This window comes from Delftia sp. ASV31 (genome assembly GCF_016428765.1).
GTDB classification, from domain to species: Bacteria; Pseudomonadota; Gammaproteobacteria; order Burkholderiales; family Burkholderiaceae_C; genus Comamonas; species Comamonas acidovorans.
This window is the reverse complement of the sequence record NZ_JAELTK010000003.1, coordinates 52,867-108,008: the sequence shown is the minus strand read 5'-3', so window position 1 is coordinate 108,008 and position 55,142 is coordinate 52,867. Positions and strand designations below refer to the sequence as shown.

Below are 55,142 nucleotides of genomic sequence, written 5' to 3'. Positions count from 1 at the left end.
TCGAACTGGGGCTGCATGCCCATGAGAGTTATCTGGCCAGGCATGGCGTGCCGGCTTCGCTGCAGGAACTGGCCGGGCATTCGCTGATCGGCTTCGACCATGAGAACGCCTTCATCCGCAGGTTTCAGCAGCAGTTTCCGATGTTCACGCGCGAGGCCATGGCGCTGAGCTCGGACAGCGACCTGGCACAGCTGGGCGCCATCCGCGCTGGCTTTGGCATCGGCATCTGCCAGTCGGCGCTGGCGGCCAGGGACCCTGGCCTGGTGCGGGTGCTGCCGCAGGCATTCTCATGGAAGCTCGATACCTGGGTGGCCATGCATGAGGACCTGCGCAAGAGCGAGCGCTGCGCCGTGGTCTTCAAGGCGGTCGCGCAGGCGCTGACGGCCTATGCCAGCAGCGGTGCCTGAAGACCCGGGCGCCTGTGTTTCATTGGGCGTGCAGCAGGCAGCAGCGCGCGAGATGGCGCAGCATGGACTTCCTGCGCTGGGATGCAACAAACGCCTGGCAGTTGTGGGCGATGTAGCCCGCCATGACCCCGGTCAGGCCGGCAACGGCCCACAGCGGGATGGGCACCAGGGAGTCCAGCAGCACGGCGCAGCCGGCCAGCAGCAGCAGGCACGGAAGCAGCCGCAGCAAGGCAGCTTGCAGGGGTTGTTGCCTGCGCAGGAGGGCGAGGACCTGGATGGCAGTCCTTCTGCGGAATCTGCCGGCTTGCTTGCGAAGAACGTTCACGGCTCGTGTCGGGCGTTGATGTGGGTTAAAAAATTGTGTGCAAATGTATCACCTCAATGCGCGAACATCAAATGCGCCGGCTCCATGAGAAATGAAAAGGGCCCGCGCATGGCGGGCCCTGGAAAACTGCCGTATTGCGCCTGCGTTCACCGCATCTCGAACTCGATGGCGATCAGCACGAAGGCCGCCATCCACAGCGTCTCCACCACCAGCAGTGCAAAAGGCCGCCAGCCGGCCTGCGCCAGTTGCTGGAACGAGGTCTTCAGGCCCAGGGCCGCAATGGCCAGCACCAGGCAGTTGCGCGACAGGTCGCTCAACTGGTGCTGCAGGCCCGGCGGCACCCAGCCCAGCGAGTTGATGGCCACCAGCGCGACGAACACCCACAGGAACCAGGGCACCAGACCCGGCTTCTTGCCGTGGTGCTGCTCGGCCGCCGCCTCGCGCTGGCGCTTGAAGAGGGCCGAGACCATGACCACCACCACGGCCAGCATGGACACGCGGAACAGCTTGACGATGGTGGCGTAGTCGCCCGTGGCCTGGTCGATGGTGTAGCCCGCGCCCACCACCTGGGCCACATCGTGGATGGTGCCGCCGATGAACAGGCCCGCCAGCTCGGGCGGCAGGTGCAGGGCGCGCGCCACCAGCGGGTACAGCACCATGGCGGCCGTGGACAGCACGGTGACCGTGACCACCACGGTGAGCGTGAAGCGGTCGCTGTCCTTGTCGCGCGGCAGCACCGAGGAGATGGCCAGCGCGGCCGAGGCGCCGCAGATGGCCACCGCGCCGCCCGACAGCACGCCCTGCGGCCGCGTCAGGCCCAGGCGCCGGCCCAGCAGCGTGCCGCACAGCAGCGTGGTGACCACGGCGGCGATGACGATCAGCGCCGTGGTCCAGCCCAGGCCCGCGATCTGCGTGGCCGTTATGCGCGCGCCCAGCAGGCCCACGCCCAGGCGCAGCACGCCGCGTGCGCAGAACTCGATGCCGGGCTTGGCGCGCGCGTCCTGGCTCAGGAAGTGGAAGGCCACGCCGAAGAACAGCGCGAACAGCAGCTGCGGCCCGCCGTGCAGCGTGGAGACGAAGGTGGCTGCCAGCGCGATCACGCCCGACAGGCCTGTGCCGGGCAGGAGCTTGAGCCATTGCAGCATGCGCGGCACGGGCGGCTGCGCTGCCAACGGGGCTTGAACCTGGCTCATGGCTGCTCCTTGCCGCCCGCCGCATCGGCCAGAACCGCCAGCGCGCAGGAGGCGATGCGGCTGGCCACCGAGTCCGAACGGCTGGTCAGCACGATGGGCACGCGCATGCCCAGCACCAGGCCCGCGCATTCGGCATCGGCCATGTAGACCAGCTGCTTGTAGATCATGTTGCCGGCCTCCAGGCTGGGCACCAGCAGCACGTCGGGCTGGCCGGCCACATCGGAGACGATGCCCTTGTGATGCGCCGAGCGCAGCGAGATGGCGTTGTCGTAGGCCAGCGGCCCGTCGAGGATGGCGCCGCTGATCTGCCCCCGGTCGGCCATCTTGCACAGCGCGGCCGCGTCGATGGTGCCGGGAATGGCGGGGTTGACCGTCTCCACCGCCGAGAGCACGGCCACGCGCGGCCGGGCAATGCCGATGGCACGGGCCAGGTCGATGGCGTTCTGCGCAATGTCGCGCTTGTCCATCAGCGTGGGGAAGATGTTGACCACGCAGTCGGTCATCAGCAGCGGGCGCTCGAAGCCCGGCAGGTCCATCACGAACACATGGCTGGCGCGGCGGCTGCCGCGCAGGCCGGCCTCGCGCGCCACGGCAGCGCCCAGCAACTCGTCGCTGTGCAGGCTGCCCTTCATCAGCGCGCGGGCCTGGCCGCTGCCGCACAGCGCCGCCGCCTGGGCCGCCGCTGCGCGCGGATCGTCGGCGGTGGAATGGATGGACGCGCCCGCCAGATCCAGCCCGGCCGACTGGGCCGCCGCCCGGATGCGTGCCTCGGGGCCCACCAGCAGCGGCGTGATCAGGCCGGCCTGCGCGGCCTGCATGGCGGCCTGCAGCGAGCCCGCATCACAGGGATAGGCGACGGCCACCGGAATGGGGCCTTGCGCCTTGGCCTGGTCGAGCAAGTGCTGGAGATGGGGGCGGTGCGTGGCGGGCGCATCGTCGGCGGCCACGGCAAGTGAAAGTGGGGGGACCATGAAAGCTCCTGCGGGAAAGTACAGGGCCCGGCGCGAGCAACGCAGGGAATCTGGGAATCGGCTTTCGAGGGCCTTGCGCTTCACCCAGGCGCATGAAACCGGCGCGGCCCATCCCAGGGACACCGAGGAAGGGCCGCCCCGCACCGAGGGTGTCGTCCCCCTCCCCCGCGCAGCGGGTAGAGAGGGGGAAGGCGCGTCAGCGCCTCAGGGGGTTAGACAAAGTCCTTGTACTTTTCGAGGAAGCGCACGGGCTTGGAGAGCGCATCGCGGCGGAACGGGTCACCCAGTTCGCGCGTGCACATCACCTCGATCACGCAGGTCTTGCCGTGGTTCATCTGCAGGTCGATGGCCTTTTGCAGCGCCGGGCCCACGTCCTCGATCTGGTCGACCACGATGCTCTCGGCGCCCATGGCGCTGGCAATCGCCGCGAAGCTTTCGCTTTCCAGCTCGCCGGCCACGAAGCGGCGGTTGTAGAAGTCCACCTGGTTCTTCTTCTCGGCGCCCCACTGGCGGTTGTGGAAGACCACGGCCGTGACGGGAATGTCATGGCGCACGGCGGTCATGATCTCCACCATGCTCATGCCCCAGGCGCCGTCGCCGGCGTAGGCAATGGCCGGACGGTCGGGCGCTGCGCACTTGGCACCGATGATGGTGGGCAGGGCATAGCCGCAGTTGCCGAAGCTCATGGGCGCGAAGAAGCTGCGCGGCTCGTCGAAGCGCAGGTAGCTGTTGGCCACGGAGTTGATGTTGCCGATGTCGGTGGAGACCATCACGCGCGGCGGCATGGCCTTTTCCAGCTCGCGCAGCACCTGGCGCGGGTGCAGGTACTTGCCGCCCGTGGGCGTGCGCTCGCCCTTGGCCTCTTCGATCATGTCCAGGCTGTAGGGGTCGCGCTCATGCGTCCACTCGTCCAGCTCCTTCTCCCAGGCCGCCTTCTCGGTGGCGATGGTGTCGGCGCGCGCGGCCTTGGTGGCGTCGCAGGCCAGGGTCTGGCCCTGCAGGCGGCGGCCCAGCTCGCGTGCCACGGCCTTGGCGTCGCCGTGGATGCCGACCGAGATCTTCTTGACCAGGCCCAGGTTGGTGTGGTCGGCCTCGACCTGGATGATCTTGGCGTTCTTGGGCCAGTAGTCCATGCCGTGCTGGGGCAGGGTGCCGAAGGGGCCCATGCGCGAGCCCAGCGCGATCACCACGTCGGCCTGGGCGATGAGCTTCATCGCGGCCTTGGAGCCCTGGTAGCCCAGCGGGCCGGCCCACAGCGGGTGCTTGGCGGGGAAGGCGTCATTGCGCAGGTAGCCCGTGACGACGGGTGCGCCCAGGCGCTCGGCCAGCTGCCTGCATTCCTCGACCGCATCGCCCATGACCACGCCGCCGCCGGCCAGGATCACGGGGAACTTGGCCGTGGCCAGCAGTTCCGTGGCGGCCTGCAGGCTGTTTTCGCCGCCCGAGCCGCGCTCCACGCGCATGGGCTTGGGGATTTCGCACTGCACTTCGCCGTAGAAATAGTCGCGCGGAATGTTCAGCTGGGTGGGGCCCATCTCGGAGATGGCGCGGTCAAAGCAGCGGGCCGTGAACTCGGCCATGCGCTTGGGGTTGCAGACATGGCCCTGGTACTTGGTGAACTCCTGGAACATGGGCAGCTGGTTGGCTTCCTGGAAGCCCCCCAGGCCCATGCCCATGGTGCCGGTCTCGGGCGTGATCATGACCACGGGGCTGTGGGCCCAGTAGGCGGCGGCGATGGCGGTCACGCAGTTGCTGATGCCGGGGCCGTTCTGGCCGATCACCACGCCGTGGCGGCCCGAGACGCGCGCATAGCCGTCGGCCATGTGGGCCGCGCCCTGCTCGTGCACCACGGGGATCAGGCGGATGCCGGCGGGCGCGAAGATGTCCATGGCATCCATGAAGGCCGAGCCCATGATGCCGAACATCTCCGTGACGCCGTTGGCCACGCAGGTCTCCACAAAGGCTTCGGAAGGGGTCATCTTCTGGACGCCTTCGACCACCGTACGATTGTTGGCTGCAGTCATGTTGTCTCCTTGAAAATGGAACTCAATGTTCCGAAAAAAGAAATTACGGCGCAAGTCTAGGACTGACTTCGCCTGGATGTCAAACAAATTTCTTTTTTCGGAACAAATTGACTCGAAAAATTGAAAAACATATGATGACCAACACCATGAACACCCGTGACCCCATCCCTGCCCGTATCGATGGCGACACGCCCAACCTGCGGCTGTTTGCCCTGCTGGAGGCCATTGCCCAGAAGAACGAGCCCTTCACGCTGCAGACCATGGTCGAGGAGACAGGCCTGCCCAAGCCCACCATGCACCGCATGCTCCAGCAGCTCGAGGGCGCGGGCATCCTGCAGCGCGAGGGCAACGGCCGGCACTACGGCACGGGCCGGCGCCTGATGCGGCTGGCCGAAAGCGTGCTGCTCAACAACACCACGCATGGCGCGCGCCACGCGGTGCTGGCCCAACTGGTGCGCGACATCGGCGAGAGCTGCAACATCACCGCCTTCTCGGGCAGCGAGGTGCTGTACCTGGACCGGGTGGAGACGCCCGCGCCGCTGCGCTTTTATCTGCACCCGGGCTCGCGCGTGCCGGCCCATTGCTCTGCCACGGGCAAGCTGTTCCTGAGCCAGATGGCGCCCGCGCAGCGCAGGCGGCTGCTGTCGGCCGTGCCGCTGGAAGGCTTCACGGCCAACACGCTGACGGCCTTTGACGCGCTGGACGCCGAGCTGGACCAGGTGCGCGCCCAGGGCCATGCCTTCGACAACGAGGAATTCCTGCCCGGCCTGCTGTGCCTGGGCGTGCTCGTGCCCTCCATCCAGTGCGGCCCCTCGAACATGGGGCTGGCCGTGCAGGCGCCCATCATGCGTTTCACGCGCGAGCGGGCGCTGTCCTTTCTTCCCCAACTGCGCGCGGCGGCCGAGGCGATTGCGCGCATCAACGACGAAGTCCCCCCGGGAGCCCCTGACGATGACTGAGCTGACCCTGATGCATCCCACGCGCACGCTTGGCGTGCGCGAGACCTTCGGCCTGGACACCGACATGCAGGTGCCCGCCTTTGCCGAACGCAGCGAGCATGTGCCGGCCGTGGACCCGGCCTACCGCTTCAACCCGCAGGCCACGCTGGCCATCCTGGCCGGCTTTGCGCACAACCGGCGCTTGGTCATCCAGGGGCTGCACGGCACGGGCAAGTCCACCCATATCGAGCAGGTGGCGGCGCGGCTGAACTGGCCCTGCGTGCGCGTCAACCTCGACGGCCACATCAGCCGGCTGGACCTGGTGGGCAAGGACGCCATCGTGCTGCAGGAGGGCCGCCAGGTCACGCAGTTCCAGGAAGGCATCCTGCCCTGGGCGCTGCAGCGGCCCGTGGCCCTGGTCTTCGATGAATACGACGCGGGCCGGCCCGACGTGATGTTCGTCATCCAGCGCGTGCTCGAACGCGAGGGCAGCTTCACCCTGCTGGACCAAAAGCGCGTGCTCCAGCCGCATGCGCAGTTCCGCCTCTTCGCCACCATGAACACCCTGGGCCAGGGCAACCTCAGCGGCCTGTACCACGGCACGCAGATGCTCAACCACGCCCAGCTCGACCGCTGGAACCTGGTCACCAGCCTGGACTACCTGGCGCCGGCCGAGGAAGCCGCCATCGTGCTGGCGCGCGTGCCGCAGTTGGCCACGCCGCAGGGGCGCGAGCAGGTGGCCGCCATGGTGGCGCTGGCCGCGCTCACGCGCAAGGGCTTTGCGGTGGGCGACCTGTCGCTGCTGATGTCGCCGCGCACCGTCATCACCTGGGCCGAGAACGCGCAGATCTTCCACGACCTGCGGCTGGCCTTCGAGCTGTCCTTCCTCAACAAGTGCGAGCCGGCCGAGCGGGCCATCGTGGCCGAGTACTTCCAGCGCTGCTTCGGCCAGGAACTGGCGCTGCGCGACGAGCCCGCCCATGCCTGCTGAGGCATCCCCCTCGCTGGCGCGCATGGAGGCCTGGGGCGGCGCGCTGCTGCGCGCCATGGCGGGCGATGCCTCGCTGCAATGGAGCGGGCAGACGCTGTACCGGGGCACGGCGCCCGTGGTGCTGGCAGCGGCCCACCAATCCGATGTGCCCGCCCGATTGGCCGACCAGCGCGGCCTGCTCGACGGTGCCAGCCTGCGCCTGCGCCTGAGCGATGCCGGCCTGCACGCGCGCCACCTGCCCGGCGACCCGGTGGAGCGGCTGGTGTTCGAACTGCTGGAGCAGTTGCGCGTGGAAAGCCTGGCGCCCGAGGAATGGCCGGGCGCACGCGCCAACCTGCATGCGCGCTTTGTGCACTGGAGCCAGGCCTTTGCCGATTCGGGCCTGACCGAAAGCAGCCTGGGCATCCTGCTGTTCACCGTGGCGCTGACCGCCTGGAGCCGCCTGAGCGGCCATGAGCCGCCCGATGCCCTGGCCGACCTGGCTGAGGCCACGCGCGCCGGCCTGTCCGCTCAACTGGGCGGGCAGTGGGCCCTGCTGCGCCGCCACCGGCAGGACCAGCAGGCCTTCATTGCGCCGGCCCTGGCCATCAGCCGCTGGGTGGGCCAGGCCGTGCGGTCAGCCCAGGAGGAGGCGCCGCGCGGCGCTGGCGGGCCGCGCCGGCGCGGCAGCTTCGCGCTGCCGCTGCACTTTGAATCGCAAAGCCTGGATGCGCCGCCCGTGGCGCTCAGCGGCGACAGCCGCGCCTGGGCCGGCTCGGCCCACAGCTACCGCGTGTTCACGCGCGCCTATGACCGCGAGGCGCAGGCCGCCGAGCTGATCCGCGCAGCGCAACTGGCCGAGTTCCGCGGGCAGATGGACGACGAACTGGCGCGCAGCGGCTTGCACGCGGGCCGGCTGGCCCGCGACCTGCAGCAGCGCCTGGCCGTGCCGCGCCACGACGGCTGGCAGTTCGGCCTTGAGGATGGACACCTGGATGCAAGCCGGCTGGCGCAACTGGTCAGCGATCCGCAGCAGCGCGCCATCTTCAGGAACGAGCTGCCGCGCCCCGTCAGCGATGCGGCCGTGGCTATCCTGCTGGACTGCTCGGGCTCGATGAAGGCGCATGCGCGCCCGCTGTCCCTGCTGGTGGACCTGCTGGGCCGCGCGCTGTCCATGGCCGGCGTGCCGGTGGACGTGCTGGGCTTTTCCACCCAGGCCTGGAACGGCGGCCGCGCCCGCCGCGACTGGCAGCGCGCGGGCCAGCCCCACATCCCGGGCCGGCTCAACGAGCGGCTGCACATCGTCTTCAAGGACGCCGCCAAACCCTGGCGCCACGCCCGCCACGGCATTGCCGCGCTGCGCAGGCCCGACCTGTTTCGCGAGGGCGTGGACGGCGAGGCCGTGGAATGGGCCTGCGAGCGGCTGCTGGCGCGGCCCGCGCAGCGCCGCATCCTGCTCGTCATCTCGGACGGCTGCCCCATGGACACGGCCACGCACCAGGCCAACGACGAGCACTACCTGGACCAGCACCTGCGCCAGGTCATCGCCCGGCACGAGCGCGCGGGCGACGTGCAGATCCGCGCGCTGGGCGTGGGGCTGGACCTGGGCGTGTTCTACCGGCGCAGGCTGGCGGTGGACCTGCGCGAGCAGATCGATGAAGCCCTGCTGATGGACGTGGCGGAGTTGATCTGCCGGCCGTGATGCCTTCCACGATAGCGACTTCGCTCAGTCCCCATCCCGCCCGGGTGGGACTGCAGATCTAGCGGACCTGCGCGACAAAGTCGCTCACCAACCGCGCAAACTCCACGGGCATTTCCACGGCACTCAAATGCGCGGCGGGCAGCGACACCAGCTGCGCGCCCGGAATCTGCGCCTGCATGTCCTCGGACAGGGCAGGCGGCGTGGCCTCATCGCGACTGCCCGCAATGAGCAGCGCGGGGCAGGCGATGCGCCGGTTGCTCTCGCGAAAATCGATGCCGCCCACGGCCGCACAGGCGGCCGCATAGGGCTTGGCCGCCAAAGCCTCCAGCCCTGCGCGCAAGGAGGCCACGCGGGCCGCCTGCCCGGTGCGGAACTCGGGGGTGAACCAGCGCTGCATGGCGCCGTCGGCAATCACCGCCACGCCCTGGTCGTGCACGGTGGCAATGCGCGCCTGCCAGCCCGCGCGCGCGGCCTCGTCGTAGTAGCTGGCCGAATTGGCGATGGTGATGCTGCGCACCAGCGCCGGATGGCGCACGGCCAGGGCCTGGGCCGTCATGCCGCCCATGGACAGGCCCACGAAGTGCACCGGCCCCTGGCCCAGTGCCTCGATCACGCCGGCTGCGTCGTCTGCCAGGTCGTTCATGTCGAAGGCCTCGCCGATGGCGGGCGAGCGGCCGTGGCCCCGGTGGTCGTAGCGCACCACGGTGAAGCGGTCTTCCAGCGCCTGGGCAACGCCGTCCCACATCTGGAGGTCACAACCGAGCGCGTGGCTCAGAACGAGGGCCGGGCCTTGGCCCTGCTGCACAACATGGAGTTTCGACATGGCGGTCACTGCTTGGGGAAAAGGCGATTATGGGATGGCCCATGCGGGCGGGCGGCTACGGATACCACGCATATCCGGCATCTCAGCCCCATAATCCCCAGCCATGCACGCCCTGCGCAACTCCGTCTCACTGGCCCGCCTGGTCATGGCGTGGTTCGCGTTGACGCTGGGCCTGGCCATTGCATCGCCCCTGGTGCACCCGCAGGCCATGGAACTGGTCTGCACGGCTGGCGGCAGCGTCAAGCTGGTCGTGGTCAACGGTGAAGAAGGGCAGGCGGTGTCTGCCCAGCATTCGCTGGACTGCCCGCTGTGCCTGGCGGTGACGCCGCCGCCCGCGCATGTCTCCCCCTCCTGGGCGCAACCGCAGCCGCTGGGCCGCGCGCTGCAGCCCATCGTCTCTGCCCGCATTGCCTCCCTGGTCGGCGCGCCGCTGCCGCCGCGCGGGCCTCCCTTGCTGCTGCTGATCGCCTGAGCCCTCGGCTGCTGTGCAGCGCTGTCCCGCGCTGTCTGGCCGCTGGCCTGTCTCAGAACATTGCCGCACCGGCCGGGCGCAGCCTTGTCGGTGCGGCTTCGCCAAGATTCCATGCAGGGAAGCCATGTTCCGTTCCGATTGCCATGTGGCGCCGCAGCGCGCCGCCGATTTTTCTTCGACCCTCCCATCCGTTGCTTGCGTTGCCCTGTCTCGCCGTGCCTGCCTTGGCGGCGGCCTGGCCGCACTGGCGCTGCTGGCCGGCTGCAAGCCCGCCACCGTGCCGTTCAAGGGCATCGACCTCACCGGCGCGCAGTACGGCCGGGACTTCCGCCTGCGCGATGCCGATGGGCGCGAGCGCACGCTGGCCGACTTCAAGGGCCAGGCCCTGATGGTCTTTTTCGGCTTCACCCAATGCCCCGATGTCTGCCCCACGGCGCTGACGCGCGCGCTGGAAGTACGCGAGCTTCTGGGTGCCGATGGCGCCCGCCTGGCCGTGGCCTTCATCACCATCGATCCCGAGCGCGATACGGCCCAGGTGCTCAAGGCCTATGTGGGCGCCTTCGACCCCGGCTTTGTCGCGCTGCGCGGTGACGAGGCGCAGACGGCCGAGGTCGCCAGGGAATTCAAGGTCTTCTACAAGAAGGTGCCCACGGGGGCGTCCTACACCATGGACCACTCGGCCATCACCTATGTCTTCGATCCCGAGGGCCGGCTGCGCGTGGCGTTCCGCCATGAGCAGGACGCGCAGGACTGCGCGGCCGATCTGCGGCAGATCCTGCAGGCTGCATGACGGCTCTGCACTTTCTCAGGTGGCCGGCGCAACAGGCCTTTGCGCAGCAGCCTCCGCCCTGGCCCAGGCAGCGACCATTCTTGCGGAGGTGAAGGTACGCGCCAGCGGCGCGAGCGCCGTTGCCATCGATCAAAACCTTGTCTGGATCGTCCCGTCCTTGTGCTAAAAATGTGCGGCTCCATCCACCCCGATGCCCATCCAGCAAGTAGGAAAGAGACACCCGGCGCCATGAAGAGGCTTCTTTCCGACAAGGTGCTCCTGCGCCTGGTGCTCGGCAACCTGCTGGTGGCCGGCCTGCTGGGCCTGGCCACCTGGTTGAGCCTGCGTGCCAACCACCAGGCCGACCTGGACCTGGGCGTGGCCGTCACCCGGAACCAGGCCCGCAGCCTGAGCCTGGAGCTGAACGCCGAGATGCGGCTGGTGGACAACGCCCTGGCCACCGTCGCGGGCCGCTACCGCAGCCGGAGTCTGGAAGGCGCGGACGTGGCGGCGCTGGCCCTCTATGAAATCCTGCAGGAGCAGCGCGCCCTCGTTCCCTTCGTCACGGCGCTGCGCGTCACCGATGCCAATGGCCAGGTCCTGCAGAGTGCGAACGAGGAGGAGCCGGCATTCTCCGTGGCCGAGCGAGGCTACTTCGACCGGGCGCGCAACACCGACCGCATGGTGGTCTCCGACCCGCTGGTCAGCCACTCCTTCAAGAAATGGGCCATCGTGCTGGCGCGGCGGCTGCAATCCGGCGACGGGGATTTCCAGGGCATCGTCTATGCGGTCGTCGCGGCCGAGCATTTCCAGTCGCTGTTCCGCCGCCAGGCCTTCGGGCCCGACAGCGCCATTGCGCTGCGTTCGGACAAGGATCTGCTGGTGGCCCGCTACGCGGCAGGCGATCCCCAGCCCATGGCCGGCATCGGCGGCTCGGAAGTCTCGGGCGAGTACCACCGGGCCCTGGCCGATGACCGGGAGCTTGGCTGGTACATCACGCCCACGCTGCTCGATGGCGTGGAGCGCATCACGGCCTACCAGCGCCTGGCCGGCTATCCGCTGACCGTCTTCACCGGCCTGGGCACGGAAAGCTACCTGGCGGGGTGGCGTGCATCGGCCTGGCGTGCCTGGGCGCTCACGGGCCTGAGCATCGCGCTGATCGCGCTGGGTTCGGTCAGCCTCTATCTGCTGCAGCAGCGCGAACGCGTGGCGCGCATCCGGCTCGCCGAGCTGCTGCGCCAGCAGGAACTGTTCATGGACAACGACCTCATCGGCATCGCCCGCCTGCGCGAGCGCCGGCTGCTGTGGACCAACCAGGCCCTGCAGCGCATGCTCAAGCGCCCGGCCGGCGAGCTGCTGGACCACTCGGCGCGCATCCTCTACCCGGACGAGGAAACCTACGAACGCTCCGGCGAACTGGCCTATGGCGCACTGCGCTCCAGCGGCAAATGCCACGCCCAGATGCAGCTGCAGACCAGCGATGGCAGCCTGCTCTGGGTCGATGTCAGCGGCGCAGGCCTGGCCGATGGCGAATCGATATGGGTCTTCGTGGACATCGACGCGCTCAAGCGCGGCGAGCAGGCGGCCCAGCACCAGGCATTGCACGACGTGCTGACCGGCCTGGCCAACCGTCGCGCGCTGCAGGCGCGGCTGCAGCGCGCGCTGGCCCAGGCCAGCGGCCCCGGCCAACTGGCCGTCTGCTTCATGGACCTGGACGGCTTCAAGCAAGTCAACGACACCGAAGGCCACGACGCCGGCGATGAAGTGCTGCGCATCATCGCCCGCCGCCTCACCACCCAGGCCCGCGAAACCGACTGCGTCGCCCGCCTGGGCGGAGACGAATTCGTGCTGCTGCTGGACGAACTGGCCTCGGCCGACGACGCCCGGCAGATCATGCAGCGCTGCCTGGCCTCCATCCGCCAGCCCATCCGCCTGCACAGCGGCGCCACCGTGCAGGTCGGCGCCAGCATGGGCATCGCCCTCAATGCCTCCCGGGAAGATGCCACCCAGCTCCTGCAGCGCGCCGACGAGGCCATGTACGCGGCCAAGCGCGCGGGCAAGGGGAGGATTGTGCTGGCGGGCGGGTAGGGATTTTGGGGCTATGCCGCCGTTGTGATCGGGGCAGTTGCCGGGGCAGGTGGGGCCTTGGGCTCAACAAGGCAAGACCTCGAATGCCGAGCCAAAAGACGACGCAAGGCCGTTGATGGCCCGTGTGCACACGCGTGCCCGGTTGAATGCGATGTCGCACAGCAGCGCGATGGCAAAGGCCAGATAGGCCATGTAGGCCAGGCCGATGTAGGTGCCAAACACAATGGTGTGCAGCCAGTCCTGTGCGAACAGATACAGCATGGCAGTCACCGCCGAGGCGGTCACCAGCACGATGGCGGGCAGTGCCAGCTGCAGCCCCGCCCGCCTGCGTCGCGCCGTCACGCCGGCCAGGGCCAGAAACACCAGCGCATTGGACGCAGTGAAGACCCTGAACTCCCGCACCAGGCTGGCCGTGGTCTGGTGGTAGGCCGACTCGATGAGTTCCACCAGCCGGGCGCGCATCTGGATCAGCGATGCCAGCTGGGTGGCCTGGCGTTGCTGCGCGTAGACGGCCTTGCGCTTGCGGCATTCGCAGTCAGCACGGCGCATGTCGGTCATGACCGAAGCCAGCTTGTCGGGAATGCCTGCCTCGATCTCGCGCCGCACTGCGGCGATCTCGCTATCTGTCCTGCCCAGCGCCTTCTGGGCCAGGCCCGCCATGCGCGAGCCTGAAAGCGCATCCAGCTGGGTGCCCAGCCTGCGCTCGATCTCGATGCGGATGATCTCCTTGCCCAGGCTCTCGACCAGCAATGGCGAGGAAAACGACAGGGCGAAGGCTGCGCCGAACACAAGCGTGCCCAGGATGCCGAAGCAAAGAATGAGGGTTCGCATGCGCAAGCGGGGCGGTGGCTTGTCAACCCTTGCGCGGCGCCATGCCCAGCGTGGCCAGCAGTCCCGCGCAGGCGTCCTCCACCAGGTCCAGCACGTCCTCGAAACCCCGGTCGCCGCCGTAATAGGGGTCGGGCACTTCGCGCGCGGTGTGCTCGGTGCAGAAGTCCGTCAGCCGCTGCACGCGGTGCCATTCGGACTCGGGGCAGATCCTGCGCGCTGCAGATTCGTTGGCGCCATCCATCACCAGCACCTGGTCGAATGCCATGAAGTCCTCGGCCCGCAGCTGCCGCGCGCGCTGCTGCGAGAGGTCATAGCCGCGCCGTGCGGCATGGGCCTGGGAGCGGCGGTCGGGGGCCTCGCCCACGTGGTAGTCGTGCGTGCCTGCGGAGTCCACTTCGATGCGGCCAGCCAGGCCCGCGTCGGCCACCATTTTTTCAAGCACGCCGTGGGCCGTGGGGCTGCGGCAGATGTTGCCGGTGCAGACCATGAGGATTCTTTTCCTCTTTGTGGCTGGCCTGCGGTCAGCTGACTGTTCCCGAATCTGTTCCATAAACCTCCCTGTGGGTAACGGGCTTCACGACATCTGGATTGCCTGCGATGCCCAGGTGATCGCCGGCATTTTCCACGCCCCGCACCTGATCTGCCGGGCCGCTTATGCTGCGCCCATGGTGGAACTGCTTTGTTTCTGGATGGCCCGGGTGGGCGCGGCCCTGCTGGAGTTGCGGTTGCTGCGCAGCAGCGACGGTGGCTTCAGGGTGATGCTCATCACGGCGGCCATCGTGGTCATCGTGCGCCTGGCGTTGCTGTCCCTTTACGCCTGAGCCCGCAGGTCGGGCACGGGCAGGCGCCCTGTCGGGCGGATTTCATGGTGCCGCGCCGCCGGCATGGGACGTGGCTGAACTCAATGCAGCGCCATCTTGCACGCCAGTGCGGATTCTTCGGTCACGGCGGAATCGATGCATCAATCATGTGCGGCCCGGTGATCTTCTGCGACGGGATCCAGACCAGATAGGACCTCCATATGCCCCGATCATTGCAGTACACAAGGTACTCGCCTGGGTCCAGGCGGCTCTCCCGGTATTGGAATTGCACGCAGCCGATAGCTCGGTTCTTGCCCAGCGCGATGGCGATGTCCCGGCTGAAATCAGTTTTCCACGGACCGGGATAGCGCTCGGTGAGCGGCACACTTTTCGGCGCAGGCACAAGGAAGGCAACGGCCAAAAACGCTGCGGCGATCACTGCCGCTGCTCTCAGTTTGTTGTTCATCTCTGTCTAGATCGGGCCTCTGCAGTCAAACAATGCGCAAGGACATGCCCGCCTTCCTGGGCAGCAGGGAGGGTTCGAACCCATAGCGGCGATAGAACTCCGGCGTGCCGTGGTCGGCCATGAGGCTGACATAGGCCGTGGGCAGGGCATTGCCGTGGATGTACTGCATCAGGCGCTGCATGATGAGGTGGCCCAGGCCCTTTTTATGGTGCTCGGGGATGACAGCGATGTCCACGATTTCGAAAAAGCACCCGCCGTCTCCGATCACGCGGCCTATGCCAACCGGCGTTGCATCGGCATAGACGACCACGCTGAACAGGCCGTTTTTCAGGCCGATGGCGGCCGCCTCGGGCGACTTGCGGCTCAGGCCGGCAGCCAGCCGGATCTGGATGTAGTCCTGGAGGGCGGGGACGTGGTCTTCAATGCGGTAGTTCATGGATGGAGAGGGCGCCAGGGGCATATCGGAGGATCGGCAGAGCGCCATCATAGGCAGGCGTCTGCCCGATGCCCAAGGCAGAGCTTTCGGCCAGGCCGGCCCTGGTGACTGCGTTGGAGTGCGCTTGCACCGTATCCAGCGCACGCCGCGCAGCTCGGCGCGCAGCAGGCTGGTGAACAGCGTTGCGCCTACGTTGCGGGTCTCGCGCGCATCTTGTCGCAGCAGCCGCTGCATGGCGGGGGACATGTGAGCCGATGCGCCACAAGACAAACAGCCGCCTGGTCTGCGCACTGGCGCAATCGGTCCAGCAGAATGAAGCCATCGCAACAATCAACGGATACCGTCCAAATGGAGTATGGAATGCAAGAGGTGAGGTGTTCCAGCTGCAATCGCAAACTTGCAATGGGCATCTTCCAGAAACTGAGCATCAAGTGCCCGCGCTGCGGGACGCTGAATTCCTTGAGGGTCGAGAGCCCCCAATATGAGTGCCATCGAGCGCCTGTCAACTTAGATGAAAGGCAATCGCCATGACAACTCTTGCAAAGCCCACCCCCATCGGCGCCCTGTACGCGAACCTGGGTGTCAATACCTCCGTCGTGCAGGTGGTCGCGCCTGGCAACAATCTCCATGGCCTGGTGATCCGCACGCTGTACGTCAATTCCTATGCTGGCACGATCGGTGTGCAGGTGTACGCTGACACAGCCGCCCCATCGGCATATGGCGATGGTACGAAGCGCTTGATCTTCATCGGCACTCCCATTCCGACGATCAGCGCGCAGTACTCTTTGTATGTGCCGCCTGGCCAGGGGATTTGGGCTGTTGCCAATGGAAACGGCAGCGTCAACATGACCTATGACCTGTTGACAGAAACCCTTGTCTAAGGGGTTGTGACGGAAAGCCCGCTGACACAGCCAGCGGGCTTTTCTGTTTGCTGCGTGCGTGACCTTTGGCGCCTTAGCTCGCCTCCTCGAAGGTGCGAAGTGAATGCGCTTGGAGCCTGTTTTTTGTGAGGCCGAAGTCTGGCTTCTGGATGAAGTGCAACCTGATGGCTTGCGTATGTTGAACGACGCGCTTTTCGATATGCGTCAAGCAGCCCGGTCTGACGTCCATATCAACGCTGGAAATTGCCAACTTCGAAGGCCGTGAATCGCCTTTCGTGAAGACCTTGCTCAAACCAGCTCTCGGCGCCATGCCCAGTTTTGCTGATCTGACCGAGACCTCAGTGCAGCGCCACCATCAACTGCCCATTCTCATTGCGCACCGCATGCACGCGTACGGAGTGTTCGGGCGCTTCCAGGCATTCGCCGGTGGCCAGGTCGAAGTGGTGCTTGTAGATGGGCGAGGCGACGACGACGCGCTCGCCCAGGCTGCCGACCAGGCCGCGCGCGAGCACGCTGGCGCCGCAGCACGGGTCCACGTTGTCTATGGCGTAGAAGCGGTCTTCGCCAAGGCGAAAGACCGCCACATGCCGGCCTTCGACCAGGGCGCAGACCCCCGTGTCGGGGACGATGTCGCGGGTGGCGCAGACGGGCATCCACTGTTCTTGGGCGGGGTGTGTCATGGCGGTGCCTTGTCGGTGGTGTGGGTGCGGGCCTGGATCAGGCCTGGATCAGGCCAGGGCCTCGCTGCGCTCTTCGCTGCGCGCCGGGCGGATCTGGCCGCGCTCCTGCACGAAGACGATGTGCTCGTCGGGCTGGTCGCTGTTGATGAAGCTGCGAAAGCGCTGGCGCACTTCGGGCGTGGTGACGGCGGTCTTCCACTCGCACTGGTAGGTGTCCACCACATGCTGCATCTGGGCCTCGAGTTCGGCGCCCAGGCCCAGGCTGTCGTTGACCACCACGTCCTTGAGGTAGTCCAGGCCGCCTTCCAGGTTTTCGCGCCAGGTGCTGGTGCGCTGCAGCCGGTCGGCCGTGCGCACGTAGAACATCAGGAAGCGGTCGATGAGCTGCAGCAGCCTGTCCTTGGACAGGTCGGAGGCGATCAGCTCGGCATGGCGCGGCTTCATGCCGCCGTTGCCGCAGACGTAGAGGTTCCAGCCCTTGTCGGTGGCGATCACGCCCACGTCCTTGCCCTGGGCCTCGGCGCATTCGCGCGTGCAGCCCGAGACGCCGAACTTGATCTTGTGCGGCGCGCGCAGTCCCTTGTAGCGGTTTTCCAGCTGCACGGCCAGGCCCACGCTGTCGTCCACGCCGTAGCGGCACCAGGTGGAGCCCACGCAGCTTTTGACGGTGCGCAGCGACTTGCCGTAGGCATGGCCGGACTCGAAGCCGGCCGCGATCAGCTCCTCCCAGATCAGCGGCAGCTGCTCCACGCGCGCGCCGAACAGGTCCACGCGGGCGCCGCCCGTGAGCTTGGTGTACAGGCCGTATTTCTTGGCCACCTGGCCGACGGCGATCAGGCCGTCCGGCGTGACCTCGCCGCCGGGCATGCGCGGCACCACGGAGTAGCTGCCGTCCTTCTGGATGTTGCCCAGGTAGTAGTCGTTGCTGTCCTGCAGGCTGGCCAGCTGGGGCTGCAGCACGAACTCGTTCCAGCACGAGGCCAGGATGCTGGCGGCCAGCGGCTTGCAGACATCGCAGCCCAGGCCCTTGCCATGGCGGTGCAGCAGCTCGTCGAAGGTCTTGATGCCGCCCACGCGCACCAGGTGGTACAGCTCCTGGCGCGAGTGCGGGAAATGCTCGCAGACATGGTTGTTGACGGCCATGCCGCGCCGGGCCATCTCGGCCTTCATGACCTGGGTGGCCAGCGGCACGCAGCCGCCGCAGGTGGCGCCGGCCTGGGTGCAGGACTTGAGCTCGGCCATGGTGCAGGCGCCTTCGCCCACGGCCGCGCAGATCTGCGCCTTGGTGACGTTGTTGCACGAGCAGATCTGCGCCGTGTCGGGCAGGGCGTCCACGCCCAGGCCGGGCTTGGCCTTGCCGTCGCTGGAGGGCAGGATGAGGAACTCCGGCTCCTCGGGCAGGGCGATGCTGTTGAGCGTCATCTGCAGCAGCGTGCCGTACTCATCGGCATTGCCCACCAGCACGGCGCCCAGCAGCTGGCGGCCGTCCTCGCTGACCACGATCTTCTTGTAGACCTGCTTGCGCTCGTCGATGAACTGGTAATTGCGGCTGCGCGGCGTCTTGCCCTGGGCGTCGCCGATGCTGGCCACATCCACGCCCATGAGCTTGAGCTTGGTGCTGAGATCGGCCCCGCCGAAGGCGGCCTCGGCCTCGCCCGCAATGTGGCGGGCCGCCACGCGCGCCATGTCGTAGCCGGGTGCCACCAGCCCGAAGGTCTGCTCGCGCCAGGAGGCGCATTCGCCAATGGCGTAGACGCTGCGGTCGCTGGTGCGGCAATGGTCGTCCACGGCCACGCCGCCGCGCGGGCCTATGGCCAGGGCGCATTGGCGGGCGATCTCGTCGCGCGGGCGGATACCGGCGGAGAAGACGATCATGTCGGTTTCCAGGTGCGTGCCGTCGGCAAACACCATGCGGTGGCGCGCCGTGGCGCCGTCGGTGATCTCCAGCGTATTGCGGCCCGTGTGCACCTGCACGCCCAGGTCCTCGATCTTGCTGCGCAGCACGCGGCCGCCGCCGTCGTCCACCTGCACGGCCATCAGGCGCGGGGCGAACTCCACCACATGGGTCTCCAGGCCCAGGTCGCGCAGGGCCTTGGCGCATTCCAGGCCCAGCAGGCCTCCGCCCACCACCACGCCGGTCCTGGAGCGCGCGGCCGATGCCTGCATGGCCTCCAGGTCCTCGATGGTGCGGTAGACAAAGCAGTGCGGCCGGTCGCGCCCCGGCACGGGCGGCACGAAGGGCGCCGAGCCTGTGGCCAGCACCAGCCGGTCGTAGGCGATGACTTCGCCATCGGCCGTGGTCACGGTGCGCTCGCGCCGCTCCACGGCTGCCGCCCTGGCCGCCAGGCGCAGCGTGAAGCCGCTGGCCTCGAAGAAGCCGGGCTCCACCAGGCTCAGGTCCTCGGCGCTTTTGCCGGAGAAGAATTCCGACAGGTGAACACGGTCGTAGGCGGCGCGCGGCTCCTCGCACAGCACGGTGACGTTCGCGTCTGCCACGCCCAGGGCATGCAGCTGCTCGAGAAATTTGTGGCCCACCATGCCGTGGCCGATCACAACGATGTTCATCTGGCGTCCTGCGTTGCGCATCCAGTGTTTTGCGGGCCGCAGGCCAGGGCCAGCGGGTCAGGGCAGCCAATGCAAGTGCCGTGCCAGCACCGCTGCGCGGTGCCTGCCCGTGGTGCACGCTGTCTGGTGCGCAGACAGCGTGCACCGCAATGCGCCCACCGCACCGTGCAGGGGCGGGGTGCGCCGTGGTGGTGCGTCAAGTGCGATCAAGTGCGCCAAGTGCGATCAAGTGCGCCAAGTGCGCCAGGAACGCTGGGTGCGTCAGGCGCGAGGCAGTCCCTGCGCGCGGCTGCGCCAGGCTTCGGGCGCGCAGCCGAATTGCGCAGCGAACCAGCGCGTGAAGGCGCTGTGGCTGGCATAGCCGAGCATGGACGCGATCTGGCCCACGCTGTAGTGGGGATGGTCCAGGTAGCGCAGGGCCAGGTCGTGGCGCACTTCGGTCAGCAGCTCGCTGAAGCTCAGGCCCTCGCGGTCCAGTTCGCGCTGCAGCGTGCGCAGGCTGCGCCCCATGCCCTGCGCCACGCCTGCGCAGGTGGCGTTACCCGAGGGCAGCAGCAGGTAGATGACCCTGCGCGCCTGGTGCCCCACGGAGGCGGCACGGTGGGCCGGCATGGCCTCCACCAGCCGCAGCGCATAGCGCGCCAGCGCGGGGTCGGCCAGCGGGTTGGGCTCATCCAGGTCGGCGGCGCGGCAGGCGATGCCGTTGAACTCGGCGCCGAACGTGATGCGGCAGCGGAACATGCGGCGGTGCTCGGACAGGTCGGCCGGTGGCGCGTGGCTGAAGCTGACGCCTTGTGGCCGCCAGCGCTCGCGCAGCAATGCCTCGCACATGCGCCACAGCACGCCCATGGCCAGTTCCACGGACTGGCGCATGGCGCCGTGCAGGACGAAGTCCTCGCGCAGGATGACGATGCCCCCTGCATCCTCCAGGTGGATCAGCAGCGATTCGTTGACCAGGTGCATGTGCGCGACCAGCGTGTCCAGCGCATGGCGCAGCGTGGGCTGGTGCAGCAGCAGCAGGCTCACGGCGCCGAAGCTCGACAGCTGGCGGTGCCGGGCCATGCGCAGGCCCAGGGACTCGCAGCCCGTGGACTGGGCCGCGTCTTCCAGCAGGCGCGCGACGATGGCCACGTCGATCAGCTGGTCCTGCTCGCGCAGCAGCGCGGGCCGCAGGCCGGCCTGGCGCAGGGCCTTGTCGGGGTCGCCGCCCAGTTCGCGCATGACGTCCGAAAAATGGGTCAAGGCCGCCGCGCGCACCATGGTGACCATGCTTGCCCTCCTGTCAGTCCGTGGCCTGGTGGCACGAAATGCAAAGAGGATGGCATGGCTTGCATAGTCCGCGGAACCGGGTTTTCCTACATTGCAGAGACCGGCCCCACGCCGGGCGGACCGTGCCGCCACGGGCCTTCACAACAATGACAGGAGACAGGCATGCGCATAGAGCCCATGACATGCGCCATCGGCGCCGAATTGCTCGGCGTTCGGCTGGCCGACGCGGTGCGCGACGACGCGCTTTTCTCGGAGATCCGGGCGGCGCTGCTGCGCCACAAGGTGCTGTTCCTGCGCGACCAGGGCCTGGCGCGTGCCGAGCACGTGGCCTTTGCGCGGCGCTTCGGTGAGCTGGAGGACCATCCTGTGGCCGGCAGCGATCCCGAGCATCCGGGCCTGGTGCGCATCTACAGGACGCCCGAGCAGCCCAACGACCGCTACGAGAATTCCTGGCACTGCGACGCCACCTGGCGCGAGGCGCCGCCCATGGGCTGCGTGCTGCACTGCGTGGAATGCCCGCCCGTGGGCGGCGACACCCTGTGGGCCAACATGGCGCTGGCCTACGAACGCCTGCCGGACGCCGTCAAGGCGCTGATCGCGCCGCTGCGCGCGCGCCACAGCATCGAATGCACGTTCGGTGCGGCCATGCCCATCGAAAGGCGGCTGACGCTCAAGGCCCAGTACCCCGATGCCGAGCATCCCGTGGTCCGCACCCATCCCGAGACCGGCGAGAAGGTGCTGTTCGTGAACGGCTTCACCACGCATTTCACCAATTTCCATACGCCCGCCAATGTGCGCGTGGGCCAGGACTTCACGCAGGGCGCCTCCGGCCTGCTGCAGTACCTGATCGGCCAGGCTGCCATTCCCGAGTACCAGGTGCGCTGGCGCTGGCGGGCGGGCAGCGTGGCGATCTGGGACAACCGCGCCACCCAGCACTACGCGGCCATGGACTACCCGCCCAGCCACCGGAAGATGGAGCGCGCGGGCATCGTCGGCACGCCGACCTTCTGAAACACGATCACGACACAAGGAGACATGCCATGAACTTTCTCGACGGCCACCTGTTCCCCGAAAACCAGCAGCCCCTGATCATCACGGCCGCGCCCTATGCGCCCTCGTGGCTGCCCTCGGACTTTCCCGGCGAGATCGCCGTGACCATGGACGAGCAGATCCAGAAGGCCGTGGACTGCTACAACGCCGGCGCCACCGTGCTGCACCTGCATGTGCGCGAGCTGGATGGCAAAGGCAGCAAGCGTTTGTCGAAGTTCAACGAGCTGATCGCCGGCGTGCGTGCGCGCGTTCCCGAGATGATCATCCAGGTGGGCGGATCGATCAGCTTTGCTCCCGAGACGGACGGCGCGGCCGCCAAGTGGCTGTCCGACGACACGCGCCACATGCTGGCCGAGCTGGAGCCCGTGCCCGACCAGGTCACGGTGACCATCAATACCTCGCAGATGAATTTCCTGGAGCAGTTCGATGCGCGCGACATACGCGGCACCTCCATGGAGGACCCGGCCGTCTTCAATGCCTACAGGGAGATGACCGTGCCCGCCCAGCCCGGCTGGGCCGAGGAGCACATCCGGCGCCTGTCGGCCGCCGGCATCCAGAGCGCCTTCCAGTGCTACAACATCAACAGCTTCGAGTCCGTGGAGCGGCTTATGCGCCGCGGCATCTACAAGGGCCCGCTGGTGATGAACTGGGTGGCGATTGGCGGCGGCATGGACGCGCCCAGCATCTACAGCCTGGCCAACTTCGTGCGCGCCGTGCCCGACGGCGCCGTGCTCACCGTGGAAAGCTCGGTGCTCAATGTGCTGCCCGTGAACATGATGGGCATTGCCATGGGCCTGCATGTGCGCTGCGGCACCGAGGACAACCTCTGGAACCAGCGCCGCACGGCCAAGATGGGCACGGTGGCGCAGATCGAGCAGCTGGTGCGCATCGCAGGCGAGTTCGGCCGCCCCATCGCCACGGCGCAGCAGGCGCGGGAGATCTGCCGGATCGGCCAGTTCTACGGCACCGTGGAAGAGACGCTGGCGGCCAACGGCTTCGCGCCCAACCGCAACGGCGCCCAGCAGGGGTTTCTGCGCAAGGCCGCCTGAACCGGGAGCCCACGATGCAACGCATGCCCCCCTGGACTGCCATCGCCCTGGCCGCCTCGCTGCTGGCCGGTGGCGCCCACGCCTTCGGCGACAAGCCGGTCCGGCTCATCGTGCCGGCGCCGCCCGGCGGCACCATCGATGTGTTCGCGCGCATCATCAGCGACCAATTGGCGCAGGAGATACGCCAGCCCGTCATCGTCGAGAACCGGCCCGGCGCCGGTGGCGCCATCGCCGTCAAGCACATGCTGTCCCAGCCGGCCGACGGCGGCACGCTGCTGGTGACGGTGACCAACATCCTCACCGAGGTACCCCATGTGCTCAAGGTCGGCTTCGACCCCATGAAGGACGTGCGGCCCGTGGCGCAGATGGCGCGCTCGGTGATGCTGTTCATCGCCTCGCCGCAGTTTCCCGCGCGCGACGGGGCCGAGGCCATCGCCTACGTGAAGGCCCACCCGGGCACGCTGTCGTTCGCCTCGTACAGCCAGGGCACGGCCTCGCAGTACGCAGGCGCCATCCTCAACAGAAGGGCCCACCTGGACATGGAGCATGTGGCCTTCCCGGGCTCGGCGCCCGCGCTGGCCCAGGTCATGGGCAACCAGATCCCGCTCATGTTCGACGGATCGGTCACCTCCAAGCCGCTGATCGCGGGCGGCAAGGTCAGGCTGCTGGCCGTGGCCTACAAGAGCCGGCTGCCCGACTACCCGCAGGTGCCCACGCTGGCCGAGCTGGGCTATCCCGAGGTGGATTTCAGCAACTGGAGCGGCGTGTTCGCCTCGGCGCAGACGCCGCGCCCGCTGCTGGAGAAGATCCACGGCGCGCTGGCCCGGGTCAACGCCCGCAAGGCCGTGCGCGAACGCTATGCGGGCACGGGCTTCGAGCCCGTCGAAGGCGATCGCTCGCTGGAGCAGATGTCCACCGACCTGCGCGCCGAGTTCGAGCGCAATGCCGAGATCGTCCGGAACTTCGACATCCGGCTCAACTGATGCAGGGCGCCCCACCCAGGCGCTACACAAGGAGACTCCATGGCAAAGGCCATACGCTTTCATACCACCGGCGGCCCCGAGGTGCTCAGGCTGGAGCATGCCGAGGCCGGCGCGCCCGGACCCGGCCAGGCGCGCGTGCGCCACAGCTTCATCGCCGTCAATTTCATCGACATCTATTTCCGCACGGGCCGCTATCCGCTGGCCCTGCCCAACGGCCTGGGCTCGGACGCCGTGGGCGTGGTCGAGGCCGTGGGGGAGGGCGTGACCGAAGTGCGGCCCGGCGACCGCGTGGGCTACCTGATGGGCCCGCAGGGCGCCTACAGCGATGTGCGCGTGATGCCGGCCGAGGTGCTGATCCCGCTGCCCGACGGCATCAGCGACCGCACGGCGGCCACGCTGATGATGAAGGGCATGACGGCGCAGTACCTGTTCCGCCAGGTCCATCCGCTGCAGGGTGGCGAAACCATCCTCTACCACGCGGCGGCCGGTGGCGTGGGGCTGATCGCCTGCCAGTGGGCGCGTGCCCTGGGCGTGACCATGATCGGCACGGTGAGCACCGACGAGAAGGCCGCCGCCGCGCGCGCCAACGGCTGCGCCCACGTCATCGTGACCTCGCGCGAGAACACCGTCGCTCGCGTGATGGAGATCACGGGCGGCAAGGGCGTGCCCGTGGTCTATGACTCGGTGGGCAAGGACACGCTCATGGATTCGCTGGACTGCCTGCAGCCGCGCGGCCGGCTGGTCAGCAACGGCACCTCGTCGGGCTCGGTGGTGGTGGATTCCCAGCTGCTGGCCTCCAAGGGATCGATCTGGATGACGCGGCCCGCGATGGTGCACTACATCCAGCCGCGCGCCCACATGCTGGAGATGGCGCGCGAGCTGTTCGACCATGTGCTGGCCGGGCGCATCGCCAGCGAGCCCCAGCAAAGCTTTGCGCTCGCCGATGCGGCCCAGGCGCACCGGGCGCTGGAGTCGCGCCGCACCACGGGCGCGACGGTGCTGATTCCCTGAAATGGACCTGCCGTGCAGACCCCTGCGCTCCATGCCTTCGGCACCGTGGCCGCAGGCCGCAGGCCCGTCACTTGCGGCCTTATCCGCAGTGCCAGCCTGCATGGCTATGCCGACCTGGTGAAAAGCCTGGGCCATGATCCCGCCGTCCTTGTGCGCGCGGCGGGACTGTCGGCGCGCCTGCTCGACGACCCGGAAACGCTGATTCCCATCCATGCCGTGCGCGAGCTGCTGGAGGTGGCCGCGCGCACCACGGGCACGCAGGATTTCGCGCTGCGCCTGGCGGCGCGGCGCAGCCTGTCCCACCTGGGCCCCATCAGCCTTGTGCTGCAGCAAGAGCCCACGCCGCGCCAGGCGCTGGACACGCTGTGCCGCTACCTCAAGCTGCTGAGTGCGGGCATGTTCGTACGCATCGAGGACGCGGGCTCCGGGGTGCTGGTGCGCCAGGACCTGGTGCCCATCGCGGGCATGGCCATGCGCCAGTCCATGGAGCTGGCGGTGGGCGTGATGTTTCGCGTGCTGCGCGAGCTGATCGGCGCCCAGTGGCGCCCGCAGCAGGTCAGCTTCGTACACCGCGCACCGGCCGATGCATCGGCCCACCGTGCCTTCTTCGGCGTGACCCCTTTGTTTGACCAGCCTTTCAACGGCATGGTCTGCCGCCTGGCGGATCTGCAACTGCTGCGCGAATGCGGCCAGGGGCAGGGCTCGGGCGTTGCGCGCTTTGCGCGAAGCCATCTGGAGCAGGCGCTGCGCAGCCGGGGCGAAGGCATGCAGGCGGCCTGCAGGGAGCTGATCATTGCACTGCTGCCGGGCGGCCGCTGTACGGCCCAGCAGGTGGCACGCCAGCTGGGAATGGACCGCCGCACGCTGCACCGCCGCCTGCTTGCGGAGGGGCAGACTTTCTCGTCACTGCTCGACACCCTCCGCAGGGAACTGGTGCTGCGCCATCTGCAAGACGGTAGCCAGCCCCTGGGCGAGGTGGCAGGCCTGCTGGGGTTTGCCGCGCCCAGCGGCTTTTGCCACTGGTTCCGGGCCGCTTTCGGCGCCAGCGTCTCGGACTGGCGCAGGCGGGGGCAGGGACGGATTGGCGAGGCCTAGTGCGTCAGGCGGTCTTGCGCAGAAATCCCTGGTTGCCGCCGTTGCGGTTGGGCGCGAAGCCGTTGGCCGCCAATGTCTCTTCGGCGGTGTCGTAGAACACGCCAATCTTGCTGATGGCGCGCGCCTGTTGCGCCGTGGCGATGGGGCGGCCGAACTCGCGCGCGATGCGCACCAGTTGTTCGATCTGGGAGACGGTGCTGGCCTTGGCGCTGCGCGACTGGTTCCACAGGCAGTCCTCGGTGCCGCAGCGCACGTGCAGGCCCATGGCGATGCCCATCATGTTCACGGGAAGCACGTTGCGCACATTGCTTTCCACGGTGAGCACGGCGCCGTCGGGCACGGCGCGCACGAAATTGGCCAGGCTGTAGATGCTGGGCGCGTCCATGCCGCCGCCAATCGCCACCCAGTTCATCACCAGCGGGCCCTTGTAGATGCCGCGGCGCATGAGCCGCTCCACGGACTCGAAGCTGTTGATGTTGTAGCACTGGAAGGCGCTCTGGATGCCGGCGGCCGACAGGCGCCGGATGTGCTCCTCGGCCCAGCCGGGCTGGGCGGGCACGGTCATCTCCTTGTAGGCGTCGAAGATGGCGGGCTTCTCGCGCGAGGTGCCCCTGAAGTCCGCGTCCTCGGCCTGCTCCGTCACGTTCATCTGCGAGGTATTGACGGTCACCGTGACCTGGTCGGGCACGGGCTCCAGCTCGGCCAGCATGTGGCGCGTGTCGTCGGACAGCCACTTGGCGGCCGCGCCTTCGGTCTCCGGCGCGAAGCTGATGGAGCCGCCCACCTGGATGATCATCTCGGGCACGCGCGCACGCACGCCGGCGATCAGCTCGTTGAACTTCGACAAACGCTTGCTGCCTTTGCCGTCCAGCTCGCGCACATGCAGGTGCAGCACGGTGGCGCCGGCGTTGTAGCAGTCCACGGCCTTCTGGATCTGCTCTTGCATGGTCACGGGAATGTCTTCGGGGAAATCGCCGGGCAGCCAGCCCGGCGCATAGGGGGCCGCCGTGATGATCAGGGGCTGCTGGTTTTCGGGGAACAGGTGGCCATCGAGAAAATTCATGGGACGCTCCGGTGGGTGGGGGTGAGGGTTGGGTGTGGAAAGAGTCTGTGCAGGGCCTCAGCGCGGGATGTCGCCGACGATGCCCGCGCGCTCCATGCGGCGGGGCGCCGGGTAGTAGTCGTTGAGCGCGTAGTGCTGGGTGCTGCGGTTGTCCCAGACGGCCACGTCGCCGGGCTTCCAGGACCAGCGCACCTGGTATTCGGGAATCGTGGCGCGGCTGATCAGGTAGTTCATCAGCAGCGCGGCGCCGGGCGCCTTGTCTATGCCGTGGCGCACGTTCTCGGGCGTGCTGTAGTTGACGAAGTGGGTGCTGAAGCCCGCGCCCACGAACAGCAGCTTCTCGCCGGTCTCAGGGTGGGTGCGCACCACGGGATGCTCCACGGGCGGGTGCTCGCTGGCCAGCCGCGCGCGCGCCTCGGGCGCCATCACGGCGCCGAAGGTGTGCTCTATGCCGGCCTTGGCGCGCAGGCCGTCGATGCTGCGCTTGATGCTCTCGGGCAGCTCCTCGTAGGCCTTGACCATGTTGACCCAGATGGTGTCGCCGCCGATCGGCGGGCACTCTATGCAGCGCAGCACCGCGCCCATGGCCGGGTTGGGGCGCCACAGGCCATCGCAGTGCCAGGTGTTTTCGTAGCTGTGCGGATCGTCGCTGCGGTAGATGCGCACCAGGCCAGGGTGCTCGGGATCGCTGCCTGCCACGGGATGGTCCTCCAGTAGGCCGAAGCGGCTGGCAAAGGCCACATGTTCGGCGCGCGTGATGTCCTGGTCCCGGAAGAACAGCACGCGATGGGTCAGCAGCGCGGCGCGGATGTCCGCGAACAGTGCGGCGTCGCGTGCGGCATCGCCGAGATGGACGCCGGAGATTTCGGCGCCGATGGCGGGGGTGATCTGTCGGATCTGCATGGTCGGTGTTTCCCTGGAAGTCAGTTCGCGGTGATCTGGTATTTCTTCACGATGCCGGCGTTGCGCTCGGACATCTGGCGTGTCTCGCGCTGCAGCGCGGCGGTGTCGGTGAGCACCTCGGGCTCCAGCCCCACGTCGGAGAGCTTTTGCTGCACGGCCGGCGCGCTGGCCGCTTTCCCGATGGCGGCGCGCAGGCGTTCCATGGTTTCGGGCGGCAGGCGGGCCGGCGCGATCAGGCCCACCCAGCCGCGAAACTGCAGCTCGGGGTAGCCGAGTTCGGCGGTGGTCGGCACCTGGGGCAGGTGGCGCGAACGCCGGGGGCCGGAGAACGCGTAGGCACGCAGCTTGCTGGCCCTGATCAGGGGCACCGAGGTCAGCATGCCGTCGAACATGACGTCCACCTGGCCGCCCAGCAGGGCCTGCACGGCCGGCGGCGAGCCCGCGTAGCCCACGTGCTGCAGGTCCAGGCCCGCCTTGTCGCTGAGGATCAGGCCGGCGTAGTGCGACACGGTGCCGGGGCTGTAGCTGGCAAAGCTGGTCTGGCCTTTGCGTGCCTTGAGCTGCGCGAGCAGCTCCTGCAAGTCCTGGGCGGGCTGGCTGGCCGCGGCCACCAGCACCACGCCCGAGCGGGCCAGCGAGGCCAGGGGCACCAGGTCCTTGAGCGGATCGAAGGGCATCTTGATCACATGGGGGATCTCGGCCAGCAGATTGCTTGCGCCCACCAGCAGCGTCTGCCCATCGGCGGGCGCCTGCAGCAGGGTCTGCATGCCCAGCAGGCCGCCCGCGCCCGGGCGGTTGTCTATCACCACGGCCTGGCCTGTTTCAGACGCGAGCTGCTGGCCCACGACGCGCGCCACGATGTCCATGGTGCCGCCCGGCGGTGCGGGCACGATGAGCCTGAGCGGCTGGCGGCTCCAGGCCGTGCCGCCGATGGCGATGGCGATGGTGATGGCGCAGCCCGCGAGCAGCGTGGTGATGGCGTGGGGCAGTCTCATATCCGTGTCTCCTTGTTCCGTGTTCTGGCATCCAGTATCGAAATCCCGCTTTCCCGGGACTTGCCATTGGGGGACAGGCATTTGCCTTGTTGGGACAAATCCATGGCAACCCTGACCATGGCAACCCGCGCATGTCGTGAATTGCAAAGCCGTTGGCATGAACTGCCAAGAAGCGGCGCGATGGCGTTCCTAGAGTCGATTCGTGGCGCAGGACCGCGCCAGCCCCACGACGAACAGGAGACCCCCATGCCCCGACTTCACCCCCATCCCTGCGGCCTGCACGCGCTGGGCCTGCTGTGTCTGACAGGCGCGGCCGCCGCCCAGTCGCCCACCTCGGTCACGCTGTTCGGCGTGATGGACGCCGGCATCAGCCGCTACAGCGTGCGCAGCGAATCCTGGGACGCGGGCCCCGCGCGCTCGGCGCGGCAAAGCACCTGGGCGCTATCGCCCTCGGGCAACCTGGCCAGCCGCATCGGCATACGCGCCAGCGAGGACCTGGGCGGCGGCCTCATGGCCGGCCTGTGGCTGGAGGCGCCGGTGGCCAATGACACGGGCGGCGGCGCGCTCAACTTCGGGCGGCGCGCCACCATCAGCCTGTCCGGGCGCCTGGGCGAGCTGCGCATGGGTCGCGACCACACGCCTTCGTTTCTGAACGACTGGGCCTTCGACCCCTTCACCGTCAACGGCGTGGGTACCAACCTGATCGCCGTGGTCAACAGCAACCTGGCCATCGCCCGCGCGCTGGCCACGGGCGGCCTGCTGGGCGGCGGGCTGTCTGCGGGCACGGACACCTATCTGCGCGCAGGCAATTCCATCGGCTATTTCCTGCCGCCGGGCCTGGGCGGCGTCTACGGGCAGGCCATGTACGCCTTTGCCGAGAACAGCTCGAAGCGGGGGCGCTACGCGGGTGCCCGCATCGGCTGGGCCATGGGGGCGGCCGATGTGGCGCTGGGCTATGGCGAGAACACCCTGGGCACCTCGGGCGCCGGCGCGGAAAAGATCCGTTCGCTGAACCTGGGCGGCTCCTATGACTTCGGCCCGGTCAAGCTGTTTGGCGAATGGTCCGGCGTGCGCAACGAGCGGCGCGACGCCGGCACGCTGGCCGCGATCAACGACCGCTACCTGGGCGTGCTGGCCGGCGTGAATATCCCCGTGGGCCAGGGGGCGCTGCGCGCCTCCTATGCACGTGTGCAGTTCAGGAATGGCCAGGGCCTGGCCGACGGCGATTCCTCGGTGAACAAGCTCGCCCTGGGCTATGTGCACCCGCTGTCCAAACGCACGGCGCTGTACGCCACGGTGTCGCGCATCAGCGTGAGCAACGGGCGCAACAACCCGGGTGTGATGGGCGTGACGCCGCTGGTGGTCAGCAATCCGGCCATCCTGCCCCAGCCCGGCTACCTGACCACGGGCGGCATGCAGCCGGCCGGCGCGCTCGGGCTGGACCTGGGCCTGCGGCTGATGTTCTGAACGGCCGTGCCAATAGCCGTGCCAATAGCCGTGGCGCCCGGGTGCCCATCTTCGCCTGCGCTAATCTGCGCGGCATGAATGGATCTTCTGCATGGACCCTGGGTTGGCGCACCCTGTGGCGCGACCTGCGCGCGGGCGAGTTGCGCCTGTTGATCGTCGCCGTGATGCTGGCCGTGGCCGCGCTCAGTTCGGTGGGCTTTTTTGCCGACCGGCTGCAGGCGGGGCTGCAGCGCGATGCGCGCCAGCTGCTGGGCGGCGACGTGGTCGTGGTCGGCGACAACCCCACGGCGCCGGCCTTTGCCGAGCGCGCACGCGCCGAAGGGCTGCAGGCCCTGGAGACATCCAGCTTCCCGACCATGGCGCGCGCCAGCGACACGCAAGGCGGCATGAGCCGCCTGGTGGCGCTCAAGAGCGTGCCCGAAGGCTATCCGCTGCGCGGCAGCCTGCGCGTGGCCGATGCCCCCGGCGCGGCCGACCGGGCCACGCGCGAGATACCGGCGCGGGGCGAGGCCTGGGTCGATGCGCCGCTGCTGGAGTCGCTGGGCATAGGCGTGGGGGACATGCTGCTGCTGGGCGACGCCCAACTGCGCGTGGCGCGCATCATCTCCATCGAGCCCGACCGGGGCGCAGGCTTCATGAACTTTGCGCCGCGCGTGATGATCACCTCCGCCGACCTTGCCGCCACAGGCCTGGTGCAGCCGGCCAGCCGCATCACCTACCGCCTGGCCGTGGCCGGCGCGGGTGATGGCTCCGAGCCGGCCGTGCAGCGCTACCGCGTCTGGGCCGAGCAGCAGGCCAAGGCGCCCGGCGTGCATGGCGTGCGCGTGGAGTCGCTGGACAGCGGCCGCCCCGAGATGCGCCAGACGCTGGACCGCGCCGAGAAATTCCTGAGCCTGGTCGCCCTGCTGGCGGCGCTGCTGTCGGCCGTGGCCGTGGCCCTGGCTGCGCGCGGCTTTGCCAACAGCCACCTCGACGCCTCGGCCATGCTGCGCGTGCTCGGCCAGAGCCAACGGCGCATTGCAGGGGCCTATACGGTGGAGTTCGTGCTGGTCGGTCTGGCCTCCAGCGCCGCTGGCGTGCTGCTGGGCTGGGCCATCCACCATGTGTTCGTGCTGCTGCTGGCCGGGCTGGTGGAAACCGCCTTGCCCGCACCAGGCCTGTGGCCTGCGGTCTTCGGCGTGGGCATGGGGCTGACCCTGCTGCTGGCCTTTGGCCTGCCGCCCGTGCTGCAGCTGGCGCGCGTGCCGCCGCTGCGCGTCATGCGCCGCGACCTGGGCGCGCTCAAGCCTGCCTCGGTGGTGGTGCTGGCCGTGGGCGTGGCCGGCTTTGCGGCCTTGCTGCTGGCGGCCAGCCGCGACATCAAGCTGGGCTTGATCGCCGTGGGCGGCTTTGCCGTGGCCGTGCTGCTGTTCGCGGCCCTGGGCTGGCTGGCCGTGCAGGTGCTGCGCCGCCTGGTGCACGAGAGCACGGCGCCGCGCTGGCTGGTGCTGGCCACGCGCCAGATCGCCGCGCGCCCCGCCTATGCCGTGGTGCAGATCAGCAGCCTGGCCGTGGGGCTGCTGGCGCTCATGCTGCTGGTGCTGCTGCGCACCGACCTCATCGGCAGCTGGCGCCAGGCCACGCCGGCCAATGCGCCCAACCGCTTCGTCATCAACGTGCAGCCCGAGCAGGCCGACGGTTTCCGCGCGGCGCTGGACAAGGCCGGCGTCACCTCCTATGACTGGTTCCCCATGATCCGGGGGCGTCTGGTCACCGTCAACGGCAAGCCGGTCAGCCCCGACGACTTCAGCGAAGACCGCGCCAAGCGCCTGGTGGACCGGGAGTTCAACCTCTCCACCACGGCGCAGGCGCCCGCACACAACCTGATCACGGCGGGCACCTGGACGCCTGGCGCCAAGGGCGAGATCAGCGTGGAGGACGGCATTGCCGAGACCCTGGGCCTCAAGCTCGGCGACACGCTGGGCTTCGACGTGGGCGGCGTGCCCAGCGAGGCGCGCATCACCAGCCTGCGCAAGGTGGACTGGGGATCGATGCGTGCCAACTTCTTCGTCATCTATCCCGTGGACCACCTGGACGACGTGGCCGTCAGCTACCTGGCCGCCTACCGCGCGCCCGACGTGGCGGGCTTCGACAACGCCCTGGTGCGCGAGTTTCCCAACATCACCAACGTGGACCTGAGCACCACGCTGGCCCAGGTGCAGCGCGTGCTGGACCAGGTGATACGCGCGGTGGAATTCCTCTTCGGCTTCACCCTGGCCGCCGGCCTGGTCGTACTCTTCGCCGCCGTCACCGCCACGCGCGAGGAGCGCGCCCGCGAGTACGCCATCATGCGCGCCGTCGGTGCCCAGGCCCGGCTGCTGGCGCAGGTGCAGCGCGCCGAGCTGGCTGGCGTTGGCCTGCTGGCGGGTTTCCTGGCCAGCTGCGCGGCGGGGGCCGTGGGCTGGGCCCTGGCGCGCTGGGTGTTCGAGTTCAACTGGACCGTGCCCTGGTGGGCTCCGCTGGCGGGGGCTGTTGCCGGGGCCTTGCTGGCCTGGATGGCGGGGTGGTGGGCGTTGCGGGAGGTGTTGAGGAGGCCTGTGATGGATACGTTGAGGCAGGTGGCTGAGTAGTTTGGGTCCAGGTCCGGGCCTGGTTTTTGACCCTGCCGGGTGGTTGTTTTTCGAGGCCGGGTTTCGGCCCGGCAGCCGACCCGCTTTCTTGTCGCGCGACAAGAAAGCGGGGCAAAGAAGCGCGCCCCAAACTGCCCACGACCCTTCGCTTCGCTGCGGGCGACCTGCGTTGGGCGGGATGCGGGGTGTGCCGCAGAACTCGCTTTGCGCTTCGCGCGCCGCTCAAACAACTGCGGCAAGTCAGATGACGAAGCAAGCCTGTCCTTCGGCAGGCTTGCCACCCCGCATCGCGCCCAACGCAGGCGTGGGCAGAGGGGGGAAGGCTGGGGGACGGGCCATCGCTTCGCTCGGCCTGGGATTTTTGGGGCTGGATCATGAGCCAGCTGTCCAATCTCTCGGCGCCGTTCATCTTCCGGCCCATTGCCACCATGCTGATGACCATCGGCCTGGCGCTGGCGGGGGCAGTGTCGTATTTCCTGCTGCCGGTGGCGCCGCTGCCGCAGGTGGACTATCCGACGATTTCGGTGTCGGCCAGCCTGCCGGGTGCAAGCCCCGACACCATGGCTGCCACGGTGGCGACGCCGCTGGAGCGGGCGCTGGGGGCGATTGCGGGGGTCAATGAGATCACGTCCAGCTCCAGCCTGGGCAGTACACGCATCACGCTGCAGTTCGATCTGTCGCGCACGGTGGACAGCGCGGCGCGAGATGTGCAGGCCGCCATCAATGCGGCGCGCACGCTGCTGCCTTCGGGCATGCCGGGCAATCCCACGTATCGCAAGGTGAATCCGGCCGATGCGCCGATCATGATCCTGGCGCTGACGTCCAGCGCGCTGACGCGCGGGCAGATGTATGACGCGGCGTCCACCGTGCTGGCGCAGAAGCTCTCGCAGGTGGAGGGCGTGGGCCAGGCGTCCATCAGCGGGGGGGCGCTGCCGGCCGTGCGCGTGGAGCTGGACCCGGTGAAGCTGGCGGCCAATGGCGTGTCGCTGGACCAGGTGCGTACCGCCATTTCGGCCACGAATGCCAACCGGCCGCTGGGCGCGGTGGAGCGCGAGGACCATTATTGGCAGGTGACCGCCAATGACCAGGCGCGCGTGGCGGCCGACTATGCGCCGCTGGTGCTGCGCTGGAGCAATGGCAATGCGATCCGGCTGCAGGACGTGGCCGATGTCACGGATTCGGTGCAGGACATCCGCAACTACGGCGTGGCCAATGGCAAGCCCGCCATCCTGCTGCAGATCTTCAAGCAGCCCGACGCCAACATCCTGGAGGCCGTGCAGCGCGTGCGCGCGCTGCTACCGCAGCTCAAGGCGTCCATCCCCGAGGCCATCGATCTGACCATCGTGTCCGACCGCACGCCCACGCTGCGTGCCTCCGTGGTGGAGGTGGAGCGGGCGCTGGTGATCGCCGTGGCGCTGGTGATCCTGGTGGTGTTCCTGTTCCTGCGCAATGGCCGGGCCACGCTGATTCCGGCCGTGGCCGTGCCGGTGTCGCTGGCGGGCACGTTCGGCGTGATGTACCTGGCCGGCTATACGCTGGACAACCTGTCGTTGATGGCGCTGACCGTGGCCACGGGCTTTGTGGTGGACGATGCCATCGTGGTGCTGGAGAACGTGATGCGCCACATGGAGCGCGGCAAGACCGCGCTGCGCGCGGCGCTGGACGGGGCGCGCGAGATCGGGTTCACCGTGGTGTCCATGAGCCTGTCGCTGATCGCGGTGTTCGTGCCCATCCTGTTCATGGGCGGCATCGTGGGGCGGTTCTTCCGCGAGTTCGCGGTGGTGATGTCGGCGGCCATTCTGATCTCGATGGTGGTGTCGCTGACCACCACGCCCATGATGTGCGCGGCGCTGCTGCGCCCGCAGCGTGTCGCTCAGCCGGGCCGGCCGCGCAACGGCCTGCAGCGCGCCTGGGACCGCTTCGGCGCCTGGGTGGGCCGGGCCGAGCGGCGTGCCATGTCCGGCTATCGCGCAAGCCTGGCCTGGTGCCTGCGCCACCAGCCGCTGGTGCTGCTGGTGCTGGCCGGCGTGGTGGCGCTGAACGTGCACCTGTACATGGCCATCGACAAGGGTTTCATGCCCAGCCAGGACACGGGCCGCGTGATGGGCTTCATCCGGGCCGATCAGTCCACCTCCTACCAGGCCATGGAGCAGCGGCTCAAGCGCTTCCTGTCCATCGTGCAGGAAGACCCGGCCGTGGAGTACGTGACGGGCTTCACGGGCGGCGGCCAGCGCAATGCGGCCAACATGTTCATGTCGCTCAAGCCGCTGGCCGAGCGCAAGGTATCGTCCGACGAGGTGATCAACCGCCTGCGCGACAAGCTCAAGAACGAGCCCGGTGCGCGGCTGTTCATGGTCACGCAAAGCGATATCCGCATCGGCGGGCGGCAAAGCTCGGGCTCGTATGACTACACGCTGCAGGCCGACGACATCCAGGACCTGCGCACCTGGGAGCCGCGCATCCGCCAGGTGCTGTCGCAGCTGCCCCAGCTCACGGACGTCAACAGCGATGTGTCCGACTTCGGCCTGCAGACCTCGCTGGTGATCGACCGCGACGCGGCCACGCGCCTGGGGCTGACGGTGTCGCAGATCGACGGCACGCTCAACAACGCCTTCGGCCAGCGCCAGGTGGGCGTGATCTACAACCCGCTCAACCAGTACCGCGTGGTGATGGAGGCCGCGCCCCGCTACCTGCAAAGCCCCGAGACGCTGCGCGGCTTCTTCTTCGTGAACAGCCAGGGCGTGCAGGTGCCGCTGACCTCGTTTGCGCGCATCACCACCACCAACACGCCGCTGGCCGTGAACCATGACCGGGGCACGCCGGCCAGCACCATCAGCTTCAGCCTGGCCGAGGGCGTGGCGCTGTCGGACGCCAGTGATGCCATCCGCGCGGCCGTGGCCGATCTGGGCGTGCCCGTGTCGGTGCGCGGCAGCTTCAGCGGCACGGCCGGGGCCTTCCAGCAGGCGCTGTCGGGGCAGCCGCTGCTGATCCTGGCGGCCATCATCACCATCTACCTGGTGCTGGGCGTGCTCTATGAAAGCCTGGTGCATCCGCTGACCATCCTGTCCACGCTGCCCTCGGCCGGCGTGGGCGCGCTGATGGCGCTGATGCTGTTCAAGACGGAGTTCTCGCTGATCGCGCTGATCGGGGTGATTTTGCTGATCGGCATCGTCAAGAAGAACGCCATCATGATGATCGACTTCGCGCTGGAGCGGCAGCGCGCCGGCCATGCCACGGCTGCCCAGGCCATCTACCGTGCCTGCGAGCTGCGGCTGCGCCCCATCCTCATGACCAGCCTGGCGGCCATCTGCGGCGCGCTGCCGCTGGCCCTGGGCCGGGGCGATGGCGCCGAGCTGCGCCAGCCGCTGGGCATTGCCATCGTGGGCGGCCTGATGCTGAGCCAGCTGCTCACGCTCTACACCACGCCCGTGGTCTATGTGCTGCTGGACAGGCTGCGCCAGCGTGTCATGGGCCTGCGTGGCCGCGTGCAGGGCAAGGACCGTGGCACCCCTGTGCCCGCCGCATCACCCCAGTGAACCGAATTCGAAAGCCCAAGCTGATGCAGTTCAAGACACTTCACTCCCCGGCGATCTGGCTGGCCGCCGCGCTGCTGGCCGGCTGCTCCACGCAGAGCGCCTACCAGCGCCCCGCACTCGAGGTGCCGGCCCAGTTCAAGGAAGCCACGCCCGAGGCGGCCGAGGCCGGCATCTGGCGGCCCGCAGATCCGTCGCGCGCGCAAGTGCCCGACAACTGGTGGGAGCTGTTCGGCGACGAGCAGCTCAACCGCCTGCAGCAGCAGGCCGCCACCGGCAACCAGAGCATTGCCCAGGCCGCCGCGCGCCTGCGTGCCGCGCAGGCGGCCGTGGCCAGCAGCCAGGCCGGGCTGTTCCCCACGCTGGGCAGCACGGCCGGCGCCACGCGCTCGCGCAGCGGCGGGGCCTCCGGTGCATCGGGTGCATCAGGCACGGGCGGCAACACCGGCAGTAGCGGCAACATCTCGACCAACTACTCGCTGGGCCTGAACGCCAGCTGGGAGCTGGACCTGTGGGGCCGCGTGTCGGGCACGGTCAGCGCCAGCCAGGCCAGCGCCCAGGCCAGCAGCGACGACCTGGCCGCCGCGCGCCTGTCGGCCCAGGCATCGATCACGCAGACCTATTTCTCGCTGCGCGCGGCCGATGCCAGCGTGCGGCTGCTGCAGGAAACGCTGCAGAGCTACGAGCAAAGCCTCAAGCTCACCAACAACCGCTACCGCGCGGGCGTGGCCTCGTCGGCCGACGTGGCCCAGGCCGAGGCGCAGTACAAAAGCACCCAGGCCCAGCTCATCGAGGCACAGACCAGCCGCGCCCAGCTGGAGCACGCCCTGGCCGCGCTGCTGGGCCTGCCGCCGGCCGCCTTCAGCCTGGAGGCCGGCGCCGAGCTGCCGCCGCCGCCAGAGGTGCCCGCCATACTGTCGTCCCAACTGCTGGAGCAGCGCCCCGACATTGCTGCGGCCGAACGCCGCGTGGCCGCCGCCAACGCCCAGGTGGGCGTGGCGCGCGCGGCCTTCTTCCCGGCGCTCACGCTGTCGGCCACGGCGGGCTACCGGGGTGCATCGCTGTCCAACCTGGTGAGTGCGCCCAATCTGTTCTGGTCGCTGGGCCCGTCGCTGGCGCTGGCGCTGTTCGACGGCGGCGCGCGCACGGCGGCCGTGGAGTCGGCGCGTGCCTCGCTGGACCTGGCCGCCGCCACCTACCGCCAGACCGTGCTGACGGCGTTGCAGGAGGTGGAGGACAACCTGGTCACCGCATCCGCCCTGGCGCGCGAGCAGCAGGTGCAGATCGAGGCCGTGGCCGCCGCGCAGAAGGCGCTGGATGTCGTCAACAACCAGTACCGCGCGGGCACGGTGGCCTATCTGAATGTGCTCAGCGCCCAGACCACGGTGCTGTCGGCCCGGCGCAGCCTGATCGATGTGCGCAACCGGCGGCTGGCCGCCGTCAACACCTTGCTCAAGAACGTGGCCGGGCGCTGGGAGCCGCTGGGGCCGGTGTCCGCGCAGGGGCCGCAGGCTGTCGCGCGCTGATGTTCAGTCCTGCAGCTCGAAGGCCTGGCGCAATGCTTCGCCGAAGGCCGCGCTGCCGCTGATCGACAGGTTCACCGTGGTGCGGCCATCCCCCGCCGCCACGGATTGCAGGCGCACCGTGGCTGCGTCAAAGCGCCAGGCCAGCGGCTGGCCGCCGTCGTCCTGGGCCTGCAGCTCGTAGTCCCAGTCGCCCCCTTCCTCGATGGGGCCGCGCCGGCCCTTGAAGCGGCGGTGCGCCCAGGCCAGCAATTGCTCCACCTCGGCTGCCAGCGCCGGCACGCGCGCGGCGGGCACGCTGGCCATGGCGTCCCAGCAGCCCGTGCCTTCGTCGTCTTCGCTGTAGTCGAAATCCAGGTAGTCGAGGGTCATGGTGGGGTCCGCCTGCGTGATGGGAAAAGGGAAAGCCCGGCATTGTGCCGCGTGCACAATTGCCCGCATCGCAGAACCGGAAAGACATTCAGATGGACACCGCACAGCAATCGATGGCGCCGCCGATGGTGAGCGCGCAGGCCCTGCGCTTCGGGCAGCCGGGCCTGCTGCTGTGGGATGGCGCCTCGCACGACTGGCCCGTGGGCCTGTGCCTGGTGCGCGGCGGCGAGGGCTGCGGCAAGACCAGCCTGCTGCAAATGCTGGCCGGCCAGTTGCCCTTGCAGGGCGGGCGCCTGGCGTATCCGCAGCAGCCGGACCCGTCGCAGCGCCCCGCGCTGTTCTGGCGCGACCCGCGCGCCGAGCTGTCCAATGCCGAGCGTGCCCGGCCCGCGCAGGAATGGGTGCATGCACAGCGGCAATTGCATCCGGCGTGGAGCGAGGCGGCATGGCAGGCCCATGCCGATGGCCTGGGCCTGGAGCTCCACCTGCACAAGCCCCTGCTGGCCCTGTCCACGGGCAGCCTGCGCAAGCTGTGGATGGCGGCAGGCTGGGCCAGCGGCGTGCCGCTGCTGCTGATCGACGAGCCGCTGGCCGCGCTGGACCGGGGATCGATGGACCATGTGCAGCGCACGCTGGCGGGGCTGAACCGGGCTGGCCAGCAATCTGCGCCCGTGGCCGGGCACGGGCCGCGCTGCGTGATCGTCGCCCACTGGGACGAGATGCAGGGCGTGGCCTGGGACGACGTGCTGGACCTGCCCGATCAGCCGCCGCTGCGCTGACCGGAGCCGGCGTCTACATCGCCACCTACATCGCCACCTACATCGCCTTGAACCGCTGCGCGTAGAGGCGGCTGACGGCCAGTTTTTCCGCTCGCTCGCGCAGCTGCAGCCACAGCCGGCCGGCCTCGTCGCGCTGGGCATTGGCAATGGCGGCTGCGCGCACCACCGTGCCGCGGTGCACCTGCCAGAAATCCTCGGCGTCCAGCCGGGGCAGCAGTTCCTTGAGCGGCGTGCGCACCAGGTATTCATGCGAGGCCGTGAGCACGCGCACGTACTTGTCGGCGGCCTCGAAGTAGACGACGTCGTGCACGGGCACCATCTGGATCTGCGTGCCCACGCCGGCCTGGATCATTTGCAGCGGCGGCTCGGTAGCGGTGGCGGCGGGGGCCGTGGCACCGGCCAGATGCCGCAATTGCTCCAGCGCCTGCGCCAGCGCAGCGCCGGCCGGGGCCGCCGTGCGCTGGGCCAGCAGCTCGCGCAGGCGCTGCACGCTGCGCGCCAGCCGCTCGGGCTGCACGGGCTTGAGCAGGTAGTCCACGGCCTGGGCCTCGAAGGCGTCCATGGCGTACTGGTCGTAGGCGGTCACGAAGACGAGGATGGGAAACGGCTGCGCCTCTGGCCAGGCGTCGGCCAGTTCGGCAGCGGCCTCCAGGCCGCTCTGGCCCGGCATGCGGATGTCGAAGAACAGCACATCGGGCTGCAGCGCCAGCGCCTGCCGGGCGGCACTCAGGCCGTCGCCCACCATGGCGGCAATCTGCAGCTCGGGCCAGGCGCGGGCCAGGGCCTGGCGCAGGTCCTCGGCCAGCAGGGGTTCGTCTTCGGCGATCAGGGCGCGGGGGGAGGAGGTCATTTCAGTCTTCTATTTCACTTGCGCATTGCCGACAGCGTATGAAACTGGCGCGGCCCAACTCAGGGACACCGAGGAAGGGCAGCCCCGCATCGAGGGTGTCGTTCCCCTCCCGCGAAGCGAGAGAGGGCGCCGTGCACACGGGGGAAGGCGCGAAGCGACTCAGGGGGTGCATTTGAGGGTGATGCGGGCTAGCGTGCCGCCTTCGGGCAGGGCGGCCAGTTCGAAGTGTGCGGCGTCGCCATAGCGGCTGGCCAGGCGCTCGCGCAGCTGGGCCGTGCCGAAGCGGCTGCCGGGCAGGGCGGGCGCACCGGAATCCAGGCCCATGCCGTTGTCGGCCACGGTCAGCTCCAGCTGGCCACCGGCGGTGCGGTGCGCGCGCACGGCGATATGCCCGCCTTCCAGCTTGGGCTCCAGTCCGTGGCGTATGCAGTTTTCCACCAGGGGCTGCAGCAGCAGCGGCGGCACGGGTACCTGGGCCAGGTCCTCGGGCAGGTCCAGCGTGTACTGCAGGCGCGGGCCCATGCGGATGGACATCAGCGCCAGGTAGTCGCGCAGGCGTGCGAACTCTTCGCCCAGCGCATGCTCGGTGCTGCGCGAGCCGCCCAGCGTGGCGCGCAGGTAGGCGATCAGATGGTCCAGCATGGCCTGGGCGCGCTGCGGGTCGCTGGCCACCAGCACGCGCAGGTTGGCCAGGGTGTTGAACAGCATGTGCGGCTCCAGCTGGGCCTGCAGCAGGGTGAGTTTGGCCTCGGCCGCCTGGCGTCGGGCCTGCTCGGCCTGCATCTGCAGGTGGCGCGAGTAGCCCAGCAGGAAGAAGGCCAGCGACATCACCGTGCTGGCGACGATGGTGACGGCCAGCGGTATCCACAGCCGGTGCATCAGGGCCGTGCTGGCGTCGGGATCGGCCCACTTCCTGTACGCCGTGCCGATCAGCGACCCGATCACGAACCCCGTCACGATGCCAGCCACCACCAGCGCGGCGCCGCGCCAGCCGCCGGGCCAGGGAATGTCCTGGCCCCGCGTCAGGCGCCAGCGGCCCAGTTCGATGGTGAGCCAGCTGGTCAGGCCGATCGACAGCGAGTAGATGAGGTTCACGTCCCAGCGGCCGTGGTTGCTCAGGCTGAATGCGGCGGCAATCAGGGCGCAGGCCGAGGTCGTTGCGATGCCGTGGCGCAGCAGCGTGGTCCGTTCCACGATGTGGCCCTGTGCGGCCCGCTGGGATGGGGCGTTGGATGCGAGGTCGGGCATGGAGAGCAATGGTAGTCCCATGGCGTCGTTCAGCGGGCGCGGTCCTGGCGTGACTGCAGCGCCTGCCGCTCACGCTCCACCATGCGCCCGTGCCAGCCGTTGCCCGGCAGGGCCAGCCAGACCACGGCCCCGTGGATGGCCAGCCCCAGGCCCCAGCCCAGGGCCGGGAAGATGGCCCAGTGCCTGCCCTGGGACAGCGACAGCGCCGCCAGCCCGAGGTTGACCAGCACATAGACGCTGGCGTGGATCATCCAGCCCATCTTGGCGCCTGCGCGGCGGCGCGCCATGCGCTCCAGGGCATCGTCGTCGTGGCGGGCAGAGGGATCGAGGGGATCAAGGGGATCGAGGGTGCGCATGGGAAGTTCTCCGTCAGGGGGAAGGAAAGCGGCGTCAGGCCAGGCCCAGCTGCTGCCACAGCAGGTCGCCCAGATAGCGGCCGGGCAGCAGGGTGAACAGGCCCGCCACGACGCAGGCGCCGATGTAGACGCTGCGCATGATCTTGCGGTGGCCGGCGATGTTGCCGTGGTACAGGTGCCAGAACGAGCGGCCCAGGCCGGCAAAGGTCAGCGGCACCAGCAGGTGGACGGGCGTGTAGCCGGCCCAGTTGGGCAGGCGGTAGTCGCGGATGAAGCAGGCGGACACCGCCGCGCAGACCATGAGCGTGACGAAGGCGTAACCGGCCGCGCGGTGCAGGCGGGGATGGACGGCGGCCCGCCGGCGCGCCAGCAGGGCGATGGCACCCGTGGCCGTGGCGGCGAGGGCGGCACTCATGTGGATGGCGATCAGCGGTGTCATTTGCATGGCGGTGTCCTGGCGTACGGCCCGGTTCTGCGGGCCTGTATGGGACAGGACTGTCGCTGCCGGACGCGGGCCGGGCCAGCGCCATGCGACGGACGGGCGCCAGCAGGGTGCCAGATGCATCGGGGCGCCGCGAGCTGCAGGGATCTCCGTGGTCGTTGGAAGATTGCGGCTATGGGGAGTGCGCACAAACTATTGCGAAGGGCCTTTGAATTCAATCACTTGGAGGATTGCTTCGATGCAACAGATTGAGAAAATTCATAGCAGCGCCCTAACGTGGTTGGTAAGCTAACGGATTCTGTAAATCATTCTCAGTATCATCCTCATGCCCTCCATCCGCCCGATTTCCCTGGCCGTTCTCTGCCTGTGCAGCCAGCAGGCCCTGATTGCCCAGACCCGGGGCGGCGACCCCGTGCTGGAGGCCGTGACGGTGGAGGCCAGTGCCGACGCATCGGCCCAGGGCCTGTCCAAGCCCTTCGCAGGCGGCCAGGTGGCCACGGGCGCGCGCAACGGCGTGCTGGGCACGCTGGACTGGAAGAATTCCTCCTTCTCCACCACCAGCTACACGCAGCAGCTGATCGAAGACACCCAGTCCAAGAGCGTGGGCGACGTGCTGCTCAACGACCCGGGCGTGCGCCAGGCGCGCGGCTTCGGCAACTTCCAGGAGCTGTATGTGCTGCGCGGCTTCCCGGTGTACTCGGACGACATCGCCTACAACGGCCTGTACGGCCTGCTGCCGCGCCAGTACATTGCCTCGGAGTTCTTCGAGCGCGTGGAGGTGCTGCGCGGCGCCAATGCCTTCCTCAATGGCGGGGCACCAGGCGGCAGCGGCATTGGCGGCACCATCAGCCTGCTGCCCAAGCGCGCCGGCAATGATGCGCTGACGCGCGTGGGCGCCGGCATCCAGACGGGCGGCCAGGCCTTTGTCTCCACCGACATCTCGCGCCGCTTCGGCCCTGACCAGAGCACCGGCATCCGCCTGAACGCCGTGCGCCGCGACGGCGGCACGGGCGTGGATGGCGAAGACCGCTCGCTCACCGCCCTGGGCGTGGGCCTGGACTGGCGCAGCCGCAACGTGCGCCTGTCGGGCGACGTGGGCTACCAGCGCAACAGCTACAACGGCGGCCGCCCCAGCGTGACGCCGGGCAACTTCATCCCGGCCGTGCCCGACAACAAGACCAACTACGGCCAGAACTGGTCGTACTCCACCGAGCGCGACCTGTTCGCCACGCTGCGCGCCGAATGGGACATCAACGACACCACCACGGCCTGGGCCGCAGGCGGCCTGCGCCGCGGCAAGGAAGACAACTCCCTGAGCGGCGTGACCGTGAGCAATGCGGCCGGCGACACCACGGGCACGCGCTTCGACAACAAGCGCAAGGACAGCGTGGGCACGGGCGAGGTCGGCATCCGCACGCGCCTGGCCACGGGCAGCGTGGGCCATGAGCTGGTGGCCACGGCCAGCACCTACTCGGCCACCGAGCGCAATGCCTGGGGCATGGGCTTTGGCGTGGTCAACAACATCTACAACCCCTGGAGCAGCGCGCGCCCCGCCATGACGCTGTTCGGCGGCAACCTGGCCGACCCCACGCGCGTGGGCGAAACCCGGCTCAACAGCTTCGCCATCGGCGACACGCTGACGATGCTGGACGAGCGCCTGCGCCTGACCGTGGGCGTGCGCCGCCAGAGCATCGAGCAAAGCAGCTACGACTACAACACGGGCGCGCAGACCGACAACTACAAGAAGTCCGCCACCACGCCCATGCTGGGCCTGGTGTTTAAGACCAGCGAGAACACCTCGGTCTACGCCAACTACATCGAAGGCCTGACCAAGGGCGCCGTGGCGCCGCAGACGGCCAACGACCTGCCCGTGTCCAACGGTGGCCAGGTGTTCGCGCCCTACAAGTCGCGCCAGAAGGAAATCGGCTTCAAGTGGCAGGGCCAGCAGCTGGGCGCCACGGTGGCGCTGTACACCACGGACATGCCTTCGGCCTATGTGGCCAACCAGGTCTTCGGCCAGTACGGCAAGCAGCGCAACAGCGGCCTGGAGGCCACGGTCTTCGGCGAACCCGTCAAGGGCCTGCGCGTGCTGGGCGGCGTGACCTTCAGCGAGGCCAAGATCCGCGAGGCCGCCGATGCGGCCACCATCGGCAACTACGCCATCGGCGTGCCCAAGCGCCTGCTCAACCTGGGTGTGGACTGGGATGTGCCCGGCGTCTCGGGCCTGGCCCTCAATGCGCGCGTGATGCACACCTCCAGCCAGTACGCCAACGGCGCCAACACGCTGAAGGTGGCCTCGTGGACGCGCACCGACATCGGCGCGCGTTATCTCATGGACATCGGCAACAACCGCCTGCTGACCCTGCGCGCGCGCATCGACAACCTGTTCGACAAGGGCTACTGGTCGTCCGTGGGCGGCTACCCGGGCGCCAACTATTTGGTGCAGTCCATGCCGCGCACCTTCTCGCTGAGCGCATCGGTGGATTTCTGAGCCGGAGCGATCTGAAGCATGCGCGCGTTGTGGACGGTGGTGCACCGCTGGATAGGCCTGGTGCTGGCCGGTTTCCTCACCATGGCCGGCCTCACGGGGGCCGTGCTGTCCTGGGACCATGAAATCGACGAATGGCTCAACGCCGACATGCTGGAGACCCCGGCACGCGGCCCGCTGAAGACCCCGCTGGAGCTGGCCGCCGCCGTGCAGGCCAGCGAGCCGCGCGCCGAGATCAGCTACATGACCCTGGGCCTGGTCGAGGGCGAAGCCGCCATGTTCATGGTGCGCCCCCGGCCCGACCCGGCCACGGGCCAGGCGCCTGCGCTGGGCTATGACACGGTCTTCGTCGATCCCGTCAGCGGCCGGATCACCGGCCAGCGCAACGGGCGCAGTTTCGCGCTCAGCCAGCGCAACCTCATGCCCTGGCTGCGCCACCTGCACGAAAGCCTGCTGGCCCCGCGCTTTTGGGGCACGGACCGCTGGGGCTACTGGTTCATGGGCAGCCTGGCCCTGCTGTGGGTGGCCGACAGCTTTGTCGCGCTGCTGCTGACCTTTCCCGTCAAGCTCAGGAAAGGCGCCCCGCGCCTGACGGCGGCCGTGGGATCGTGGTGGCGCCGCTGGCTGCCCTCATGGCGCGTGCGCTGGGGCGGCGGCGCCTACAAGCTCAACTTCGACCTGCACCGCGCGGGCGGCCTGTGGGTCTGGGCCGTCATCGTCATCGTGGCCTTCACCTCGTTCTCGCTGAACCTGTACCGCGAAGTCTTCTACCCGGTGATGAGCACCGTCTCCACCACCACGCCCGGCCCCTACGAAACCCTCAAGCCCGCGCCCCAGGGCACGCTCCTCGTGCCCAAGGTCACGTTCGCCCAGGCCATCGCCATCGCCCAGAGCGAGGCAAAGCGCCTGGGCTTCGCCCAGCCCGCAGGCGGCATCTGGTGGGGCGGCGACTTCCCGTTCTACAACATCTCCTTCTTCGACCCGCACGACGAAACCGGCGCCATGGGCATGGGCCTGTCCAACATCTACGTCAGCTCGGACAACGGCGAAGTCCTGGGCACCTACCGCCCCTGGCACGGCACAGCCGCCGACGTCTTCGTCCAGCTGCAGCTGCCCCTGCACAGCGGCCGCATCCTGGGCACCCCCGGCCGCGTGCTCATGTCCTTCGTCGGCGTGCTCGTCGCCGTCCTGTCGATCACCGGCGTCATCATCTGGTGGCGCAAGCGAAGGGCCAGGAAGATGACCGCCTGAGCGGCTGCGCCGCTTCCCCCTTCTCGCTTCGCGGAGGGGGACGCAGCCCTCACTGCGGGGCGGCCCTTGCTCGGCTGCCCGCGCTTGAGCCCTGCGAGTTTGAACGGCTGTCGGTAGTACACGGCTCCATTGATAGCCAAATCAGAAAACTATCCGCCTAAACAGCAAAGCCACCGAAAACGGTGGCTTTTTGCAATGCTTGACGGGCTCAAGGCCATCCCGACTGGCGCGCCCCAAAGCGAGGGACACCGAGGAAGGGCCGCCCCGCACCGAGGGTGTCGTCCCCCTCCGCGAAGCGAGAAGGGGGAAGCGGCGCAGCCGCTCAGGGGGTCAATCCTTTTTCAGGCACTCGCTCATGAACGCCTTGCGCTCATCACCCTTCTTGCCCGTGGCGTCCACGTTGCAGGTCTTCATGCGTTCCTGCTGGCGCTTCTTGCCGTCGGACAGGCAGGACTTCATGAACTCCTTGCGTTCATCGCCTTTCTTGCCGGTGGCTTCGGTGTTGCAGGTGCCCATCAGCTTTTGCTGGGCCGTGGGAGCCTTGTCCCCTGCGGCCATGCCCATGCTGCAGGCCAGGGAGACAACTGCCAGAACAACGATTTTTTTCATGATGGAATGGTTTTGAAGGCGCGCTGAAGTCCAGCGCACCCACATTGCAGCACAGTGCCGGGCGCGCAGCAACGTTGCGGGCCCGGCGTTGTAAAAGTTTGCGATTGCCGCTGACAGGCGGGCAGGCGGACGCCGGCAGGCCACGGCCAGCGCAGATAATGGCGCACTTTTGCATTGCGACAGGACGCTTGCCGTGGACATTCTTTTGCTGGTCAAGGCCGCCATCATGGGCATCGTGGAGGGACTGACGGAGTTCCTTCCCATCTCTTCCACCGGGCACCTCATCCTTGCAGGCTCGCTGCTGGGCTTCGACGATGCCAAGGCCAAGGTCTTCGACATCGCCATCCAGACCGGCGCCATCTTCGCCGTGGTGCTGGTGTACTGGCAGAAGATCCGCTCCACCGTGGTCGACCTGCCCACCAGCCGCCAGGCGCAAAGGCTCACGCTGAACGTCATCATCGGCTTTCTGCCGGCCGTGGTGCTGGCGCTGATCTTCGGCAAGTTCATCAAGGCGCACCTGTTCACGCCCACCGTGGTGGCCACCACCTTCATCCTGGGCGGCTTCGTCATCCTGTGGGCCGAGCGCCGTCCGGCATCGGCCACGCGCGTGCAGACCGTGGACGAGATGACGCCGCTCGATGCCCTCAAGGTCGGCCTGGTGCAGTGCCTGGCCATGATTCCCGGTACCAGCCGCAGCGGCGCCACCATCATCGGCGGCATGCTCATGGGCCTGTCGCGCAAGGCGGCCACCGATTTCTCGTTCTTCCTGGCCATTCCCACGCTGATCGGCGCCGGCGTCTACAGCCTCTACAAGGAGCGCGCCCTGCTGTCGGTGGCCGACATCCCCATGTTCGCCGTGGGCCTGGTGTTCTCCTTCATCAGCGCCTGGCTGTGCGTGCGCTGGCTGCTGCGCTACATCTCCACCAACAGCTTCGTGCCGTTTGCCTGGTACCGCATCGCCTTCGGCATCATCGTGCTGGTCACGGCCTTCACGGGCCTGGTCAACTGGAGCGGCGGCTGACCAGGGCCGGGCCATCGATGGGACAAGCCACCTTCGGGTGGCTTTTTTTCGGCATGGGCCCGGGGGATCACTCGCATGGCGGGCGCGTGGTTGCTCCGTGAAACCCCTGTACTTCTGAAAATGATGATGTTCTATGGTTATAAAAAATATGTTTTTTTATAACTTTTTCTGAAGGTTGCCATGGCCATCGAACAAGGGCAGTTGATGTGGCGTCCCAGCCCGCAGCAGGTCGCGCAAAGCGGCCTGGCGCGCTACATGGACTGGCTGGCCGCGGCCAGGGATATGCGCTTCGATGGCTACCAGGAGCTGTGGCAGTGGTCGGTCACGGATCTTGATGGCTTCTGGCGCTCGATCTGGGACTTCTTCCAGGTCATGGCCGACGGTGACCCGACGCGCGTGCTCGGTGAGCGGGGCATGCCGGGCGCGCAGTGGTTTCCCGACACGCACCTGAACTATGCCGAGCATGTGTTCCGGCGCGCCAGCTACGAGCACCCGGCCATCATCGCGCGCTGCGAAGGCGCCGAGCCGGTGGAGCTGTCATGGCGGCAGCTGGAGCGTGACGTGGCGGCGCTCGCGGCCCGGATGCGCGAGCTCGGCCTGGGCCGCGGCGATCGCGTCGTGGCCTACCTGCCCAATGTGCCCCAGGCGGTCGTGGCCTTTCTGGCCTGTGCCAGCATAGGCGCCATCTGGTCCAGCTGCGCGCCCGAGATGGGCGTTTCCGTGGTGCTGGACCGCTTCCAGCAGATCGGTCCCAAGCTGATTTTCGCTACCGATAGCTATGTCTACGGGGGACGGTGTTTCGATCGGCGCGCCGTACTCGGCGAGGTGCTGCGGGGATTGCCCGAGATAGGCCATGTGATCCACGTGCCCGGCCCCCTGTTCAGGCCCGGGGACCCCGCATGCGAGCTGCCCTGGCGCAATGTCCTGGCCTGGGCCGACGCGCTGGCCCGGCCCGCAGAGCCGGTCTTCGAGCGCTTGCCGTTCTCGCACCCGCTGTGGGTGGTCTATTCCTCGGGCACCACGGGACTGCCCAAGGCCATGGTGCACAGCCATGGCGGCATTGTGCTCACCCACCTCAAGACCCATGGGCTGCAGCACGACGTGCGGCCCGGCGACCGCTTCATGTTCCTGGGCAGCACGGGCTGGATCGTCTGGAATCTCATGGTGGGCAGCCTGCTGGCTGGCGCCACCGTGGTGCTGTCCGATGGCAACCCGACCTCGCCCGACGATGGCGCATTGTGGGACTTCATCGATCGCCAGCAGGTCACGCTGTTCGGTTGCGGCGCGGCCTTTCTGGCCAAGACCATGAAGGATGGCGTGGTGCCCGCCCGGGGCCGCCGTTTCGAGAAACTGCGCGCCATCAATTCCACGGGGTCGGCGCTGCCGCTGGAGGCCTACGGCTGGGTCTACGAGAACGTCAAGCGCGATCTGTGGCTGGCCTCGGTCAGCGGTGGAACGGATATCGCCTCGGGCTTCGTGGCCTGCGCGCCCCTGCTGCCCGTGCGTGCGGGCGAGATCCAGTGCCGTGAGCTGGGCGTCGCCGCGCACGCCTTTGACGAGCAAGGGCGCAGCGTGACCGGCGAGGTGGGCGAACTGGTGATCACCGAACCCATGCCTTCCATGCCCTTGTATTTCTGGAACGACGCCGATGGCCTGCGCTACCGTGAAAGCTACTTCGACGTCTTTCCCGGCTACTGGCGCCATGGCGACTGGATCTCGTTCAGCGAGCATGGGTCGGCCGTGATCTACGGCCGCTCGGACACCACGATCAACCGTTTCGGCATCCGCATGGGAACGGCCGAGATCTACCGTGTCGTCGAGGAAGTTGACGAGGTCTTGGACAGCCTCGTCGTGGACCTGGAGTTTTTGGGGCGCCCCTCTTTCATGCCCTTGTTCGTGGTGCTGGCCCCGGGCCTGGTGCTGACGGATGCGCTGGTGGCCCGGATCAAGGATGCCATCAGGACCCACGCCTCTGCGCGCCACGTGCCCGATGCGGTCATCCAGGTCGCCGAGATTCCGCGCACTCTCACGGGCAAGAAGATGGAACTGCCCGTGCGCAAGCTGCTGCTGGGCGCCGAGGCCGCCAAGGTGGCCAGCCCCGACGCCATGGCCAATCCGCGGAGCATCGATTTCTTCGTGCAATACCGGGCACGGGTCCCGCTGGCCTGAGGTCCGGCGACCCTGGCCGATTTCATCCATGACGCAGGAGACAAACCCATGACCGTCTCTATCGAAAGGTCCGCCAGGCCCGATTCGATGCGCCTAGCCCCACCTTTGACCGAGCCACCACATCGCCCATGAAGTCAGCACTCCAGCAGAATTTTCTGATGCAGCAGTTGGGCCACTGCACGCGCCTGGCCCATGCCACCGTAAGGCCTCACTACGCGAAGCACATGCTGGCGCTGGATCTCAAGCCGTCGGAGTTTGCCGTGCTGTCGCTGATCTCGGCCAATCCCGGCGCGTCCCAGCGCCAGATCGCCGAGACCGTGATGATTTCCCAGCCCAATATGGCGGCGCTGATGGAAAGACTGCAGGTGCGCGGCTTGCTCAGGCGCGAGGCCGATCCTGCGGACAGGCGCCTGTCGCTGCTGTATCTGACGGCCGAGGGCGAACGCCTGCACGAGGAGGCGGCGGCGCAGGTGGAAATTCTGGAGCAAGAGGCCAGCCGCATGCTGAGCGCTGAAGACAAGCAGCAGCTGCTGCGCCTGCTTCACAAGATGATCGATTGCGCCGGGTAGCCGGCCCGCCATCGACAAGACCCTCGCCCGCTGCCGTGAACGCCGATGGGGCCTGATCCTTGAGGAAGGCGCCAAGGGGTTCAAGCACCACCGCATGGTCCAGGGTTTCCATCCGGATCTCGGACCGAGCCGGACGGCGCTCAGGTTTGCATGTTCAGCAGTGCGGCCTCGATGGCGGCGGCCGTGGCGTGGGGCCGCTCCATGGGGAACAGGTGGCTGCCGTCCAGCATCATCACGCGCCCGCGCGTGATGCGGCGCGTCAGGTCCATGCCCACCTGACGCATCTCCACCGAGGCACGCCCGCCGATGAAGGCCGCCGGGCAGCGCAGCGGATGGTGGTGCAGCAGCGAGGCCAGGTTGTGCGGCAAGGTGTTGTAGATGGCGGTCTCCACCTCGCGTGTGAAGTGCAGCGTGCGCCGGCCGTCCAGGTCGGTCAGGCCGCCCTGCACATAGTCCTGGAGCACCTGCGGGTGCCATTGCGCAAACACCTTCTTGGCGCGGAAGTAGGCCAGCGCCTCCTCGTCGCTGTCCCAGGCATTGCGGCGGCGGGCGCTGATCTTGCCCGGCGAGACCGAGCCCACCAGCTGCGTGCGCTTGGCCACGCCCACGGCGTTGGCGCGCCAGCCGCTGAGCAGGGGCGAGTCGATCAGCAGCACGCCGCGCGCCAGTTCGGGGTAGCGCGCAGCCGTCATCACGCTCAGGAAACCGCCCAGCGAATGCCCGACCAGAAAGACCGGGCCGCCCACGCGCTCGACCTCGGCGCGCGTGAACTCGGCCAGTTGCTCGACCAGGTGCGGCCAGTTGTTGGTGACGGGAAAGCGCGGGTCATGGCCGAAGCGCTCCACGCCCTGCGCCGCGATGCCGCGCTCGTCCAGCAGCGAGAACAGCAGCCGGTATGTGGGCAGCGCAAAGCTGTTGGCATGCGAGAAGACCACGGGCAGCGGTGCCGATTCCGTGCCCGCGTCGCTGTCGGCCCGCAGCGCGGGCCGGGCCGCGTTCACGGCTGGGGCTCCTGGCCGGTTCGGTCCGGAGCATCCGGCATGCCTTGCTGGTGGCCGGAGGGTTGCCCGGCGTCCGGCCGCATGGGCGATGCCGGGCCCGGCTGCAGGGGCGTCATGGGCGAGGTGGCCAGCCCGTCGGCCGTGGAGGTGCCCAGGCCTGCGCCCGTGCCGCTGTGATAGGGCTGGCGCAGCGCCGCAGGCGGCAGCCGGCCCATGCTGCGCGCCGACGAGCGCAGGGCCCCTGCCGGCGCGTTGACCTTGGTCAGCGGCTGGGCCTGGCGGCTGTGCACGCGGATGGGCACCTCGGAGGCGCCGCCATCCCAGGCCGGGTCCTCGATGCTGTCGAAGACATGGCGCAGGCGCTCGCCCCAGCTGTCGTGCAGCATGCGGAAATACGGATTGCTCTCGTCGATGCTGACGATCTTGTCGGAGGCGAAGCGGTCCTTCTCGTACACGATCAGGTCCAGCGGCAGGCCCACCGAGAGGTTGGACTTGAGCGTGCTGTCCATGGACACCAGGGCGCACTTGGCGGCCTCGTCCAGCGGCGTGCGCGGCGTGATCACGCGGTCCAGCACGGGCTTGCCGTACTTGGACTCGCCGATCTGGAAGTAGGGCGTCTCGCTCGTGGCCTCGATGAAGTTGCCGGCCGAATACACCTGGAACAGCCGCATGGTCTCGCCCTGGATCTGGCCGCCCAGCACCAGCGAGATATTGAAATCCACGCCTGAGCGCGACAGCGCCACGCCGTCGCGCTCGTACACATGGCGCACGGCCGCGCCCAGCACGCGGGCCGCGTCGAACATGCTGCGCACGTTCCAGATGGTCAGCATGTCGCCCGTGGCCTCGTCGCGCAGTTGCTGGCTCTCCAGCAGCTCGCGCACCGATTGGGTGATGGACAGGTTGCCGGCCGACAGCAGCACCATGAACCGGTCGCCGGGGTTCTCGTAGACCATGAGCTTGCGGAACGAGCTGATCTGGTCCAGGCCGGCATTGGTGCGCGAGTCGGCCAGGAAAACCAGGCCGGCGTTGAGCTTGATGGCAACGCAATAAGTCATGGAAGCGTCCGAATCTGCGGAAATGGCAAGTTTAGTGCGAGGCGATTGACCGCGTTCAGGCGGCGATCTTCTTGAGCTGGTAGAGGGCTTCCAGCGCCTCGCGCGGGCTCAGTGCGTCGGGATTGATGGCGGCCAGCGCCTGGGCCAGCGGGTCGTGGCGGCTTTCGGGCTCGGGCATGTCGGGCGCATCGAACAGGTCCACCTGCAGGCGGCCCTCGTCGGCATGGGCCTCCAGTGCCTCCAGCGCATGGCGCGCGTGGTGCAGCACGCCGGCCGGCATGCCCGCCAGCTTGGCCACCTGGATACCGTAGCTGCGGCTGGCCGGGCCGGGCTGGATCTCGTGCAGGAAGACGATGTCCTGGCCGGACTCCGCCGCGCTCACATGCATGTTCACGGCCGCGCGTGCCTTGGCCGGCAGCTCGGTCAGCTCGAAGTAGTGCGTGGCAAACAGCGTGAAGGCGCGCGTCCTGTCGTGCAGCTGGGTGGCGATGCCGCTGGCCAGCGCCAGTCCGTCGAAGGTGCTGGTGCCCCGGCCGATCTCGTCCATCAGCACCAAGCTGTGCGGCGTGGCCGAATGCAGGATCTGCGCGGCCTCGGTCATCTCCATCATGAAGGTGGACTGGGCATTGGCCAGGTCGTCGGCCGCGCCGATGCGCGTGTGGATGGCGTCGATGGGCCCCAGCCGGCAGCTGGACGCCGGCACATGCGAGCCCATGCTGGCCAGCAGCACGATCAGCGCCACCTGGCGCATATAGGTCGACTTGCCGCCCATGTTGGGGCCGGTGATGATCTGCATGCGCGTGTTGGCGTTCATGCGCGTGTGGTTGGCGATGAAGCTGCCGCTGGAGGTCTCGGCCATGCGGGCCTCCACCACCGGGTGGCGCCCGGCCTCGATCTCGATGCAGGGATGGTTCACGAACTCGGGCGCGCACCAGTTCAGCGTCAGCGAGCGCTCGGCCAGCGTGCACAGCACGTCGATGGCGGCAATGGCGCCGGCCACGCGCGTGAGCGCCGGCACATGGGGCTGCAACTGGTCCAGCAGCTGCTCGTAGAGCAATTTCTCGCGCTGCAGCGCCCGCTCCTGCGCGGACAGGGCCTTGTCCTCGAAGGCCTTGAGCTCGGGCGTGATGTAGCGCTCGGCGTTCTTCAGCGTCTGGCGGCGGCGGTAGCGCTCGGGCACCGCGTCCTTGTAGCTGTTGGTGATCTCTATATAGAAGCCGTGCACCTTGTTGAACTGCACGCGCAGGTTGGGAATGCCGGTCAGCAGCTTTTCCTTGGCCTCCAGCTCCAGCAGGAAGTCGTCGCAGTTGTTCTGGATGGCGCGCAGCTCGTCCAGCTCGGCGTCGTAGCCCGTGGCAAACACGCCGCCGTCGCGCACCAGGGCGGCCGGCTCTTCCATGATGGCGCGCACCAGCAGCTCGGCGCAGCCCTCGGGCGGCTGCAGGTCGGCAAACAGCTGGGTCAGGTGGGCCGAGGGCGTCTGCCCGGCCTGGGCCAGCACGGCGGCCTTGTGCAGCGTGCGGCCCAGTCCCACCAGCTCGCGCGGGCGCACCTGGCGCAGCGCGGTGCGCGCGGTGATGCGCTCCACATCGCTCACGCCCTTGAGCTGCTCGCGCAACTGCTGCCAGGGCGCGGCCATGCCGCCTGCGCTGGCGCCCTGCAGCGCCCGCGTGGCCTCCAGCCGCGCCATGGCCTGCGTGCGGTCGCGGCGCGGCTCCAGCAGCCAGGCCTTGAGCAGGCGGCTGCCCATGCCCGTCATGCAGGTGTCCAGCAGAGAGAACAATGTGGGCGAATCCTCGCCGCGCAGCGTCTTGACTAGCTCCAGGTTGCGGCGCGTGGCCAGCGGCAGCGCAATCAGCTCATCGTCGCGCTGCACCTGCAGAGCGTGGATGTGCGACAGGCTGCGGCCCTGCGTGTGCTCGGCATACGACAGCAGCGCGGCGCTGGCGCCATGGGCCAGCGGCAGGTCCTCGGCCTCCCAGGCCTTGAGGCTGGCCGCGCCCAGCAGCTCCAGCAGCTTGCGCTCGCCCAGGCCGCCGTCGAACTGCCAGTCGGGGCGCGGCGACAGCGGGCAGGCAATGGAGCCGCCATGGCGCAGCGCGAACAGGCTTTGCTCGAAACGCTCGGTCACGCCCGCGCTGTAGATCAGCTCGCTGGGCGCAATGCGCGAAATCCAGGCACCCAGCTCATCGTGGGAACACTCGGCCAGGTGGATGCGCCCCTGCGTCACCGCCATCCAGGCCAGGCCGCAGCGCTGGCGCCCGGCCGTGTGCAGGGACAGCAAGATCGCCTCGCTCTTGTCCGACAGCAGCTCACTGTCGGTCAGCGTCCCCGGCGTCACCACGCGCACCACCTTGCGCTCCACCGGGCCCTTGGCTACGCCCACTTCGCCCACCTGCTCGCAGATCGCCACCGACTCGCCCAGCTTGATCAGCCGGCCCAGGTAGTTCTCCAGCGCATGGAAGGGCACGCCCGCCATAGGAATAGGCTGCCCCGCCGTCTGCCCGCGAGTGGTCAGCGTGATATCCAGCAGCCGCGCCACCTTCTCCGCATCCCCGAAGAACAGCTCGTAGAAATCCCCCATGCGGTAGAAAACCAGCGTGTCGGGGTAGTTGATCTTGATGCCCAGGTACTGCTGCATCATTGGCGTATGTGACGCCAAAGGTATTTCGCTAAGTGCCTGATTCACTTCAATATCTTCGCTCATTACTTTTGAAATCAATCACTTAGGTTTGTTGACTGTTTTTATATACAGTCCAACTATGTCCCGCTCAAACCCATCTACACTGCGCACCTTGGCGTAGGTTTTTTGGCGTCCTTTTGAGGAAGTTACGCCGAACAGGTTGGGGCCGATTTGGAAACCTGCGCCGCATACGGAGGCGCCATGAGTTTCAACGCACGCCGGGCCAAGTCGCTGGAGCCGGGGGAGCACATTATTGTCGATCACGCCCCGGGCCTTCGCTTGGTGGCCACTGCCACGCGGCGCACATGGACATATCGGTACAAGAGCCCCGTGGACGGCGCCATGCGCCAGATTGCCA

At 68.3% G+C, this 55,142-nt stretch carries 50 protein-coding genes (2 of these 50 only partly in view); 26 read left to right on the top strand and 24 right to left on the bottom strand.

Translation table 11 applies throughout. The features are described 5' to 3' along the window. Window positions 1-407, top strand: partial view of a LysR family transcriptional regulator gene (locus JHD82_RS02160; protein ID WP_199135286.1) — the end only. It extends 487 nt beyond the left edge of the window; only the last 407 of its 894 coding nucleotides appear in the window; its start codon lies beyond the left edge, outside the window; its stop codon occupies window positions 405-407. Window positions 408-426: 19 nt separating this feature from the next. On the opposite strand, the gene JHD82_RS02155 is transcribed toward JHD82_RS02160, so the two are convergent. The 4 genes from JHD82_RS02155 to xsc form a co-directional block, all read right to left on the bottom strand. Then, window positions 427-636, bottom strand: a complete 210-nt coding sequence (locus tag JHD82_RS02155) for a hypothetical protein (RefSeq protein ID WP_012203914.1) — start codon at window positions 634-636, stop codon at window positions 427-429. Between the two features lie 242 nt (window positions 637-878). Further along, window positions 879-1,925 carry a YeiH family protein gene (locus JHD82_RS02150; RefSeq protein ID WP_013803832.1) on the bottom strand — a complete coding sequence of 349 codons (1,047 nt, stop codon included), beginning with the start codon at window positions 1,923-1,925 and terminating at the stop codon, window positions 879-881. Continuing rightward, a complete protein-coding gene (locus JHD82_RS02145; protein ID WP_034390940.1) occupies window positions 1,922-2,896 on the bottom strand; it encodes a bifunctional enoyl-CoA hydratase/phosphate acetyltransferase in 975 nt (324 codons plus the stop codon). The genes JHD82_RS02150 and JHD82_RS02145 overlap by 4 nt, the downstream gene beginning before the upstream one ends. A 212-nt stretch (window positions 2,897-3,108) precedes the next feature. After that, complete coding sequence (gene xsc / locus JHD82_RS02140) at window positions 3,109-4,920, bottom strand: sulfoacetaldehyde acetyltransferase (RefSeq protein WP_016454303.1); 1,812 nt, start codon at window positions 4,918-4,920, stop codon at window positions 3,109-3,111. Between the two features lie 131 nt (window positions 4,921-5,051). Here xsc and JHD82_RS02135 point away from each other — a divergent pair, with 131 nt between their 5' ends. From JHD82_RS02135 to JHD82_RS02125, 3 genes are read left to right on the top strand one after another with little or no spacing between them, the layout of a single operon-like run. Then, on the top strand, window positions 5,052-5,879 hold the full coding sequence (locus tag JHD82_RS02135) for an IclR family transcriptional regulator (RefSeq protein WP_199135285.1): 828 nt from the start codon (window positions 5,052-5,054) through the stop codon (window positions 5,877-5,879). Beyond that, entirely contained in the window at window positions 5,872-6,849 is a 978-nt protein-coding gene (locus JHD82_RS02130; protein ID WP_199135284.1) for an AAA family ATPase, read from the top strand. The genes JHD82_RS02135 and JHD82_RS02130 overlap by 8 nt, the downstream gene beginning before the upstream one ends. Next, a complete protein-coding gene (locus tag JHD82_RS02125) occupies window positions 6,839-8,530 on the top strand; it encodes a cobalt chelatase (protein WP_199135283.1) in 1,692 nt (563 codons plus the stop codon). The genes JHD82_RS02130 and JHD82_RS02125 overlap by 11 nt, the downstream gene beginning before the upstream one ends. A gap of 58 nt (window positions 8,531-8,588) precedes the next feature. Here the strand turns inward: JHD82_RS02125 and JHD82_RS02120 are convergent, their stop codons facing one another. Further along, window positions 8,589-9,353 (bottom strand): alpha/beta fold hydrolase, encoded by a 765-nt coding sequence (locus tag JHD82_RS02120; RefSeq protein ID WP_013803827.1) that lies wholly within the window; start codon window positions 9,351-9,353, stop codon window positions 8,589-8,591. Between the two features lie 103 nt (window positions 9,354-9,456). On the opposite strand from JHD82_RS02120, the gene JHD82_RS02115 reads away from it, so the two are divergent. From JHD82_RS02115 to JHD82_RS02105, 3 genes are all read left to right on the top strand, one after another. Next, entirely contained in the window at window positions 9,457-9,825 is a 369-nt protein-coding gene (locus JHD82_RS02115) for a DUF2946 family protein (protein ID WP_012203922.1), read from the top strand. Between the two features lie 124 nt (window positions 9,826-9,949). Then, window positions 9,950-10,615, top strand: a complete 666-nt coding sequence (locus tag JHD82_RS02110; protein WP_199135282.1) for an SCO family protein — start codon at window positions 9,950-9,952, stop codon at window positions 10,613-10,615. 228 nt (window positions 10,616-10,843) lie between these two features. Next, window positions 10,844-12,682 (top strand): diguanylate cyclase domain-containing protein, encoded by a 1,839-nt coding sequence (locus JHD82_RS02105; protein ID WP_199135281.1) that lies wholly within the window; start codon window positions 10,844-10,846, stop codon window positions 12,680-12,682. A 63-nt stretch (window positions 12,683-12,745) separates the two neighbouring features. On the opposite strand, the gene JHD82_RS02100 is transcribed toward JHD82_RS02105, so the two are convergent. Both JHD82_RS02100 and JHD82_RS02095 read right to left on the bottom strand, forming a co-directional pair. Then, window positions 12,746-13,513, bottom strand: a complete 768-nt coding sequence (locus tag JHD82_RS02100) for a hypothetical protein (RefSeq protein WP_199135280.1) — start codon at window positions 13,511-13,513, stop codon at window positions 12,746-12,748. 22 nt (window positions 13,514-13,535) lie between these two features. Next, the gene (locus JHD82_RS02095; RefSeq protein WP_199135279.1) at window positions 13,536-14,000 is read right to left on the bottom strand and encodes a low molecular weight protein-tyrosine-phosphatase; all 465 of its coding nucleotides are present in this window, start codon (window positions 13,998-14,000) and stop codon (window positions 13,536-13,538) included. On the opposite strand from JHD82_RS02095, the gene JHD82_RS02090 reads away from it, so the two are divergent. After that, the gene (locus JHD82_RS02090) at window positions 13,999-14,334 is read left to right on the top strand and encodes a hypothetical protein (protein WP_233174585.1); all 336 of its coding nucleotides are present in this window, start codon (window positions 13,999-14,001) and stop codon (window positions 14,332-14,334) included. The genes JHD82_RS02095 and JHD82_RS02090 overlap by 2 nt on opposite strands. Window positions 14,335-14,455: 121 nt before the next feature. Here the strand turns inward: JHD82_RS02090 and JHD82_RS02085 are convergent, their stop codons facing one another. After that, window positions 14,456-14,779 carry a hypothetical protein gene (locus JHD82_RS02085; protein WP_199135278.1) on the bottom strand — a complete coding sequence of 108 codons (324 nt, stop codon included), beginning with the start codon at window positions 14,777-14,779 and terminating at the stop codon, window positions 14,456-14,458. A gap of 25 nt (window positions 14,780-14,804) precedes the next feature. After that, the gene (locus JHD82_RS02080; protein ID WP_199135277.1) at window positions 14,805-15,215 is read right to left on the bottom strand and encodes a GNAT family N-acetyltransferase; all 411 of its coding nucleotides are present in this window, start codon (window positions 15,213-15,215) and stop codon (window positions 14,805-14,807) included. Window positions 15,216-15,527: 312 nt separating this feature from the next. Here JHD82_RS02080 and JHD82_RS02075 point away from each other — a divergent pair, with 312 nt between their 5' ends. Both JHD82_RS02075 and JHD82_RS02070 read left to right on the top strand, forming a co-directional pair. Next, on the top strand, window positions 15,528-15,746 hold the full coding sequence (locus JHD82_RS02075) for a Com family DNA-binding transcriptional regulator (protein ID WP_307838073.1): 219 nt from the start codon (window positions 15,528-15,530) through the stop codon (window positions 15,744-15,746). Beyond that, window positions 15,743-16,096 (top strand): hypothetical protein, encoded by a 354-nt coding sequence (locus JHD82_RS02070; RefSeq protein WP_199135276.1) that lies wholly within the window; start codon window positions 15,743-15,745, stop codon window positions 16,094-16,096. Before JHD82_RS02075 ends, JHD82_RS02070 begins: the two co-directional genes overlap by 4 nt. A gap of 338 nt (window positions 16,097-16,434) precedes the next feature. Here JHD82_RS02070 and nirD read toward each other — a convergent pair whose 3' ends face one another. The 3 genes from nirD to JHD82_RS02055 form a co-directional block, all read right to left on the bottom strand. Next, window positions 16,435-16,776 carry a nitrite reductase small subunit NirD gene (gene nirD / locus JHD82_RS02065; RefSeq protein WP_199135275.1) on the bottom strand — a complete coding sequence of 114 codons (342 nt, stop codon included), beginning with the start codon at window positions 16,774-16,776 and terminating at the stop codon, window positions 16,435-16,437. A gap of 48 nt (window positions 16,777-16,824) precedes the next feature. Further along, a complete protein-coding gene (nirB, locus tag JHD82_RS02060) occupies window positions 16,825-19,341 on the bottom strand; it encodes a nitrite reductase large subunit NirB (protein ID WP_199135274.1) in 2,517 nt (838 codons plus the stop codon). 261 nt (window positions 19,342-19,602) lie between these two features. Further along, entirely contained in the window at window positions 19,603-20,610 is a 1,008-nt protein-coding gene (locus JHD82_RS02055) for an AraC family transcriptional regulator (protein WP_199135273.1), read from the bottom strand. A gap of 162 nt (window positions 20,611-20,772) precedes the next feature. Here JHD82_RS02055 and JHD82_RS02050 point away from each other — a divergent pair, with 162 nt between their 5' ends. The 5 genes from JHD82_RS02050 to JHD82_RS02030 are packed head-to-tail and all read left to right on the top strand — an operon-like array spanning window position 20,773 to window position 25,798. Next, the gene (locus JHD82_RS02050) at window positions 20,773-21,621 is read left to right on the top strand and encodes a TauD/TfdA family dioxygenase (protein WP_199135272.1); all 849 of its coding nucleotides are present in this window, start codon (window positions 20,773-20,775) and stop codon (window positions 21,619-21,621) included. Between the two features lie 29 nt (window positions 21,622-21,650). After that, window positions 21,651-22,709, top strand: a complete 1,059-nt coding sequence (locus tag JHD82_RS02045) for a 3-keto-5-aminohexanoate cleavage protein (protein ID WP_034390966.1) — start codon at window positions 21,651-21,653, stop codon at window positions 22,707-22,709. Between the two features lie 14 nt (window positions 22,710-22,723). Beyond that, complete coding sequence (locus tag JHD82_RS02040) at window positions 22,724-23,692, top strand: tripartite tricarboxylate transporter substrate binding protein (RefSeq protein ID WP_199135271.1); 969 nt, start codon at window positions 22,724-22,726, stop codon at window positions 23,690-23,692. A gap of 39 nt (window positions 23,693-23,731) precedes the next feature. After that, window positions 23,732-24,703, top strand: coding sequence for a quinone oxidoreductase (locus tag JHD82_RS02035; protein WP_046988272.1), 972 nt, complete (start codon window positions 23,732-23,734; stop codon window positions 24,701-24,703). A 12-nt stretch (window positions 24,704-24,715) separates the two neighbouring features. Further along, entirely contained in the window at window positions 24,716-25,798 is a 1,083-nt protein-coding gene (locus JHD82_RS02030) for an AraC family transcriptional regulator (RefSeq protein ID WP_065346929.1), read from the top strand. Window positions 25,799-25,802: 4 nt separating this feature from the next. Here the strand turns inward: JHD82_RS02030 and JHD82_RS02025 are convergent, their stop codons facing one another. Genes JHD82_RS02025 through JHD82_RS02015 form a run of 3 tightly spaced genes read right to left on the bottom strand, consistent with a single transcriptional unit; the run spans window position 25,803 to window position 28,759 of the window. After that, window positions 25,803-26,861, bottom strand: coding sequence for a 3-keto-5-aminohexanoate cleavage protein (locus JHD82_RS02025; RefSeq protein WP_065346930.1), 1,059 nt, complete (start codon window positions 26,859-26,861; stop codon window positions 25,803-25,805). Window positions 26,862-26,918: 57 nt separating this feature from the next. After that, window positions 26,919-27,764, bottom strand: coding sequence for a TauD/TfdA family dioxygenase (locus JHD82_RS02020; RefSeq protein ID WP_065346931.1), 846 nt, complete (start codon window positions 27,762-27,764; stop codon window positions 26,919-26,921). A gap of 20 nt (window positions 27,765-27,784) precedes the next feature. Then, window positions 27,785-28,759: a tripartite tricarboxylate transporter substrate binding protein gene (locus tag JHD82_RS02015; RefSeq protein WP_199135270.1), complete on the bottom strand. Its 975-nt coding sequence runs from the start codon at window positions 28,757-28,759 to the stop codon at window positions 27,785-27,787. 246 nt (window positions 28,760-29,005) lie between these two features. Between JHD82_RS02015 and JHD82_RS02010 the strand changes: the two genes are divergently transcribed. The 4 genes from JHD82_RS02010 (at window position 29,006) to JHD82_RS01995 (ending at window position 37,894) form a co-directional block, all read left to right on the top strand. Next, entirely contained in the window at window positions 29,006-30,226 is a 1,221-nt protein-coding gene (locus tag JHD82_RS02010) for a porin (RefSeq protein WP_199135269.1), read from the top strand. Window positions 30,227-30,300: 74 nt separating this feature from the next. Further along, on the top strand, window positions 30,301-32,835 hold the full coding sequence (locus JHD82_RS02005) for an ABC transporter permease (protein ID WP_123692677.1): 2,535 nt from the start codon (window positions 30,301-30,303) through the stop codon (window positions 32,833-32,835). A 374-nt stretch (window positions 32,836-33,209) separates the two neighbouring features. Next, window positions 33,210-36,371 carry a multidrug efflux RND transporter permease subunit gene (locus tag JHD82_RS02000; RefSeq protein ID WP_199135268.1) on the top strand — a complete coding sequence of 1,054 codons (3,162 nt, stop codon included), beginning with the start codon at window positions 33,210-33,212 and terminating at the stop codon, window positions 36,369-36,371. Between the two features lie 23 nt (window positions 36,372-36,394). Next, window positions 36,395-37,894 (top strand): efflux transporter outer membrane subunit, encoded by a 1,500-nt coding sequence (locus tag JHD82_RS01995; protein WP_199135301.1) that lies wholly within the window; start codon window positions 36,395-36,397, stop codon window positions 37,892-37,894. Window positions 37,895-37,897: 3 nt separating this feature from the next. Here the strand turns inward: JHD82_RS01995 and JHD82_RS01990 are convergent, their stop codons facing one another. Further along, window positions 37,898-38,263 carry a hypothetical protein gene (locus JHD82_RS01990; RefSeq protein WP_192368785.1) on the bottom strand — a complete coding sequence of 122 codons (366 nt, stop codon included), beginning with the start codon at window positions 38,261-38,263 and terminating at the stop codon, window positions 37,898-37,900. Between the two features lie 92 nt (window positions 38,264-38,355). Here JHD82_RS01990 and JHD82_RS01985 point away from each other — a divergent pair, with 92 nt between their 5' ends. Beyond that, on the top strand, window positions 38,356-39,042 hold the full coding sequence (locus JHD82_RS01985; RefSeq protein WP_233174584.1) for an ATP-binding cassette domain-containing protein: 687 nt from the start codon (window positions 38,356-38,358) through the stop codon (window positions 39,040-39,042). A 37-nt stretch (window positions 39,043-39,079) separates the two neighbouring features. Here JHD82_RS01985 and JHD82_RS01980 read toward each other — a convergent pair whose 3' ends face one another. From JHD82_RS01980 to JHD82_RS01965, 4 genes are all read right to left on the bottom strand, one after another. Then, on the bottom strand, window positions 39,080-39,892 hold the full coding sequence (locus tag JHD82_RS01980; RefSeq protein ID WP_199135266.1) for a LytTR family DNA-binding domain-containing protein: 813 nt from the start codon (window positions 39,890-39,892) through the stop codon (window positions 39,080-39,082). Window positions 39,893-40,051: 159 nt separating this feature from the next. Further along, the gene (locus JHD82_RS01975) at window positions 40,052-41,140 is read right to left on the bottom strand and encodes a sensor histidine kinase (protein WP_199135265.1); all 1,089 of its coding nucleotides are present in this window, start codon (window positions 41,138-41,140) and stop codon (window positions 40,052-40,054) included. Between the two features lie 29 nt (window positions 41,141-41,169). Further along, the gene (locus JHD82_RS01970; RefSeq protein ID WP_199135264.1) at window positions 41,170-41,496 is read right to left on the bottom strand and encodes a 2TM domain-containing protein; all 327 of its coding nucleotides are present in this window, start codon (window positions 41,494-41,496) and stop codon (window positions 41,170-41,172) included. 34 nt (window positions 41,497-41,530) lie between these two features. Next, window positions 41,531-41,941, bottom strand: coding sequence for a DUF2306 domain-containing protein (locus JHD82_RS01965; protein WP_199135263.1), 411 nt, complete (start codon window positions 41,939-41,941; stop codon window positions 41,531-41,533). Between the two features lie 322 nt (window positions 41,942-42,263). Between JHD82_RS01965 and JHD82_RS01960 the strand changes: the two genes are divergently transcribed. Both JHD82_RS01960 and JHD82_RS01955 read left to right on the top strand, forming a co-directional pair. Next, window positions 42,264-44,429 carry a TonB-dependent siderophore receptor gene (locus tag JHD82_RS01960; RefSeq protein ID WP_199135262.1) on the top strand — a complete coding sequence of 722 codons (2,166 nt, stop codon included), beginning with the start codon at window positions 42,264-42,266 and terminating at the stop codon, window positions 44,427-44,429. Window positions 44,430-44,447: 18 nt separating this feature from the next. After that, complete coding sequence (locus JHD82_RS01955) at window positions 44,448-45,677, top strand: PepSY domain-containing protein (protein ID WP_199135261.1); 1,230 nt, start codon at window positions 44,448-44,450, stop codon at window positions 45,675-45,677. A gap of 330 nt (window positions 45,678-46,007) precedes the next feature. On the opposite strand, the gene JHD82_RS01950 is transcribed toward JHD82_RS01955, so the two are convergent. Further along, window positions 46,008-46,286 (bottom strand): PsiF family protein, encoded by a 279-nt coding sequence (locus tag JHD82_RS01950; RefSeq protein ID WP_043781210.1) that lies wholly within the window; start codon window positions 46,284-46,286, stop codon window positions 46,008-46,010. A 193-nt stretch (window positions 46,287-46,479) separates the two neighbouring features. Between JHD82_RS01950 and JHD82_RS01945 the strand changes: the two genes are divergently transcribed. The 3 genes from JHD82_RS01945 to JHD82_RS01935 all read left to right on the top strand — a co-directional run bounded on the left by JHD82_RS01945 (window position 46,480) and on the right by JHD82_RS01935 (window position 50,045). Further along, window positions 46,480-47,307, top strand: a complete 828-nt coding sequence (locus tag JHD82_RS01945) for an undecaprenyl-diphosphate phosphatase (RefSeq protein ID WP_047473390.1) — start codon at window positions 46,480-46,482, stop codon at window positions 47,305-47,307. Between the two features lie 180 nt (window positions 47,308-47,487). After that, window positions 47,488-49,476 (top strand): acetoacetate--CoA ligase, encoded by a 1,989-nt coding sequence (locus JHD82_RS01940; protein ID WP_199135260.1) that lies wholly within the window; start codon window positions 47,488-47,490, stop codon window positions 49,474-49,476. Window positions 49,477-49,604: 128 nt separating this feature from the next. Next, a complete protein-coding gene (locus tag JHD82_RS01935; RefSeq protein ID WP_012204194.1) occupies window positions 49,605-50,045 on the top strand; it encodes a MarR family winged helix-turn-helix transcriptional regulator in 441 nt (146 codons plus the stop codon). A 140-nt stretch (window positions 50,046-50,185) separates the two neighbouring features. Here JHD82_RS01935 and JHD82_RS01930 read toward each other — a convergent pair whose 3' ends face one another. The 3 genes from JHD82_RS01930 to mutS are packed head-to-tail and all read right to left on the bottom strand — an operon-like array spanning window position 50,186 to window position 54,745. Further along, the gene (locus JHD82_RS01930; protein ID WP_199135259.1) at window positions 50,186-51,046 is read right to left on the bottom strand and encodes an alpha/beta fold hydrolase; all 861 of its coding nucleotides are present in this window, start codon (window positions 51,044-51,046) and stop codon (window positions 50,186-50,188) included. Further along, window positions 51,043-52,101 (bottom strand): proteasome-type protease, encoded by a 1,059-nt coding sequence (locus tag JHD82_RS01925; RefSeq protein WP_012204196.1) that lies wholly within the window; start codon window positions 52,099-52,101, stop codon window positions 51,043-51,045. The genes JHD82_RS01930 and JHD82_RS01925 overlap by 4 nt, the downstream gene beginning before the upstream one ends. 55 nt (window positions 52,102-52,156) lie before the next feature. After that, complete coding sequence (gene mutS, locus JHD82_RS01920; protein WP_199135258.1) at window positions 52,157-54,745, bottom strand: DNA mismatch repair protein MutS; 2,589 nt, start codon at window positions 54,743-54,745, stop codon at window positions 52,157-52,159. A gap of 240 nt (window positions 54,746-54,985) precedes the next feature. On the opposite strand from mutS, the gene JHD82_RS01915 reads away from it, so the two are divergent. Continuing rightward, a protein-coding gene (locus JHD82_RS01915; RefSeq protein WP_199135257.1) for an integrase family protein crosses the window boundary here: on the top strand, window positions 54,986-55,142 show its start. The gene runs 1,133 nt beyond the window's last position; 157 of the gene's 1,290 nt are visible here — the first part of the coding sequence; it begins with the start codon at window positions 54,986-54,988; its stop codon lies off the right edge, out of view.

What these genes read in the sequence shown, in the direction of transcription:
- JHD82_RS02150 (WP_013803832.1), bottom strand. Translation starts at nt 1,925, where the DNA reads ATGAGCCAGGTTCAAGCCCCGTTGGCAGCGCAGCCGCCCGTGCCGCGC.
- JHD82_RS02145 (WP_034390940.1), bottom strand. Translation starts at nt 2,896, where the DNA reads ATGGTCCCCCCACTTTCACTTGCCGTGGCCGCCGACGATGCGCCCGCC.
- xsc (WP_016454303.1), bottom strand. Translation starts at nt 4,920, where the DNA reads ATGACTGCAGCCAACAATCGTACGGTGGTCGAAGGCGTCCAGAAGATG.
- JHD82_RS02135 (WP_199135285.1), top strand. Translation starts at nt 5,052, where the DNA reads ATGATGACCAACACCATGAACACCCGTGACCCCATCCCTGCCCGTATC.
- JHD82_RS02130 (WP_199135284.1), top strand. Translation starts at nt 5,872, where the DNA reads ATGACTGAGCTGACCCTGATGCATCCCACGCGCACGCTTGGCGTGCGC.
- JHD82_RS02125 (WP_199135283.1), top strand. Translation starts at nt 6,839, where the DNA reads ATGCCTGCTGAGGCATCCCCCTCGCTGGCGCGCATGGAGGCCTGGGGC.
- JHD82_RS02120 (WP_013803827.1), bottom strand. Translation starts at nt 9,353, where the DNA reads ATGTCGAAACTCCATGTTGTGCAGCAGGGCCAAGGCCCGGCCCTCGTT.
- JHD82_RS02115 (WP_012203922.1), top strand. Translation starts at nt 9,457, where the DNA reads ATGCACGCCCTGCGCAACTCCGTCTCACTGGCCCGCCTGGTCATGGCG.
- JHD82_RS02110 (WP_199135282.1), top strand. Translation starts at nt 9,950, where the DNA reads ATGTTCCGTTCCGATTGCCATGTGGCGCCGCAGCGCGCCGCCGATTTT.
- JHD82_RS02105 (WP_199135281.1), top strand. Translation starts at nt 10,844, where the DNA reads ATGAAGAGGCTTCTTTCCGACAAGGTGCTCCTGCGCCTGGTGCTCGGC.
- JHD82_RS02100 (WP_199135280.1), bottom strand. Translation starts at nt 13,513, where the DNA reads ATGCGAACCCTCATTCTTTGCTTCGGCATCCTGGGCACGCTTGTGTTC.
- JHD82_RS02090 (WP_233174585.1), top strand. Translation starts at nt 13,999, where the DNA reads ATGAGGATTCTTTTCCTCTTTGTGGCTGGCCTGCGGTCAGCTGACTGT.
- JHD82_RS02095 (WP_199135279.1), bottom strand. Translation starts at nt 14,000, where the DNA reads ATGGTCTGCACCGGCAACATCTGCCGCAGCCCCACGGCCCACGGCGTG.
- JHD82_RS02085 (WP_199135278.1), bottom strand. Translation starts at nt 14,779, where the DNA reads ATGAACAACAAACTGAGAGCAGCGGCAGTGATCGCCGCAGCGTTTTTG.
- JHD82_RS02080 (WP_199135277.1), bottom strand. Translation starts at nt 15,215, where the DNA reads ATGAACTACCGCATTGAAGACCACGTCCCCGCCCTCCAGGACTACATC.
- JHD82_RS02075 (WP_307838073.1), top strand. Translation starts at nt 15,528, where the DNA reads ATGAAGCCATCGCAACAATCAACGGATACCGTCCAAATGGAGTATGGA.
- JHD82_RS02070 (WP_199135276.1), top strand. Translation starts at nt 15,743, where the DNA reads ATGACAACTCTTGCAAAGCCCACCCCCATCGGCGCCCTGTACGCGAAC.
- nirD (WP_199135275.1), bottom strand. Translation starts at nt 16,776, where the DNA reads ATGACACACCCCGCCCAAGAACAGTGGATGCCCGTCTGCGCCACCCGC.
- nirB (WP_199135274.1), bottom strand. Translation starts at nt 19,341, where the DNA reads ATGAACATCGTTGTGATCGGCCACGGCATGGTGGGCCACAAATTTCTC.
- JHD82_RS02055 (WP_199135273.1), bottom strand. Translation starts at nt 20,610, where the DNA reads ATGGTCACCATGGTGCGCGCGGCGGCCTTGACCCATTTTTCGGACGTC.
- JHD82_RS02050 (WP_199135272.1), top strand. Translation starts at nt 20,773, where the DNA reads ATGCGCATAGAGCCCATGACATGCGCCATCGGCGCCGAATTGCTCGGC.
- JHD82_RS02045 (WP_034390966.1), top strand. Translation starts at nt 21,651, where the DNA reads ATGAACTTTCTCGACGGCCACCTGTTCCCCGAAAACCAGCAGCCCCTG.
- JHD82_RS02040 (WP_199135271.1), top strand. Translation starts at nt 22,724, where the DNA reads ATGCAACGCATGCCCCCCTGGACTGCCATCGCCCTGGCCGCCTCGCTG.
- JHD82_RS02035 (WP_046988272.1), top strand. Translation starts at nt 23,732, where the DNA reads ATGGCAAAGGCCATACGCTTTCATACCACCGGCGGCCCCGAGGTGCTC.
- JHD82_RS02025 (WP_065346930.1), bottom strand. Translation starts at nt 26,861, where the DNA reads ATGAATTTTCTCGATGGCCACCTGTTCCCCGAAAACCAGCAGCCCCTG.
- JHD82_RS02020 (WP_065346931.1), bottom strand. Translation starts at nt 27,764, where the DNA reads ATGCAGATCCGACAGATCACCCCCGCCATCGGCGCCGAAATCTCCGGC.
- JHD82_RS02015 (WP_199135270.1), bottom strand. Translation starts at nt 28,759, where the DNA reads ATGAGACTGCCCCACGCCATCACCACGCTGCTCGCGGGCTGCGCCATC.
- JHD82_RS02010 (WP_199135269.1), top strand. Translation starts at nt 29,006, where the DNA reads ATGCCCCGACTTCACCCCCATCCCTGCGGCCTGCACGCGCTGGGCCTG.
- JHD82_RS02005 (WP_123692677.1), top strand. Translation starts at nt 30,301, where the DNA reads ATGAATGGATCTTCTGCATGGACCCTGGGTTGGCGCACCCTGTGGCGC.
- JHD82_RS02000 (WP_199135268.1), top strand. Translation starts at nt 33,210, where the DNA reads ATGAGCCAGCTGTCCAATCTCTCGGCGCCGTTCATCTTCCGGCCCATT.
- JHD82_RS01995 (WP_199135301.1), top strand. Translation starts at nt 36,395, where the DNA reads ATGCAGTTCAAGACACTTCACTCCCCGGCGATCTGGCTGGCCGCCGCG.
- JHD82_RS01990 (WP_192368785.1), bottom strand. Translation starts at nt 38,263, where the DNA reads ATGACCCTCGACTACCTGGATTTCGACTACAGCGAAGACGACGAAGGC.
- JHD82_RS01985 (WP_233174584.1), top strand. Translation starts at nt 38,356, where the DNA reads ATGGACACCGCACAGCAATCGATGGCGCCGCCGATGGTGAGCGCGCAG.
- JHD82_RS01980 (WP_199135266.1), bottom strand. Translation starts at nt 39,892, where the DNA reads ATGACCTCCTCCCCCCGCGCCCTGATCGCCGAAGACGAACCCCTGCTG.
- JHD82_RS01975 (WP_199135265.1), bottom strand. Translation starts at nt 41,140, where the DNA reads ATGCCCGACCTCGCATCCAACGCCCCATCCCAGCGGGCCGCACAGGGC.
- JHD82_RS01970 (WP_199135264.1), bottom strand. Translation starts at nt 41,496, where the DNA reads ATGCGCACCCTCGATCCCCTTGATCCCCTCGATCCCTCTGCCCGCCAC.
- JHD82_RS01965 (WP_199135263.1), bottom strand. Translation starts at nt 41,941, where the DNA reads ATGCAAATGACACCGCTGATCGCCATCCACATGAGTGCCGCCCTCGCC.
- JHD82_RS01960 (WP_199135262.1), top strand. Translation starts at nt 42,264, where the DNA reads ATGCCCTCCATCCGCCCGATTTCCCTGGCCGTTCTCTGCCTGTGCAGC.
- JHD82_RS01955 (WP_199135261.1), top strand. Translation starts at nt 44,448, where the DNA reads ATGCGCGCGTTGTGGACGGTGGTGCACCGCTGGATAGGCCTGGTGCTG.
- JHD82_RS01950 (WP_043781210.1), bottom strand. Translation starts at nt 46,286, where the DNA reads ATGAAAAAAATCGTTGTTCTGGCAGTTGTCTCCCTGGCCTGCAGCATG.
- JHD82_RS01940 (WP_199135260.1), top strand. Translation starts at nt 47,488, where the DNA reads ATGGCCATCGAACAAGGGCAGTTGATGTGGCGTCCCAGCCCGCAGCAG.
- JHD82_RS01935 (WP_012204194.1), top strand. Translation starts at nt 49,605, where the DNA reads ATGAAGTCAGCACTCCAGCAGAATTTTCTGATGCAGCAGTTGGGCCAC.
- JHD82_RS01925 (WP_012204196.1), bottom strand. Translation starts at nt 52,101, where the DNA reads ATGACTTATTGCGTTGCCATCAAGCTCAACGCCGGCCTGGTTTTCCTG.
- mutS (WP_199135258.1), bottom strand. Translation starts at nt 54,745, where the DNA reads ATGATGCAGCAGTACCTGGGCATCAAGATCAACTACCCCGACACGCTG.